This is a genomic window from Streptomyces spiramyceticus (assembly GCF_028807635.1).
Lineage (GTDB): Bacteria > Actinomycetota > Actinomycetes > Streptomycetales > Streptomycetaceae > Streptomyces > Streptomyces spiramyceticus.
Window position 1 is genome coordinate 2,619,508 of record NZ_JARBAX010000001.1, and the last position, 57,671, is coordinate 2,677,178.

38 protein-coding genes, 2 tRNA genes and 5 pseudogenes (2 of these 45 only partly in view) are annotated in these 57,671 nt (G+C 67.4%); 20 read left to right on the forward strand and 25 right to left on the reverse strand.

The window, feature by feature from the left end:
* Positions 1-3, reverse strand: the start of a protein-coding gene (locus tag PXH83_RS11700; RefSeq protein WP_274559572.1) for a class I adenylate-forming enzyme family protein. The gene continues 1,800 nt to the left of window position 1, outside the view; the window shows 3 of its 1,803 coding nt (coding positions 1-3); it begins with the start codon at positions 1-3; the stop codon falls past the left edge of the window.
* Between the two features lie 139 nt (positions 4-142).
* On the opposite strand from PXH83_RS11700, the gene PXH83_RS11705 reads away from it, so the two are divergent.
* The 3 genes from PXH83_RS11705 (at position 143) to PXH83_RS11715 (ending at position 1,351) form a co-directional block, all read left to right on the forward strand.
* A complete protein-coding gene (locus PXH83_RS11705) occupies positions 143-481 on the forward strand; it encodes a metalloregulator ArsR/SmtB family transcription factor (RefSeq protein ID WP_274559574.1) in 339 nt (112 codons plus the stop codon).
* Positions 478-1,212, forward strand: coding sequence for a DUF2071 domain-containing protein (locus PXH83_RS11710; RefSeq protein WP_274559576.1), 735 nt, complete (start codon positions 478-480; stop codon positions 1,210-1,212). The genes PXH83_RS11705 and PXH83_RS11710 overlap by 4 nt, the downstream gene beginning before the upstream one ends.
* A gap of 66 nt (positions 1,213-1,278) precedes the next feature.
* Positions 1,279-1,351: transfer RNA gene (locus PXH83_RS11715), tRNA-Arg, on the forward strand.
* 376 nt (positions 1,352-1,727) lie between these two features.
* On the opposite strand, the pseudogene PXH83_RS11720 reads toward PXH83_RS11715, so the two are convergent.
* Positions 1,728-1,856: pseudogene (locus PXH83_RS11720) on the reverse strand (DNA-binding protein); the annotation flags it as partial.
* 152 nt (positions 1,857-2,008) lie between these two features.
* On the opposite strand from PXH83_RS11720, the gene PXH83_RS32330 reads away from it, so the two are divergent.
* A complete protein-coding gene (locus PXH83_RS32330; RefSeq protein WP_338054731.1) occupies positions 2,009-2,095 on the forward strand; it encodes a hypothetical protein in 87 nt (28 codons plus the stop codon).
* A 57-nt stretch (positions 2,096-2,152) separates the two neighbouring features.
* On the opposite strand, the pseudogene PXH83_RS11730 reads toward PXH83_RS32330, so the two are convergent.
* The 7 genes and pseudogenes from PXH83_RS11730 to PXH83_RS11755 form a co-directional block, all read right to left on the reverse strand.
* Positions 2,153-2,437: pseudogene (locus PXH83_RS11730) on the reverse strand (IS256 family transposase); the annotation flags it as partial.
* 213 nt (positions 2,438-2,650) lie between these two features.
* Complete coding sequence (locus PXH83_RS11735) at positions 2,651-3,487, reverse strand: FKBP-type peptidyl-prolyl cis-trans isomerase (RefSeq protein WP_274559578.1); 837 nt, start codon at positions 3,485-3,487, stop codon at positions 2,651-2,653.
* A gap of 549 nt (positions 3,488-4,036) precedes the next feature.
* Entirely contained in the window at positions 4,037-4,669 is a 633-nt protein-coding gene (locus PXH83_RS11740) for a DUF3105 domain-containing protein (RefSeq protein ID WP_274559580.1), read from the reverse strand.
* Between the two features lie 417 nt (positions 4,670-5,086).
* Complete coding sequence (locus tag PXH83_RS11745; protein ID WP_274559582.1) at positions 5,087-5,227, reverse strand: hypothetical protein; 141 nt, start codon at positions 5,225-5,227, stop codon at positions 5,087-5,089.
* 193 nt (positions 5,228-5,420) lie between these two features.
* Positions 5,421-5,699, reverse strand: coding sequence for a PH domain-containing protein (locus PXH83_RS32450; protein ID WP_420803218.1), 279 nt, complete (start codon positions 5,697-5,699; stop codon positions 5,421-5,423).
* Positions 5,700-5,878: 179 nt separating this feature from the next.
* Positions 5,879-11,359 carry a DNRLRE domain-containing protein gene (locus PXH83_RS11750; protein WP_274559585.1) on the reverse strand — a complete coding sequence of 1,827 codons (5,481 nt, stop codon included), beginning with the start codon at positions 11,357-11,359 and terminating at the stop codon, positions 5,879-5,881.
* Positions 11,359-12,039, reverse strand: a complete 681-nt coding sequence (locus PXH83_RS11755; RefSeq protein WP_274559586.1) for a hypothetical protein — start codon at positions 12,037-12,039, stop codon at positions 11,359-11,361. The genes PXH83_RS11750 and PXH83_RS11755 overlap by 1 nt, the downstream gene beginning before the upstream one ends.
* A gap of 945 nt (positions 12,040-12,984) precedes the next feature.
* Here PXH83_RS11755 and PXH83_RS11760 point away from each other — a divergent pair.
* Complete coding sequence (locus tag PXH83_RS11760) at positions 12,985-13,866, forward strand: transglutaminase-like domain-containing protein (RefSeq protein ID WP_274559587.1); 882 nt, start codon at positions 12,985-12,987, stop codon at positions 13,864-13,866.
* 175 nt (positions 13,867-14,041) lie between these two features.
* Here the strand turns inward: PXH83_RS11760 and PXH83_RS11765 are convergent, their stop codons facing one another.
* The 6 genes from PXH83_RS11765 to PXH83_RS11790 all read right to left on the reverse strand — a co-directional run bounded on the left by PXH83_RS11765 (position 14,042) and on the right by PXH83_RS11790 (position 17,503).
* Positions 14,042-14,284 carry a hypothetical protein gene (locus PXH83_RS11765; RefSeq protein WP_274559588.1) on the reverse strand — a complete coding sequence of 81 codons (243 nt, stop codon included), beginning with the start codon at positions 14,282-14,284 and terminating at the stop codon, positions 14,042-14,044.
* Entirely contained in the window at positions 14,281-14,580 is a 300-nt protein-coding gene (locus tag PXH83_RS11770; RefSeq protein ID WP_274559589.1) for a PepSY domain-containing protein, read from the reverse strand. The genes PXH83_RS11765 and PXH83_RS11770 overlap by 4 nt, the downstream gene beginning before the upstream one ends.
* 9 nt (positions 14,581-14,589) lie before the next feature.
* The gene (locus tag PXH83_RS11775; protein WP_274559590.1) at positions 14,590-14,925 is read right to left on the reverse strand and encodes a hypothetical protein; all 336 of its coding nucleotides are present in this window, start codon (positions 14,923-14,925) and stop codon (positions 14,590-14,592) included.
* Between the two features lie 317 nt (positions 14,926-15,242).
* Complete coding sequence (locus PXH83_RS11780) at positions 15,243-15,785, reverse strand: hypothetical protein (RefSeq protein WP_274559591.1); 543 nt, start codon at positions 15,783-15,785, stop codon at positions 15,243-15,245.
* A gap of 22 nt (positions 15,786-15,807) precedes the next feature.
* A complete protein-coding gene (locus PXH83_RS11785) occupies positions 15,808-16,311 on the reverse strand; it encodes a matrixin family metalloprotease (RefSeq protein WP_274559593.1) in 504 nt (167 codons plus the stop codon).
* Between the two features lie 193 nt (positions 16,312-16,504).
* Positions 16,505-17,503: a sigma-70 family RNA polymerase sigma factor gene (locus tag PXH83_RS11790; protein WP_420803151.1), complete on the reverse strand. Its 999-nt coding sequence runs from the start codon at positions 17,501-17,503 to the stop codon at positions 16,505-16,507.
* Positions 17,504-19,674: 2,171 nt separating this feature from the next.
* Here PXH83_RS11790 and PXH83_RS11795 point away from each other — a divergent pair.
* Positions 19,675-20,376 carry a hypothetical protein gene (locus PXH83_RS11795; protein WP_274559597.1) on the forward strand — a complete coding sequence of 234 codons (702 nt, stop codon included), beginning with the start codon at positions 19,675-19,677 and terminating at the stop codon, positions 20,374-20,376.
* A gap of 281 nt (positions 20,377-20,657) precedes the next feature.
* Here the strand turns inward: PXH83_RS11795 and PXH83_RS11800 are convergent, their stop codons facing one another.
* Positions 20,658-22,055: an FAD-binding oxidoreductase gene (locus PXH83_RS11800; protein WP_274559600.1), complete on the reverse strand. Its 1,398-nt coding sequence runs from the start codon at positions 22,053-22,055 to the stop codon at positions 20,658-20,660.
* 284 nt (positions 22,056-22,339) lie between these two features.
* Here PXH83_RS11800 and PXH83_RS11805 point away from each other — a divergent pair.
* Positions 22,340-22,408, forward strand: a tRNA-OTHER gene (locus PXH83_RS11805).
* A gap of 266 nt (positions 22,409-22,674) precedes the next feature.
* Here PXH83_RS11805 and PXH83_RS11810 read toward each other — a convergent pair.
* Positions 22,675-24,184 (reverse strand): annotated as a pseudogene (locus tag PXH83_RS11810) (helix-turn-helix domain-containing protein).
* Between the two features lie 501 nt (positions 24,185-24,685).
* Between PXH83_RS11810 and PXH83_RS11815 the strand changes: the two are divergent.
* The 3 genes and pseudogenes from PXH83_RS11815 to PXH83_RS11825 form a co-directional block, all read left to right on the forward strand.
* Positions 24,686-27,802, forward strand: a complete 3,117-nt coding sequence (locus PXH83_RS11815; protein WP_274559602.1) for an FG-GAP repeat domain-containing protein — start codon at positions 24,686-24,688, stop codon at positions 27,800-27,802.
* An 86-nt stretch (positions 27,803-27,888) separates the two neighbouring features.
* Positions 27,889-28,464 (forward strand): GIY-YIG nuclease family protein, encoded by a 576-nt coding sequence (locus PXH83_RS32335; RefSeq protein ID WP_338054732.1) that lies wholly within the window; start codon positions 27,889-27,891, stop codon positions 28,462-28,464.
* A 258-nt stretch (positions 28,465-28,722) separates the two neighbouring features.
* Positions 28,723-28,854 (forward strand): annotated as a pseudogene (locus tag PXH83_RS11825) (IS5/IS1182 family transposase); the annotation flags it as partial.
* A 70-nt stretch (positions 28,855-28,924) separates the two neighbouring features.
* Here the strand turns inward: PXH83_RS11825 and PXH83_RS11830 are convergent.
* The 4 genes from PXH83_RS11830 to PXH83_RS11845 all read right to left on the reverse strand — a co-directional run bounded on the left by PXH83_RS11830 (position 28,925) and on the right by PXH83_RS11845 (position 33,194).
* Positions 28,925-29,218 (reverse strand): hypothetical protein, encoded by a 294-nt coding sequence (locus tag PXH83_RS11830; RefSeq protein ID WP_274559606.1) that lies wholly within the window; start codon positions 29,216-29,218, stop codon positions 28,925-28,927.
* Between the two features lie 1,459 nt (positions 29,219-30,677).
* Complete coding sequence (locus PXH83_RS11835) at positions 30,678-31,175, reverse strand: glycine-rich domain-containing protein (RefSeq protein WP_274559608.1); 498 nt, start codon at positions 31,173-31,175, stop codon at positions 30,678-30,680.
* 133 nt (positions 31,176-31,308) lie between these two features.
* Positions 31,309-31,515, reverse strand: coding sequence for a hypothetical protein (locus tag PXH83_RS11840; RefSeq protein WP_274562989.1), 207 nt, complete (start codon positions 31,513-31,515; stop codon positions 31,309-31,311).
* 446 nt (positions 31,516-31,961) lie between these two features.
* Positions 31,962-33,194: a helix-turn-helix domain-containing protein gene (locus PXH83_RS11845; protein ID WP_274559610.1), complete on the reverse strand. Its 1,233-nt coding sequence runs from the start codon at positions 33,192-33,194 to the stop codon at positions 31,962-31,964.
* Positions 33,195-33,617: 423 nt separating this feature from the next.
* Here PXH83_RS11845 and PXH83_RS11850 point away from each other — a divergent pair, with 423 nt between their 5' ends.
* The 3 genes from PXH83_RS11850 to PXH83_RS11860 all read left to right on the forward strand — a co-directional run bounded on the left by PXH83_RS11850 (position 33,618) and on the right by PXH83_RS11860 (position 36,743).
* Entirely contained in the window at positions 33,618-34,406 is a 789-nt protein-coding gene (locus tag PXH83_RS11850; protein ID WP_274559612.1) for a calcium-binding protein, read from the forward strand.
* A 259-nt stretch (positions 34,407-34,665) separates the two neighbouring features.
* Positions 34,666-36,111 carry an FG-GAP and VCBS repeat-containing protein gene (locus tag PXH83_RS11855; protein WP_274559614.1) on the forward strand — a complete coding sequence of 482 codons (1,446 nt, stop codon included), beginning with the start codon at positions 34,666-34,668 and terminating at the stop codon, positions 36,109-36,111.
* 104 nt (positions 36,112-36,215) lie between these two features.
* Positions 36,216-36,743, forward strand: a complete 528-nt coding sequence (locus tag PXH83_RS11860) for a DinB family protein (RefSeq protein ID WP_274559616.1) — start codon at positions 36,216-36,218, stop codon at positions 36,741-36,743.
* A gap of 42 nt (positions 36,744-36,785) precedes the next feature.
* Here the strand turns inward: PXH83_RS11860 and PXH83_RS11865 are convergent, their stop codons facing one another.
* Both PXH83_RS11865 and PXH83_RS11870 read right to left on the reverse strand, forming a co-directional pair.
* Positions 36,786-37,766, reverse strand: coding sequence for an adhesin (locus PXH83_RS11865; RefSeq protein ID WP_274559618.1), 981 nt, complete (start codon positions 37,764-37,766; stop codon positions 36,786-36,788).
* Between the two features lie 165 nt (positions 37,767-37,931).
* Entirely contained in the window at positions 37,932-38,252 is a 321-nt protein-coding gene (locus PXH83_RS11870) for a trypco2 family protein (protein WP_274559620.1), read from the reverse strand.
* A 66-nt stretch (positions 38,253-38,318) separates the two neighbouring features.
* On the opposite strand from PXH83_RS11870, the gene PXH83_RS11875 reads away from it, so the two are divergent.
* The 7 genes and pseudogenes from PXH83_RS11875 to PXH83_RS32735 all read left to right on the forward strand — a co-directional run.
* On the forward strand, positions 38,319-40,151 hold the full coding sequence (locus PXH83_RS11875; RefSeq protein WP_274559622.1) for a S1 family peptidase: 1,833 nt from the start codon (positions 38,319-38,321) through the stop codon (positions 40,149-40,151).
* The gene (locus PXH83_RS11880) at positions 40,148-42,577 is read left to right on the forward strand and encodes a serine/threonine-protein kinase (protein ID WP_274559624.1); all 2,430 of its coding nucleotides are present in this window, start codon (positions 40,148-40,150) and stop codon (positions 42,575-42,577) included. Before PXH83_RS11875 ends, PXH83_RS11880 begins: the two co-directional genes overlap by 4 nt.
* On the forward strand, positions 42,574-43,917 hold the full coding sequence (locus tag PXH83_RS11885; protein ID WP_274559626.1) for a VWA domain-containing protein: 1,344 nt from the start codon (positions 42,574-42,576) through the stop codon (positions 43,915-43,917). The genes PXH83_RS11880 and PXH83_RS11885 overlap by 4 nt, the downstream gene beginning before the upstream one ends.
* Positions 43,914-44,963, forward strand: a complete 1,050-nt coding sequence (locus PXH83_RS11890) for a hypothetical protein (RefSeq protein WP_274559628.1) — start codon at positions 43,914-43,916, stop codon at positions 44,961-44,963. Before PXH83_RS11885 ends, PXH83_RS11890 begins: the two co-directional genes overlap by 4 nt.
* Positions 44,960-46,213, forward strand: a complete 1,254-nt coding sequence (locus tag PXH83_RS11895; RefSeq protein WP_274559630.1) for an extracellular solute-binding protein — start codon at positions 44,960-44,962, stop codon at positions 46,211-46,213. Before PXH83_RS11890 ends, PXH83_RS11895 begins: the two co-directional genes overlap by 4 nt.
* A 99-nt stretch (positions 46,214-46,312) precedes the next feature.
* Positions 46,313-47,239 carry a hypothetical protein gene (locus PXH83_RS11900; protein WP_274559633.1) on the forward strand — a complete coding sequence of 309 codons (927 nt, stop codon included), beginning with the start codon at positions 46,313-46,315 and terminating at the stop codon, positions 47,237-47,239.
* Positions 47,236-48,482 (forward strand): annotated as a pseudogene (locus tag PXH83_RS32735) (tyrosine-type recombinase/integrase); the annotation flags it as partial. The gene PXH83_RS11900 and the pseudogene PXH83_RS32735, both read left to right, overlap by 4 nt.
* A gap of 585 nt (positions 48,483-49,067) precedes the next feature.
* On the opposite strand, the gene PXH83_RS11910 reads toward PXH83_RS32735, so the two are convergent.
* Together PXH83_RS11910 and PXH83_RS11915 are read right to left on the reverse strand one after the other, a co-directional pair.
* A complete protein-coding gene (locus PXH83_RS11910) occupies positions 49,068-55,802 on the reverse strand; it encodes a polymorphic toxin-type HINT domain-containing protein (protein WP_274562789.1) in 6,735 nt (2,244 codons plus the stop codon).
* Between the two features lie 200 nt (positions 55,803-56,002).
* On the reverse strand, positions 56,003-57,671 hold the end of the coding sequence (locus PXH83_RS11915; protein WP_274559635.1) for a LamG-like jellyroll fold domain-containing protein. The gene runs 2,585 nt beyond the window's last position; 1,669 of the gene's 4,254 nt are visible here — the last part of the coding sequence; its start codon lies beyond the right edge, outside the window; it ends in the stop codon at positions 56,003-56,005.

Consider the following 57,671-nt stretch of genomic DNA (forward strand, 5'->3'; position numbering starts at 1 on the left):
CACGGCAACCCCTCCCCAGGCACTCGCCCTCGCTGAAACGCAGGTAAGCGCTCGCTCAATCCGCGGCGACGGTATGCGCACGCCGGGACCTCGTCAAGGGCGACCCAATTAGCCATTTAGCTAATGTGCTAAACATGACCCCATGGGAGTGAACAATGAGGACGAGGCGGGTGTCTTCCGGGCACTCGCGGACCCGACGAGGCGCCAGATCCTCGAAGACCTCAGGGGCGGCGAGCTGGCGGCCGGTGAGATCGCGAGCAGGTTCGCGATCAGCGCGCCGTCGATCTCGCGCCACCTGGGCGTCCTGAAGGGCGCGGGCCTGGTCACCGAGCGGCGCGACGGCAACCGCATCCTCTACACGCTGGCGGAAGACCGGCTGGCGACGAGTGTCGGACGGTTCCTCAGCGCCGTCTGCCCCGAGCAGATCGTGCTGCGCCACACGAAATGGCGGTCCGCCGCCGAGGAAGGCAGGACACCATGAGGCAGCCCCGGACCCAGATGTCCAGCGTTGTAGAACGCCGACTCCTGGTGAACTACCGAATCGACCCGGCCACGGCAACAGCCCTCCTCCCCGCGCCACTCCGCCCCCAACTGGTCCGGGGTTACGCCGTAGCCGGCATGTGCCTGCTGCGCCTGGGCGACCTCCGCCCCACCTGGGCACCGACGGACCGCGGTCTGCGCAGCGAGAACGCCGCACACCGCATCGCGGTCGAATGGGACGGCCCCGGCGGCACGGTCGAAACGGGCGTCTACATCCTGCGCCGCGACACGGCCTCCCGGATCAGCGCCTGGGCGGGCGGCCGCATCTTCCCCGGCGAACACGGCCGCGCCGACTTCGAGGTGCACGAATCCCCGGACGAAGTGCGCGTCGCCTTCACCACCCGGGACGGGTCCGCAAAGGCGGACGTAACGGCCAAGGTCACGGACGACCTGAAGGGAAGCAAGCTCTTCGACACCCTGGAAGAGGCATCAGCCTTCTTCCGTACGGGCTCGAAAGGCTTCTCCCCGACCAGCACGGGCACCCACCTGGACGGCATGGAACTGCACACCAACGCCTGGCACGTAGAACCAGGCCACGCGCACTCCGCCAAGTCCTCCTACTTCGACGACCCGAACCTCTTCCCCCCGGGAACCGCGACCCTGGACTGCACCCTGGTGATGCGCAACGTCCCGGCCCGCTGGGCTCCGCTCCCGGCGATGGCGGTCGCCTGACAACTGGGGCGATCTACGGATCACGCATCCGCTACCCTGTCAGGGGTCAGTCGGGCGCAAGCTCCGGCCTCCGTAGCTCAGGGGATAGAGCACCGCTCTCCTAAAGCGGGTGTCGCAGGTTCGAATCCTGCCGGGGGCACAACAAAACCGCAGGTCAGCGCGGTGAAGGTCCTCCAGGGAACGGCGCTGGAGGGCCTTCAGGCGCGCAATGGGAACATCCTGGGAACATTAAACTACGTATTAGTCACCATTCGGACAGTCTTCGGCAACTGACAGCCAATCCCCTCCGCCAGACGCGCATCAATGACGGCGAAGCCGGAGGCATTGAGCCTCGTGATCTCGCGATGGAGGAGCGGTTTCTCTCCTGACCTCTCGACTGACGCTCGCGGCATGATCACGCCGTCATTCCACGCCGCAAGCCCATCCTCGACGGGAACCAACAGGGACGCTGCTGGATCCACGACGGAAGTCGATTGAGGGCCGCTTCGGGACAAGGACCAATGAGTGCGGGTGAGTCAGACATCCTTGATCTTGACCTGGTCGCCGCACAGTCGGGACCAGTCATCGCGGTCGGAGGTCAGGACGAGTACCGGAGCGGGCGAGCGAAGCGCCATCGCAGCGACGAGGGCGTCGATGGCGTAGCGGCGCCACAGCGCGGCCGGCGGGAAACCGCCCCTCGAGTTCGAACGGATCATCCAGGGAGCGCGAGCCCGGACCGGTCAGGAAGGCCGAGCCGCATAACCAACCTCTTTACGCAACCAGGGGATTGACAGACGTCGAGGCACTGAGTGAGACAGTGTCCAAGACCCCGTACACGCTGATGAGTCCCTACCCTGGGCAGTCCTCCCCCATCACGCTGACCGCTTGGGTCGCACCAGATTGACGTGAACAACGCGTCGGATCCGAAGGTGACGGAGTTTCTCGACAGGTACGTACAGGGCGGCAGCACTTCGCTGATCTTCGGGGACTTGCGGCACCATGGCGGCAGGATCGCTGAGGAGAACCGCTTGCGTTCGCCCGTGGCCTCGTCGAGGGTTGGTGTAGCCGTTGCGCACCACCAGGCGACGGCCGGGTTCGTCGCGCTCATCAGTCAACTCGGCTACATAGGCGTTGACTTCGCCTCCAGCGCGGCGGCCAGCATCCGCCTCGCGCCCTCCCGGACGATCTCGTCGATCAAGGACGAGCCGTTGGTGGTGGTGCCGTCGTCGTTCACTACGCTGAGCACGAATGTGCCTTCCCGGCCGGTGCTGCGAACACCGGTCTTGCTCGGTGACCTATCGATCAAGCACCCGGGAAGGTACGTCGTCCCGGGCCCGGTCCACAGATCTTCAGCATTGCTCGCCGGTAGGGCCCGGGCTTGTCCTGCCACACGCGCCTGGCCTGCCCCACGCTCTCTACTCGTAGAAGTGATGTCCGAAGGCGGGCCCATCCTCGACCCCTATGCAGCCGTCAGGAGCTCGATGATGTAGACGAGCGTGGACTTGGCCGGGATGTGCTTCTGGGCCTGGGCGCCGTATGCCTGGCCCGGAGGGATGACGACCAGCATCCTGCTGCCCACCTTGGCTCCTATGAGGGCCTCGTCCAGTCCTTGGATGAGGTTGCCGCGGCCGATGACTACAGGTGTAGGCCCCTGGGGCCAGGAGGAGTCGAAGAGCGTGGCCTCCTCCTTGCCACGGTTGGCGCCCCACACCGCAGCGGCGTGCCGGAACACCACCGTCTGGCCGGCCTTGACTGTGGGACCGGAGCCGTCGATCAAAGCCCTGGAGACGAGGCGCTTGGGCGGTGCGGTGTCGGGCACGGTGATCGCGACGGCCGAGGGGTCGGCGCTCACTTGAGGCAGCGCCTCAGGCACGGCCTGCTGCCGCCCAGCGACGGTGGACTTCGCGTCGATGACCTTCGTGATGTCGACGGCGAAGACGACGGTGTCCGTGCCCGAGACGCCGATCGCGGCATTGCCGGTGCTGCCGTAGGCGGCAGCGGGTGGGGCAACCACGAGAACTCGGCTGCCGGCCCGCTGACCTTCAACTGCCCGGGCCAGGGCGGGAATGACTGTGCCCTGGCCGACGGCGAAGACCTTGGGGGCGCTGTTCTTGCCATAGGTGCTGGGCAGAGCTGTGCCGCGCTTCCACGTCTTGGCGGTGTAGTGGACGATCACGATGTCGTGCTTACGGGCTTCTTGGCCCCGGCCCTGAATGGCAGTGGTGACGACGAACTTCCCGCTGGGCTTGGCCTTGGGGATCTTGATGGTGGCCTTCCGCCCGAACTTCCCTGACACGGTAGGCAGCATGCTGTCCTTCGCCACCGTGGCTGGCACGGCCTGCCGGGATACCGACACGGTGGGCACGGGCAGTGGCCGGTGACCGCGGTCGGGGCGGGTTGATGAGGGGTCCGCGGTGCTGCATCCCGCCAGCAGTAGAGCGGACGCAATGAGCACGGCTGAAACATGGCGCATGAGAGTTCTGCTCCTGGGAGAGATGGTTGCCGCCCACCGGGGCATGTGACTGGGCTACTTGATTGGGGGCCCGGCAGCGGGCGAGGTGGTGCGTGTCGGTCCGGCAGGTTGAGTGAAGGCCCCACGCCGCGGGGCCTCGCTTCGCCGCCTGGCGGAGCGTGTGACGCGGATCCCTCACCCCGGGCATGGGTCGTGACTAACTCACCGATAAAGATCCGCTCGCGCCGCGGGCCTTGAGGATGTGCGCCGGCGTCTCGCCCGGGGCTGTCCGATCCGAGCCTGCCGTCGCAGTCACGAGAGCGGCGACCGCCAGGGACACGGCGAGGAAGGCTGTGACCCCGCCGATCCACCACCTGCGGCGTTGGATCACGGTCATCCCATGCTTCCGCTAGTGCAGGAAGCGCCCGGCTCCGGAGTCTGCTTTCCCTGTACGTACTTCGTGAAGAACTGCGCCACCCGCGGGTCCGATGCCTTTGCCACCGTCAACTGGTGGCCCCAGGCGGTCAACGTGATGGGCGAGGACTGTTCGTTGTAGGGGCTCATGAGCGTGTACGGGGTCTTGGACACCCGATCGGCCAGCGCCTTGACGTCGGATTTGGTGGCTTCGTCGTTGTAGGTGATCCAGACGGCTCCGTGCTCCAGCGAGTGCACGGCGTTCTCCTCCCGTATCTCCTTGGTGTAGATCTCGCCGTTGCAGTTCGCCCAGACCGGGTGGTGGTCGCCGCCAGCAGCCGGCTTCGTCGGGTAGTCGACGTTCTTGGTGACGTGGTCACGGCTCAGCTTGCCCCAGGTCTGCTCGCCCACGACCGTATGGGTCTGGGTCTTCTGCGCCTCCTCCCCGGTCGTGGATAGGTAGTAGCCGCCGGCGGCCAGCCCTGCGAGGCCGATCACGGAAGCGGTGATCCCAATGATCCTGTTGCGGCGTCCGCGCGCCTTGTCCGCGCGGCGCATCTCTTCTATCCGGGTGCGGCGCGCGGCTTTCTTGTCTTGCGATTCGAAACCCATGGGATGTCCTTGTCCCCCGTTGTGTTCCGGGATACGGCGGTACTGCGTTGCGGTCGAACGTCTGGGAGCTCGGCCCTCGTCGGGCGCGGAGCTGTGCCTCCGTGGCTTGGAGGGCTCTACGGGACGAACTACTGCCACGCGCTCATGAGGATCAGGCTGTGAGAGTGCTGACGGGCGTACTGCTTGCCGGCTGTCTGAAACGGATGCAACGTCAAGGCCATCCGTTCCCTCTGGCGCCGCACGGGCCGAGTTCTTGGCCGAAGGTGCCCGGTGGCTACTGTCCGCCGGGCACCTGGTGCGCGCTGCGGCGCACGTCCCGCGAGAGGGACGGCCGCAAGCTCACCCGCTGCCCGCGCATCGTGCTCGTCCAGCGCCGGGCACTGAGAATCGCAGTGCCCGGCGCTTTCCTCATCAACGTCAGCGTGGCAGGTTCAGCCGCTTCCTGCGACGTCGCTCACCCAGCGCAGTGAGTGTGGTGAGGGCCGAAAACGCTCCGAAGGAGATCAGGACGTCGCTGAATGCGTGATAGCCCAGAAGGATCACGAAGATCAGCGTCACGATCGTTCCTGCGGCCAGCCCTACGAATATGGGGTGGCGCGCAGACCAGCGGTTCACTGCTTCACGACGCGAGGAGATTCTCATAGTCTGAAAACTGGACCGGTTGATCATCTCGCCCTCTGGATAGTGGGACGTAACCGCCGTCCGCATCCGCCGGGCCGCATTCGATGAAAACGGCCCGGCGGCCTTAGCGTTACCTTTGGGCGGCACGCGCCGCCATTTGTTGAAGGTTATTCGCGACGGAGACCGCGAAGGAGTCCCGGTTGTGAGGGCCTCTCACGTAAGCCGTGGCGGACAGCGAAGAGCCATCTATTCGACTGACGATGATGCCTCCCTTTCGTGTGGCTCCGTACGACTTCGGTGGAGCAATCGAGGCAATCTCTCCCCAGGGGACTGTGTGGGTCCGAAAGATATTCCGGACGACTAGGTGATCTGGCGTCGCGACAATAGCCAGACGCGCTGCACGGAACATGAGTACGATCCCGATCAGCGCGGCCGTCGTACACACCGTGCGCTGCGTAACACTCGGCTCGCCACTGTCCGCGACAAAGATGCCGGATGCGGCGATCATGGTGTAGCAGAAAGACACTGAGACCGCGAGGAGATTCCATCCAGGGCGTCGAAATACTCGCCTGGCTGCGTTTTCCCGGTTCATGGGCACCTCTTTGAGATGTAGCAGGCAGTGGACGGCACGTTGTAGTACCCGTTGAACGCGTAGCCGCCCCAACGGGACCTCCAGGGGTACCTTCTGGTCAAGAAACCCACTTTAGCTCCGATGCCTACCGTGATCACATTGAAGGCAATTCCGCGCCTGCTGAAACGCTGCCTTCTCGGCTTCTGGTATTCGTTGATGAAGTACGACGCCACGGATGCCCCTGCGCAAACGTACCAGGCAAAGAAGCACGCCCCGATTGCTGCCACACTTGCGATACTTCCCCTGTTCCGCCAGCCCCACCCCGCTGCCCGCCTCAACCACGACTTCCTTTTCGTCCTGTGTTTGCCGTCGAGGTCGACTTGGTTGATGGGATCGCCCTGGACGTAGTCGTAGGCGTTGGCGTTGCCGCCGTGGATGGGGTCGATGGACAGGAATCGGCCCGTGGTGGCGTTGTAGAGCCGGACACCCATGAGGATCAGGCCGGTGGTGGGTGAGACGGGGCGTTGTTTGCCGCCGAGCCAGCCGTAGCGGGCGGGGGTGCTGCCCTGCCGTGGGTTGCCGTACTCGTCAAAGTCCAGGACCGTCGTGGGCTTGGTGGCATCCAAGGGGTGTTGGACGGCCACGTCGCCGTGGATGTTGGTCAGTTGTAGGACCGTGTCGCCGGTGTCGCTGGTGATGGCGGCGAGGTCGCCTTCGAGGGACTGAACGTTGCGGGTGATGGTGCGGGTGGCGCTGTTCTCCAGGGTCCAGTCGGGGCTGTCGCCATCCTTGCCGTAGTGGTTCGTCTTGCTGGCGGTCAGCGTCCACGTGCTGTCTGACTGCTGGGTCTCGGTGGTCCAGGAGGCCAGGCGGCCGACCGGGTCGAGATCCCAGGTGGTGCGCTTGCCGTCGGCTGTCTGCCGACGGACCAGATCGTTGACGAAGTAGCCGATCGCTACGCCGCCGGACTGCGCGGTGGTGCGGCCGAAGGCGTCGTAGGAGACGCCGGTGGCAATGAGCCGGTCGGCGCTGTCGTAGTCGTAGGACGTGGTGGTGGTGCCGGTGGACGTGCATGCCAGGCCAGGTCCGGCGGTGGAGGTGGCCAGGGCGGTGCGGTTGGTGTTCGGGTCGAAGGTGTAGCCGCGGCGGGTGCACACGTCGTCGGCGCTGTCGTCGACGCGGGTGAGCCGACCGGTGGTGTCGTAGGTGTACTCCTGCGTGGTGGTGGTGCCGGTGGTACCGGCGTGGGTGACGACTTGGCCGTGCACGGATTCGGCCACGGTGTCGGCGAGCAGGACGACGCCGTCGCTGTCGCGGGTGTAGGTCCGCTTGGTGGGGGCGCCGGTCTCGTCCTCGTCCACGGTCAGGGTGATGCCACCGGGAAGGGCCTGCCTGGTGACTGAGCCGTCGGTGTCGTAGGTGGCGGTGACAGTGCCGGCGACCGAGTCGGTCATCGACGTGGCCAGGCCGCGAGGCTCGGTGGTGGTGTCGTAGGTGTAGGTGGTGGTGGACGGGGCCGAGTCAGTGGCCTTGACCAGTCGGTTAAGGGCGTCGTACTCGGTGGTCGTGGTGTTGCCGGTGCCGTCGTTGTACGAGATCTGGCGGCCGAGCTTGTCGTAGCCGTAAGCGATGGTGGTGGTGCCTGCGACGACGGTGGCGACCTTGCCGGTGGTCTCGTCGTAGGTGGCGGTCGTGTTGGCTACTGCGGTGCCCTCGCCGCCGGTGATGGCGGTGGTGATCGGACGGCCTGCCGCGTCCGCGGTGATGGTGGTGGTGCGGGTGACTCCGTTCGCGGTCTCGATGGTCGTGGCGCTGCCGCCGAAGCGGTCGTACTCGGTCACTGTGGTAGGCAGCCCGCTCGGGTTGGTTCCGCCGCCGGTGATGGCACCGGCCGGACCGACAGAGCAGACCAGGTCCGCCCACTCCGGGCGTCCGGCGCAGGTTCCTGTGCCGGTGGCGGACCAGTGGGTGGTCACCCGGGCTCCGGCGTCCGTGCCGGTGGACTTCGGCTGGGTGGTCTTGATCACGCGGCCTTGGGTGTCGTACGCCGTGGTGTGCGTGATCGCCAGTCCTGCCGGGTCCTGGATGGTCCTGGTCGGCAGGCCCTTGGCCCAGTCGTACTCGGTCTTGGCGGTGCGCACGTCCGCGTCGGCCGGGTAGCCGTCGAGGTAGGCGCCCGTCTTGACCGTGGTGACCTTGTCGTGGACCGGCGAGTCAACTGGCCGACCTTCGTCGTAGGTACTGACCGTGTGGGAGCGCAGTGGCACCTCGCTGCCCGCGGGCAGCGCCTGCGCATCGCCGAAGGCAGCCACGTCCTCGGTGAGGGTGGCCAGATGCAGTGGACTGAACTCCTCCAACAGGCGGTGGCCGTCCGCGTTGTACACCGAGCGACTGGACAGCTGCCGGGCCCGGTCAGCGGTGGACTGGGCGTCGATGCCCAGACGGGTCAGCCGCTCCAGGCCCGCACCTGACGTGGCCAGGGCCAGCTTGCGGTTGCCCGCTTTCATCTCCCGGACCGTGTTGCCGAACTGGTCATACTCGTTCATGGAGATGTGCCCGCCCGGAGAGGCGGTGTTGACCTCACGGCCGGAGGCATTGGTGTAGGTGATCGACGCCCTCGTGTAGGCGCCGGCGGTCAGGTCGGCTCCGTTGTGCGAGGCCGGGACCGCATCTGAGGGGAAGACTGCGGTGGCGTCCGTCGGGACGTCGCTCTGCGCCCACGCGGCAACGTCCGCCTGCCCCATGGCGTGGGGGGCTTTCGTGCCACTCAAGGGAACGTCGTAGACCACCGAGGTGGCCGCCGTGCCGTTGGTCACCGTCGCCGAGCCTTGGGTCAGGGTCGGACGGGATGCCTTGAGCAGCATGCCCGCACCGGCGGTGGCCGCATTGCCGGCCTGGCCGTAGGTGAAGGTCCACGCCAGCTCACCCGGCGGGGTCAGCTCGACCACACGACCGGCCGTGTCGTACGCGTACGTGGTTTTGAGTGCCGGGGAGATCCGCGGGTCCCACACCTCGCGCAGACGGCCGGAGTCGTCGTAGGCGTAGGCGGCGATGGACACCGCAGTCGAGGTGGCCTCGCCCGGGGCGGTGGACCACAGACGGATCCGCTTAACCCGGCCCACGTAGTCACCAAACGACGTGGCAGTCGCCGTCGTCGAGAGCGGATAGAGGTACTCCAGCACCCGGCAGCCCTTGGTCGACGGATCCGTCTCACAGGTCGAGGCGGACACCGCCGAAGTGGGAGCGATGACCCACTTCGGCCGCGCCACCGTCTTGCCACCCACCGTGGTCGTCTGGGAGACCACCTTGGTGGTGGAGTTGCTCGTCAGCAGGTAGGTCGACGAGACGTTCCAGGTCGGCACCGCGGCATCGACCTTGGCGAAGGTGGTAGTGATCCCCTCGTGGACGTCCTTGACCGTGAACGATCCGGTCAGCGATCCCGTCAGCTCGTAGTCGTCTGCACCGGGCTCGGCTTTCCACCCGCCCCCAGTGGTCGCGGTGAAACCGGTCTCCTCACCGTCTACGTCGACCAGCACCACGGAGGTGTCCGAGGTCTTCTTGATATAGGACCAGTCGGACTCAGTGATCTCCGCGACCGTGCCGGAGGTCCACTGCGGTCCAAAGATCGGCGCCTGGCCCTCCTGCTTCGCCCCCGCGTCCGGGCGGCGGGACGATCCAGTACGCGTCACGCTCATGCCGAACGCGGAAGCGTCGTTGGCGGAGAGCGTGTAGTCACCGGTGAGCGTGTTCACGCTGCCGGGCCCTACCTCTTCGACCGGTGCTGTTCCGGCGTCACGGTCGACGGTGACGGTGACTGGCTGGGAGTAGCCGGTGGTGGTGCCGTCGGTGAAGGCAGCCCTCGTTTCGATGGGGCCGTCTTCGGCGAAGGTGCTGGTGATGTTCCAGACGAGTGCGGGCGGGGCGCCATTGGGTGCGGCCAGCGGCCAGGAGGTAACCGGCGAGCCGTCGGAGTTCTTGGTGACGTCGGCCAGCGGGACGCTCTGCCAGGTGTCGGTCTCACCACGGCGGTACTGGTAGGTCACCCCGGTGTAGGTGGTCTTGCCAGTCGAGGAGAGTGCCACGCGGCGTGCGGGGCGGTCTCCGTCACGCGGAGTGAGGATCGCGGCGCCGTCGGCGCCGACGCCGAACTTGTACTCGGTCGTGGTGGTGGAGAGGTTGCCGCCGGAGTCGATGGTCTTGGCGTACAGGGTGTGCCAGCCATCGGCCGGGTTGACCGTGACGGTGAGCGGGTCGCCGCCGCTGCCGTTGGTCGTGTCGTCGATCCGGTTCGGGGTGTTGGGGTCGTTCAGGCCCCAGTAGTAGCCCTGACCGTCGGTGGAGCTGGTGTCGAGGGTGCACTGCGCACCGTCGGTCGCCTTGGCCGTCCAGGTGTCCTTCGTATAGGGGGCGCACACGATGGATGGCGCGGCCGGCTTACCGGTATTCAGCACGAAGGTGGTGTAGCCGGTCCACGATCCGTACAGCGACCCGTCGTAGCCGCGGACCCGGTAGCGCAGGTGCGAGCCGACAGGGAAGGCACTGGCCGAGGGGATCGTCAGCGACGCGCTCGATCCAGAGGCCACGGCGGTGGTGGTGCCCGTGTAGGTGTAGGTCGTGTCGTTATATGCCGGATCCGGGGTGACCTCGAACTCGGCCTTGACCGTCCCAGCGTCCGCGTCGCTCACCTTGGCCGACAGTTGCGGGGTCAGCGAGGTGACGTACCGATTGCCGTTGTAGGCGTTCACCGCGCTCGGGGAGATCGCCTGCGAGGTGGGCTTGGCCGGGTAGGAGTTGTAGGTGACCGTCAGCGATGGCTCATAGTCCGGGTTGTGGGAACCGTCGACGTAATTCGCCGACCGATACCGCCGCCAGGTGTAGGTATCGGTCTCATCCACTGCCGCCAGGCGGACGCCGTAGTTGGGCTGGCCGTCTGCCCAGGCCTGCACGATCGCATCTGCGTCCCAGGAAACCAGCCCCGCCGGGCAGGTGGAGTTGTAGCCCTTGGCCGCGGTCGAGGTGATCGCACCCGTGGTGGTGGTCGCCGGCTGCGCCGACCAAGAGATCGCCGATGGATCCCAGTCCGCGGTGATCCGCCGCACCTGCACACCGGACCCGGTGGTGGAGCAGGTCGAGGAGTAGTACGAGTACAGGCGCAGATCGGTGTCGACGATCTTCTTGCCCGCGTACTTGGCCACGTCGAACTTCAGGAATGACCGGGCTTTTTGCACACCGTCGTAGGTGCCGGCCTTCAGCTCCGTCGAGCCGCGCTGGCTGGTCGGGTAGGCGTCGTACTGGATCCAGGTGTCCGTGGTCGGCCCGGCCAGGGTGTTGGTCGGGTCGACCACCACCGGGTAGGTGAGGTCCGGATCGGAAAGAAACGTTTCGCTCGGCTTGAGGACCAGCGTCTGCCCACCGTCTGCGGCCGTCTCGACCACCGTGCTGACGTTCGCCGTGTGCTTCGGCTCCTGGGACTTCGCATCTTCCGACGCATCCCACATCACGGGCGGCGGTGCGGCAGCGACCTGCTTGCCCTTGGAGTCCTGCCACTGCAGCCGCGTATCGGCCGTCTCGGAAGGGTCAGGCCCTTGGCCGTCACGGGCAGGCGGAACTCCACAGGTCCGCTTGGCCGTTCACGCAGCACCACCGAGTGGGAGAAACCTTCCGGCAGTGCGGAGACCACCACATCGCCGCTGGGGACCGCGTTCGGATAGGTGGCGGTGTTGCCTTTCAGGACTGGTTTCGGCAGAGCGCCATCCCACGTCACGCCAAAGGTCTTCTCGCCACGGGTGACCTGCGCCAGCGGTGCCGCACTGCCGCCAGCGGAGAAGGAGATCTCGGCAGCGGCTGCCTTCGGCACCACTCTGCCACCCGATTCGGACAGCGACACATCCACCGGCTGCCACTTGCGTGCAGAGTCCTTCACTCGGATCGGCCCGGTGAACGACTCCACCGTCACCGTCCCGTTCGGATTCGCCCAGCTGGTGGTGTCCGCCGTGCGAGCCCCCAGGATCTCGATCCGCCGATCCTGCAACCGCGCCATCAACATCGCCGACGCCTCATCGTCAGCCTGAGCCGGACCGAAACTCGTCGGCGTATCCGCAGCCGGTACCTGAGAGCTGAGTGCGACCGCCTGACCGGTGGTCGCAACCGTCACCCCAGCCTCGGCGGCAAGCAACATGCCAACACAGCGGCTATCCGCCGCACGTGACGTCCATGGAAAGTCGTACTGCCGCTGCCGCGTCCCTCAGGGACGCGCCCATCCTCGCCCGCAGAGGTGAGCAACCGTCTGCCCATTCTGGACTCCGTATCTCCCGATCACCCTGATCGGGTGAGGTGACCCGGAACGTATCCAGCGAGAAAAGAACAAATACGGTCACAGACGGCCTCATACGGGACGGGATGCACGTTCCGACGTCGATGTGACTCTCGTCACAGTTTCAAGGATATGGGAACCAAATCGATGCGCCTCCCATCAGCCGATGGAGCCAACTCCTATTGCTGGTAACCAGTTTGCCGTACCACGTGGACCCGTGCACTTGCGATCAGCCGCCGCGGGTCTTCGGGGCCGCGATCAAGGAACCCTCCCTGGAGGGAGGCGTCATGTTGACCGCCCCCGGGTGTGTCCACGGCAGGAACCCCTGCGCGGAATAGAGAACCCTGCCTACGAGAAGACGGGCAAGCGCCAGGAACTCCTTTTCGTACACACGATGACGGGCACTGGCGGGTCGCCCTTGGCGACGGCGATCCGGCGGCGGGCAACGTAAACAGCATCGACTGACCGATAGCCCCTCTCAGGCTCACAAAGACAGTGGCCTGCACACCCACTCAAGGGGTGTGCAGGCCACTGTTGCGTGATGAGAGTGCTGGGTGGAAGCCGGACCGTCCGCGCGGCCGGGGACCACTACCTCTCCGTGGTCGATCACGGACCGGGGCAGGCGTGATAGGGATCTTTGAAATTCGTTCTGGTCGCGATTGCGTGAAAGTCAAGATCATGGCAGAGGGAGGCTCCTTGTCTGTAGAAGAGCGAACGACGCTTGACCTCGACAATCCCAGGCAGTCCCCGGGAGACTGAGGGGGCTCGGCTCCGGAACCGTGCCGACCGCTTGTCGCCAGAGGGGGCCTAATGTCAGGGGTAGCCAGGGGCGTTCCGCGGGAGCTCGCTGCAGAGGAAGCCGATTTCTATCTGACTCACAGCGTCTTCAGCGGACCGGGCGATTCGAGCCGGCTCGGCCAGTTGCCCTCCGATCAGCGTGAGCTCGCCGCCGCCGTGCGAGGGCTGCTCATCCACCGAGACGAGGGTGACCGCTTCGGCTGCCAGATGCCGGAGGACAGGCGCAACGATGCTGAGGCGCGCTACGTCGCGGACATCCTGCAGATTCTCGACAGCCGTCGCGCCCTGGCGCTCACCGTTGCGCGCGGTCCGGCGGACCGCTTCGTTGGCAGCGGCAGGGACTTCGCACTGTTGCTGTGCGCCTTCCTGCGGCAGACGGGCACACCGTCACGGGTCCGATGTGGCTATGCCGCCTACCTCACACCGGGCTTCCATGAGGACCACTGGGTGACCGAGTACTGGGATTCGGGCTTCGGGTGGCGGCTGGCCGATGCGCAGCTGGCGTCTCCCGAGGCCATGACGGCGTACAAGATTTCCTTCGACCCGATGCGCGTACCGCGTGACGACTTCCATGTCGCGGGCGAGGCCTGGCAGGCCTGCCGGCTCGGGCTCGGGGCCCCGGAGACGTTCGGGGTGAGCGGCTCCGCCGGGTCGACGGGGACGAGGGTGGTGCGGGCCAGTGTGGTGCGCGACTTGGCTGCGCTGAACAAGGTCGAGGTGCTGCCATGGGACGGCTGGGGCCTCGCGGAGATCGTCGAGGAGGACCTTGGCGACGCCGATCGGGAACTGCTCGACGTCATCGCCCAGGTGGAATCCCGCGGAGGTCCTTATGCGGAGCTGCGCCGCTTCTACCTGGAGGAGCCAGGTTTGCGAGCACCTCTGCAACGGTCCTGATCGTTGATTTTCGGGGTTCTGGCCGCAGTTCCGCGAAGGTATGGCGTGAGGGCGCGGTAACCCTTGCTCGGAAACCTACTGAAGGGGCAAACCGCATCAGATGATGTCACCCCATGGACATCAAGGGCCCCAGCCTCCCAGCTGGGGCCCTTTGCGTTGGTTTGTGTCGCGGGTGTCACCAGGGTGCGACGACGAGCTCGTCCACGGTTCTGTCACGTCGGGTAACAGCGCAGTGGTAGCCGGGTGGATTGAGTCGCCATCCGAGCCCTTCGATGGATTCGCCTTCCGCCATATGTGCCTTGCGGATGCAACTTTCTGTTGCCCGCTCTGGGTTCAGCACGACCAAGGCCACGACCGCCAGTCCGAACAGCACGACAGCGCCCATCAGCACGGAAAAGGCGATTCGCCGGAATCTCATGTTGCCTCCATGCCGGTCACCTTCCCTGTGGTCGCGTCGACGGTGACCTTGACCAGGTCAGGCATCATCGGCTCGCCTGGGCGGTCGAAGGTGACCCGCCACCGTGGCCGGTCCCATGTGTTTTGCTCGGCGGAGACCACGGCAGTCCCGCTCCCGACCGCCGCCGTCGCAGCGGCGATGGCGTCCTCGCGGCTGACCGTGGCCTCCTCGGGAGAGCCGTCGGCCTGCGCTGCCGAGAAGTAGTGCGGCGACGCGAATGTAACCGATGGCCCTCGGCCGCTGTTGGATAGTGACAAGCCCGTGAGTCAGCGCGGGTGCTTGGTTGCCAGCCAGAGGCAGATGCTCGGCGGTATGGCGCCAGCCAGACCTGCGAGCAGCGCGGCCGTTGCTACCGACTCATTGATGGTAGGCAGCACTCCGCTCACCGTTCCCATGGTGGTCGGCACGGTGAGCTTGCAACCTTCTTCGGTCATGAGGGAGCCTCCGCCCTCGACACCCAATCCATAGCCGGCCTCCATGCACTCCTTGGTTCCGAGGACATCAGCCCCCAGCCAGAGCAGGCTGGCCAGGCCTGCGCACAGAAGCGCACCAGCCAACCCAATAAACAGGAGTCGGCGGGCCCGGTTGTCACCTCTGGCCATGCGGTTATCCTCCTGGAATCAGGACGTCAACGGTTGGCGGGGAGCGGTAGGTGCCGTCGGACTTGCATGTGGGGTCGAGACCGGGTTCCCAGCTGGCGCAACTCGGCACATGCCGGCCACGGTCCTTGTTCCCGAGGCGCACGTCACAGATTCACTGGCCGCGGCAAGCATGACTTACCAATGAAAACTGGTATAAGCAGGGCAGAGCGGTAGGCGCGCGTCCAAGCTCCTGGCCGCCGCGCTTCCATGCTTGGAGTTCTCAGCCACTGTTGGCCGCCAACCTTAGGCGTGCCCCGTGATCGGCGGCCAACAGCTCGTCATTCGCTGGGCGTTGGCTTGCGCTTCCAGACGTCCTCGGGACGGAGGGGATTGGCTATCGCCTCGCGGAAGGTTGTCGCGAGTTCGCTGCGTTCCGCCGCAGAGCCGATCTCGCGAGTCCCATGCACGTCCGCAACGGTCTGCCATTTGCCGTTGGGGTGAGTACGCGCAGCGAACAGGTACTCCTGCCCTGGCTGCAGGGGCTCGTCGCCCTCGACGGAGAAGCGGCTGCCGTCCGGGCGTTCGCCTGCCAGCTGGTTGACGATCACCTCGTCGCCGGTAGGCCCTTTCAGCCGCTGGCTGACCTTGACCCGATACTGCGTTTCGGGAACCTGGCCGAGGCTCTCGGTGCCGACCTTCTCTTCGACGACACCGATGAAGACCGAATCTGCTATTGCCGCGAGGGCACGCGGGTTGGCCACGTCCGTGACCTGATCGACCTCGGCCGTGGGGCTCTCCTGCTGCGCGCACCCCACTGCTGCGGGACCGAGGACAAGAGCGACGACGAGGCCGGTGATGGTGGACCGCAGGGGGTGACGCATGCCAAGAAGGGTTTTCATCTCATCAGCCCCAGAGGTCGTTGTAGTCGGCTTTGTCATGCGATTGCGGGGTGTTGACACCGGAGCAGGCCGAGCACTTGTTCATGAGCTGGCCTTCGTAGCTGTGCGCGAGCCCGAGCGCATGCCCCATTTCATGGGCGGCGGTGCCTTTGCGCATGAAGAGGTCATAGTTGTATTTGTTGAAGTTGCAGACGTTGAGGTACACCTCGTCCGCGAAGACAAGGTCGTAGTCGTACAGTCCCGCCCAGGTGACGTCGCAGCGGTCTGCGTCGTTCCACTCCAGGTCCTCGACGGTGAACAAGTCGTCCTTCGCGATGTTGATGTGACCGAGGGCATCCCACGTGCTGTGTGCGTGGGCGATCTCGGAGTCGTACCTGGTGTACTCCCACCAGCGAATCTCGCCGTTGTCCACGGCGCTGTAGCCCAGCTCGTGAGCCGATGCCGGCGGGGCTGTTACCAGCAGCGCCGACACGCCCATCCAAAAACATAGAAGTATGCGCTTCAGCACGGGCTTCCTTCCCTTGCTCGGTGGAACCGGAAGGCCACATGGTCTGGGCACCCCGCCTCCCCCTCCGATGAGCCGCCACGTGGCCGCGGCAGCGTGAGACTTCATCTGCTTCTACGGGGAGGAGGAGCGCGTGCGTCGCGCGGGATGAAGATTTTTTGGGCTGTGTGAGAAGTGCGCGGATCTCAGTGCGGCGTCACTGGAGCGGCGGCGTGGGAGGTACGTCTGCCGACACAGAAGAGACGGCGTCCACGCGGAGCCGCTCCTGCGGCGTGGCAGGTGTGTCACGCGCGAGCAAGGCTGACGCCTCGGGCAGCGTGGGCAGAGTAGACGGAGCGGCCAGGAGGGTGGGGAGAAGGGTTGGCTGCGGAGCGGCCGGTAGCGTGGGGAGGGTCGGCTGCGGCATCGCGGGATGAGTCGGCTGCGGGGCCTTCGGAAGCGTAGGGACAGAAGAGGTATCCGACCGGTTCACCGGAACCAAGGTCGGCGCGCTGGACCGCTCCGGGCCGGCACCCGTCAGCGCAACACCTCCTCCACCATGGTCCGTGAGCGGCATGGGCGGGCTGTGCTCTGCGGAGCTGCCCGTGAAGGGAGCGTTCGCACCAGCTCGAACAGGTGCTTCGTAGGGGCGGACGCCGGGCGTCCCCGGCGCCTTGGCCTGGACCAGCGTGGACAGGCCGAGAACCGCAACCGCCAGTATTGCTGCTGCCGACGCCACGGTTGCTGTCTGCCCGCCGCCAACCACCGTCCACGGGCGGCTGCGCCACGCCCAGATGCCGGTGGCCAGCGTCCCCGCCAGCACGGTATGCAGCGTCTTTCGCGCCCTGGCCAGCAGTGACCGGGCCGCCTGATAACTGAGTCCTGTCTGCTGCGCGATATCCGCAACGGCCAAGCCCTGCGCCCTGAGGCTCAGCACCTCCTGCTGGCGTTCCGGAAGGTCTGCGCTCCGGTTGGCGAGCCACTCCGCCTCTGCGCGGTCGCACACCGCTTCCTCAACGCGGGGCAGGCTAGAGGCGCCGAGGACCGCACGGGTGTACACCTCGGCCTCCCGAGTGACTTGTCGCAATCGGTCGACGCACAGCCGTACCGTCACCGTCGTCAGCCACGCGCCAAGCCGCTCGTTGTCCACGTTGGCGCGCTCCGCCGCCCGAACCATCGCTTCATGCACAGCGTCCTCGGCGTCTTCCGCACTCATGGACCGCCGCCGGGCAACCTTCAGCAAGTGTTCTCGATGCCCCCACACCCGCTGCCACCGCTCGGACGGAGCCCCGTCCCACGCAACAGCGCGCGCAGCATCGCCGTCTGTACCCACAGGATGCCCCTCGCACTCGCACGATCAAAGCTGGCCACCCCACAGAGAAGGCCAGCTCAGTGCAGTGTCGCGCGCAGAATATAGCCCGACGAGGCCGGAACTGGTAGCTCCCGTCATGCCCTGTGGTCGCCGGATACATACAGGAGGCGTACTGCTGTTCCGCCTTCATCGCAACGACGCCGACGGAACTAGCGAATGGATGGAGGTTGACTCTGTTGGGGGCGGCGACGGCGGGGAGCGGTTCTCCTTCGCAACATCCGGGCAGGTCGCATGCGAAAGCCCACCAGCGGCCTGCGACGAGGCTGATGTCCTGCTGGGCGACGCCGCGGTGTTCGGTGAGCGCATCGATGAGCCAGCCGGACAGGGCTCGGGGGAGTCCGGCGGTCTCCTCGGCAGTCTGGCCGGGGCAGGTCATGCTTCAAAGGGCAGAGTGTGCTGGCGAGTTCGCTTGTTCGCCGTAGCGGCGGGCCTCACGCAGCGTTTTATCCAGTGCAGATGAGGACCTCAGCCGAGAGGGTGGATTCAGTTGATGGCTCCCAGGTGGATGGGTCTTGTGGGTACGGATGGAGCCATGCACTTCCGCCATTTCTCGCCCACGGCCCTGTGCGGAGATCGGTTACGTCAGCTGGTGGCGCATGAGGCCCTGTTGCAGGGTGTTGTAGAGCCGGACGCCCATAAGGATGGGCTGGTGGCGGGCGAAACGGGGCGTTGCTTTCCGCCGAGCCAGCCGTAGCGTGCGGGGGTGCTGCCCTCACGCGGGTTGCCGTATTCGTCGAAGTCCAGGACCGTTGTGCGCTTGGTGATGTCCAGGGGGTGCTGGACGGCCACGTCGCCGTGATTGTTCGTCAGCTGGAGGACCGTGTCGCCGGTCTCGCCGGTGGTGACGGCGAGGTCGCCTTCGAAGGACTGGACGTTGCGGGTGATGGTGCGGGTGTCGCTGTTCTCCAGAGTCCAGTCCGGGGCTGTCGCCGTCCATGCCGTAGTGGTTGGTCTTGCCGGCGGTCAGCGTCAGCCTTGCCGCCGGAGGCAAACTCGTCGGCGTCAGCCACTCGGCCGTCAGCAACTGGGGAAGCGCCACGCGAACTTCCCAGGATCGCGCTGCTGACGGGCGTCGGTGACAGGCGCGTGAAGTACGTCCCCCGCTCCGAGACCTCGGCTTCGCCCGAAAGCACCTGAGCAAGAAGCGCGGCCCGAACCGTCCACCCGCCCCGCGCCGCCCAGCGGCAACGCTCCGGGCCGAGGAGATCACGCACGCCCAGCGCCAGATCGATCGCCTCACGGAACTCGAGGCGCGACAGGCCGCAACGCTCGCCAACACACACACCAAGCCTTGAAGAACCACAGGGCGCGACTCCAACGCGCTTGGCAGCGCCTGGCCGCAGAAGTCGCCGCCGTACGGCAACTGGAGGAGCCTGGAGGCAATCCAGGCGGAGCAGTTCCGGTTCCGAACGGCGCAAGGACGAGCTAGCCTGTAGTCAGGCGGCTGACCTGCGAAAATGGCCACTGGCTCAACTCCCGGGCCATGAGAGCGAGCCTGTTACTCCTCCAAAGCATCTGCGGTGCTCAACGGAACCCGACTGGGCGACCGAGCTGCGCAGACGCTTCTGCCGAATCTCGAAGACCGTTCCCAAGGCCTCAGTTGGGAACCTGATGGGAACAGCAGGACAAAGAAAGCCCGCGAAGGATCGTGAAAGATCATTCCCCCGTCTTCCCTCACCAGGCCGCTGACCTGCGAAAACAGCGAAACATCAAGCCGGACAAGGACAGACGAGTAACCTTACGATCATGCTCCTAAAGCGGGTGTCGCAGGTTCGAATCCTGCCGGGGGCACAACGCGTGAGCGCTCTGACCTGGGACTTCTCCCCCAGGCAGGCGTTCTGTTCGGCCCCGGACCTCTCGTCCGGGGCCGTTTGCGTGAGCGGTCGGGATCCGGGATCGGCGGGGCGGGGGCGTTCCGCTGTTCGGTCCAGTCCAGATGTCGGAGCCCTGGCACGAACCTAGCGTTGGCCAGCAGAGGCGAGCCCTTCGTCCAGGACGTGAGCGGGGTGTCGAGTATGGGCGGCGAACAAGAACCTGCCACGACGCCGGAGGAGGTCCAGGCCAAGATCGGACGGCGCCTGGACGAAGTCGCCAAGATCCTCGCCGGCGCTCTCGTCGCTGTCGCTGGAGTCATGACCGCTCTTGGGCTCAGCAGCGAGCTTGTGTTCGTGGCACTCAACAACGAGTCGTGGCCCATCTCTGTTGCCTCGCTCTGCGCCGTCCTCGCCATCGTGTGCAGCATCGTCGCGCTGCTCATTCACCCCACACGACGAGGAAACGTCTGGGAGACCGTCGTGCTCATTCTCGGGGTCATCTTCTACATGACGGCTCTGACCGTGGCGATTATCGGCGCCGCCAAGGCTGCCGGCGGGAACGGGCGACCGACCATCACCAACATCAAACTCGACGGCCGTCAATCCGATCTGAAGCTGCGTTTCGATGTCCATGCGGACGGCGTCAAGACGTGGCGGACCATCGAGGTGTCCGTGACCTACCTGAAGGCTGACATGAAGCCGGTCGTCAAACACGGCGACCTCTACTGGAGCACGCTCAGGCCCGACGACGAGGGCGTGGTCAAGCAGCGGATCGACATGACGATCTCGCCTCCTGCACAGACGACGGGCCTCAGCATCTTCGCCGGCCCCGGCAGAGGAGACGATGCATGTGACATGCGCGCCCAGCGTGGTCCGACCTGCACAACGCTCCTCCTTCCATAAGCAGGCACGGGCCACGGCCAGCGCCACCAGGATCAGTACTCCTGCCGGCACGACTCGTCCGAGCCACATGCGATTGACAGAGCGTCAGCACCCTCTCCATGGCACGGATCCCCCTGACCTGCGCTTCACCGGGCAGGCCTCTCGTGGTGCCGTGCCCTGCGAGAGCGCACTATCGCTCGCCCACCGGAAGACCGGGGCCCCGGACGTCACTCTCGATGCTCTCCGCCATGCGGTCGCCCGACGAACTCGTTATCCAAGCAGCCGGTGCCGGATGGCGCTGTTCACCCACCAGGTGGGATGTTCGCGTTCAGCCGGAAGAAGTTGGCGGGGTCGTGCTCGTTTTTGAGCGCCACCAGCCGTTCGTAGTTGTCGCCGTAGGCGGCCCGTACCCGGTCCTCGCCTTCCTCCCCCAGGTTGTTCACATACTCGGCTCCGACTGAGAAGCGGCTCATCATGTCCCACCACTGCCGTGCCCATTGCTTGTGCACTTCCAGTTCCCGAGGATCCGTCCATACCGACGCGGCGAAGTTGTCGTATTGCGCGTTCCGGTGGCGGAAGGCCGTTTCGGATGGCGAGACTCGGCTGACGGCGCCGCCGTACTGCTGGAAGACGATGAGGGACCGGGGAGAGGGAGCGCCGGCGAAGTGGTCCACGGTGGCATCGATCGCGTCGTCTGCAATCTCCTCCAGGAAGTGGGACTTCCAGTAGTAGTGGAGACCGATGGGGAAGAAAGGGTCGCCAGCGGCTTGCAGTTGCGTGTACGCAACGGGCCCCACCTGGTCGGCAAGCGGCGGCCCGAAGCGCCGGAGCGGCTCCAGAACGCGCTCCCCCCGCTCCATCGATCCGGCGTGGAAGACGGAGATGGCGAGTACTGGGTCACCGTCGGGCGAGGTGAGGAAGAAAGCGTCGGCGGTCAGCTCGTCCGGGGCCGAGCGTGAGAACTCGTAGTAGAACCTGAGGGCTTCCCTCGCCCGATCCAAGGGATGGACGACGACGCCTCCGAGCACTTCTGGACCCACGGGGTGGAGCTGAAACTCAAGGGAGGTCGCGACCCCGAAATTCGCGCCGGCGCCCCGCATGCCCCAGAAGAGGTCGGAGTTCTCCGTGGCGCTGGTACTCAGTACGTGAGCATCGGCGGTGACGACTTCGGCGGCCAGCAGGTTGTCGCAAGCTAGACCGTACTTCCGGGCGAGCCGGCCAACGCCGCCACCGAGCGTGAGGCCGGCGACGCCGGTATGGGTGACGACGCCCGTCGTCGTGGCCAGGCCCGACAGTTGTGTGGCGCCATCCAGTTCGCCGAGTGTGGCACCGCCTTCGACCCGGGCCGCTCTGTGGAGAGGATCGACTGCGACGCCGCGCATCCGTGAGAGATCGATCATCAGGCCGCCGACACACACCGCTTTGCCCGCGATGTTGTGGCCGCCGCCACGCACGGAGACGAGCAGATCGTGCTCACGCGCGAAGGCCACAGCCGCTGCGACGTCGGCGGTTCCGGCGCAGCGGGCAATCAGCGCAGGCCGGTGGTCGATCATGCCGTTCCAGACTCTTCGGGTCTGGTCGTAGGTGCCATCACCGGGCCGGAGCAGTTCTCCACGCAGGCTCTCCGCCAGTCCTCGAGCAGCCGAGTCCTTGAGCATGATCCGGCCGCCCGTCCTCGTACTCACCTCGAGCGGAACCATGACGCCCCTTCTTGGATCTTGCGGGAGCGCAGCGATACGCACGCAGAACCTCTCGCACCAGGACCAGCTGACCAGCCCGCGAGCGCCGACGCAGCTCGGACTCGCCCTAACAGGTGAACGAAACCCGAGGAGCCGCCGGTTGACCTGGACGGCCCCCACACGGCCGCCGAATGCGTGAGCGGCGCGTGAGCGGACGGCGTAACAGGAGCCGTCCTGAGCCGGATAGCTAAGCATGCCGCGTGGCGCTGATCAGGCAGAACAGCACCACGCGGCATGCTCCAGCAGTCCCCGTCAGGGATTCGATCCCACTCCTAAAGCGGGTGTCGCAGGTTCGAATCCTGCCGGGGGCACCACCTCAAAGGGCCCCACCTACCAATTTTCGTAGGTGGGGCCCCTTTGACATCCACGTCTGACATCACGGCGGCGGCAACAACTCGGCCAGCCCGGCCGCTCCCTGCGGCGTATCCAGCGCAGCAGGTATGAGCAGCCCGGTAACGCAGCACGTGGGCAGGTCGACAGGCCAGCCATGCCCAAGAGAGGCTCTAAAACTGACGGAGCAGCGTGTCGAGTCTCAGTTGATGATTGACGGGTTGGCGTCGGGTGATGCTTGACGTCTGCCCTAGACGATCTTCCGGCGGTTGTGTTCGCCGGAGTTGCGGACGACCACCTCCTTCCTGGTGACGCGCGGGACGGTGGTGATCAGTTCTTGGCGGTGGAAGACGCGGATAGTGTCCTCGCTCAGGTGGGCGGTGACGACCTGGTGGGCATAGCCGCGGCCGAGCTGGATGCGCTGTCCGGCGACCATGAAGCCGCCGACGTTGCTGACGGTCCGCTCGGCGATCTGCTCGGCGGGCGGTGGCAGCTGCGGCGGTGGGCCGGCCGGCCGGCCGCCTTGCAGGCGTCCGCAGGCGGAAGGCGGCAGCGGGCTGGGCAGGGTGGCCTGCAGGACACGCTGCTCGTTCAGGACCTGCAGGACTTTGCCGTCGAGGCGGAGGGTGACCCGCTGTCCGGCGAACGGCCAGCCGATCAGGACCTTGTCGCCGCCCAGGCCGAGTAGCCGACCGCGTTGACGGTCCGGTCCACCTCCACCACGCCGCCAGCGGTCCGCGCTGGGCCGGGGTCGTCCACCCAAGGTCGCGCAGGACGGGCGCCTCCGCCCGCCAGCAGGGCTTTGGGGTCCCAGCCGGACAGCTTGGAGGGCAGGGTCTTGTGCCGTGCGCCACCGATGAGCACATGCAGCCGGTTCACGGCGATCCGCAGCATCACCGTGGTGCCGGCCAGGGCCGGACCGAACCAGATCTGCTGCCCGCGCAGGCTCAGATTCCCCCGACGCCGGCACCACCCGCTCCACCTCGATCGCACCGACCTCACCCTCGGCCATCGGCCAGGCCCGTGCCACCGGCTCTGGTTCAGGCTCCAGTTTTGCGGGCGCCGGGGCGGGGACCGGGTCGAGGCGGGCGGGCAGGAAGGCGAACATCGTCTCCCCGGGCTTGCCCGGCGAGAACCGGGCGGTGAACTGCTTGCCGTTGTCGGTCAGCACCTCTTCGGGCACTCCGAACCGCTCCAGCGCTTGACCGAAGGCCAGACACACCGCGCGGGAGGTGGCCCGCTCCACGACCCTCGCGATCACCACACCGTGAGTGGTCGTCGATCCCGGTGACCACCTTGCACTCACTTCCATTGGCCAGCAGGATGCCGCCGACGATGTCCATCTGCCACAGCTCCATCGCCGCCGACCGCTCCCACCTGCGGTAATCCGACCGGCGCCGCCTGCGGACCCCGGGCTCGACCAGGCCGTTGCGGACCAGAACCCGATAGACCGTCGCCCTGGAGGGCACTGGTGTGATGCCTCTGCGTTCCAGCTCGTGCACCAGTCTGCGCGGACCCCAGCCGGGATGCCGGCGCCGCAGCTCACACACCACCGCCTCCACCTCCGCCGCGATCCGGTGCGGGCACGAGGCCGGCCGATGCGACCGGTCCGCCAGCCCCGGCAGACCCGACTGCTCGTACTTGCGCACCCACGAGTGCACCGACTGCCTCGACACCCCATACCGGGCCGCGACTTGAGTGACCGGAACCCCCGCGGCGACCTCCATCACCGCGTGATACCGCTGCTCGACCACGCTCAACTCCACCAGCACGGCCCCGACCCTCCCCGCGCACGCCAATCGGACGTGCACAGCCAAGCCGAGGCAAGCGGTGTCAAGCATCAGGTGAAGCCACAACGTCAAGCATCAATCGAGACAAGACACCCTCGTACGGATCATCGACATCGGTCACTACGACCCGCCAGCCGACGTCGGGTGGTTGCCTAGGCCGCACACCATGTTGATCGTGTTGCCAGCCGATCGCCCTCACGATCCGCACGCAGAGGAGGAAGGCGACACCATTGACCTTGAATCTGCGGCGCCCATCAAGATCGAGCTGGTGTCGCGGAGCTGAAGAGCGCACGCATGCCCCGTCGCATCGTTGGCGTCACGGTGAGGTCGTTCGCAGCGTGAAGGGCGTACCCCGGGGCGCGACAAGGGTCGTCTGCCTCACCGCGAGCACCCCCTTGCCGCCACCACCCCCCTGATAAGATCCGGCCACTTGTGCGAGGGCACCGGCCCTCGCAGGGGAGGGAACCTCACGTGGGCAGACACGCCCTGAGACGGGGCGGTCTGGCCGCCGCCGTCTCCTCGCTCGCGGTCGCCGTCGCGGCCGCGTCCGTCGCCGTTCTGTCGGAGGGCGGCGGCTCCGCGGAAGCGGCCGAAGCCGGGACCACCGCGATCACGCTGGTCGACCCCAGTACCACCACACCGCGCACCGACCGCCCGTACGTCGCGGGCGACACCGGCTTCCTGCACCGGCAGACCGGCAAGGCGGGGATGCTGTGGACGGACTACGCGACGGGTAGGACCGTCACGGTCAAGAAGGCCGACGGCAGCGTCTACGTCCCGTCCTCGACCTGCTCCATCGACGCCGAGTGCCGTACCGCCTGGTTCGGGTCGGACAGCGACCTGGTCGCCCTGGGGCCGTCGTCGATGACGTACTCGTCGTACGTCACGCTCTGGGACCCGGCCACGGGCACGACCAAGAGCCTGAGCTGGAACGGCTCCACCACTGACGGCTACTACCGGGCCCTGGCCGGGGACACGGTCGTCACCAGCTACGCCCTGATCGACCTCGTCGACGGCGCGAAGCGCGTCCGCAAGGTGACCGGCGAGGGGACGAACATCCAGGACAGGGAGATCGTCGCCGCGGACTCCAACGGTGTGCTCTGGGCGCGCAGCGGCGAGATCGACTACATCGACATCGAGTCGGCCGTGAACGCCGGTGCGTTCACCGGCGCCACCGCCGCCGATCACCACGTGATGAGCGCGGACCGCATCGGCTGGTACGACGACGACACCGCCGTACTCCACCTGAAGTCCCGCACCGACCTCACCGCCGCCGAGCAGGTCGTCACGCTGCCCGCGCACCCGGGCACGCTCGACGGCGACCCGGTCCTGGTCGGCGACTGGCTGCTGCTGCCGCTGTCCTCCAGCTCGCTCGGCTCCAAGCTGCTCGCGGTCAACGTGAACGACCCTTCGGTGCAGCAGACCCTGCTGGCGAGCGCCGGCCAATACACGCTGGCGGCCCGTGACAAGAGCGCGCTGGTCTCCGGCGGTACCGACGCCACCGACTGGTGGGTGCAGCGGGTGAGCCAGGCCGAGGACGGCACGCTGAAGCTGGAGAAGGTCCGGCAGGCCCCGGCGGTGGAGAACACCAAGACGGGCATCGCGCTCAGCCGCGGCAGCCTGCGCGTCGCCGAGGACGACCCGAGCGCCGTCGCGGACACCACGTCCGTGCGCACCCTCACCACCGACGGCTCCGCCACACTGACGTCGTCGGAGGCCACGGCGAGCGGCTCGATCTACGCCGCCATCTGCCCGTACGCGGGCATCACCTGCTCGGCGCTGTGGGGGAACCTCGACGCCCGGGACGTCCATCTCGACGCGAACGGCGGCACCGACGAGGGCGAGAGCGGCGGCGACGACCGGCTGGTGGAAATCGGCGGCCACTATCTGGACTTCGGCGGCCAGGGCGGCGCGATCGTCGACGTCTCCGACGACTACGCCGTCTTCAACTCCGGCGGCACCACCTCGGCGCAGTACGTCGGCGAGTTCGGCCAGGGCCAGAAGCTGAAGCGGTCCGTGCGCGCCGCCGCCCTGAACGGCTCCACCCTCTGGAGCGCCACCACCACCGCAGGCACGCTCACCTCGTACAGCATCCCGCTGGCGAAGACGCTCACCACGGTGACCGTCCCGGGCCTGGCCTGCGTGCCGAGCGAGCTCCAGGCAGCGGGCCGCTGGGTGTACTGGGCGTGCGGAACCGACTCGGCAGGCGTGTACGACACCAAGGCGGGTACGTCGACGGCGGTCACCCCCGGTGACGTGCTCCTCGGCGACGGCTTCACCGTCCGCCACGACCATGGCGCGGGCACGCTGGTGCTCACCGACGCGACCGCCGGCACCACCCGGGTGATCGCCTCCGACCTGGCCGACAAGGGCCTTACCGCGGACCGCCGTTACCGCTGGACCGTCGACGAGTACACCGGCCTGGTCGCCTGGTTCGACGACTACGAGCGCACCCACGTCACCACCACCGGCATCGCTCCGTCCGCCGTGACGGCCTTCGAGACATCCGCCAACGACCACGTGGACCCGAACGTGCCCTTCGAGGGCCGCTGGGTGCTGTCCCGCCCGGTCACCTCCTGGTCGCTCACCTTCACCTCCGTCCAGAGCGGCGCGAACGGCAAGGCCACCCGCACGATCACCGGCGACGCGACCCCGGACAGGGTGACGGCGACCTGGAACGGCAAGACGGCGAGCGGGAGTTACTTCCCCAACGGCCACTTCACCTGGACCCTGAAGGCGACCGGTCTCGGCACCGCCACGGCGAACACGGTGACCACCGGCAAGGGCTACCTGCAACGCGGAGCGGCGGTGCGCCACGACTTCGTCAGCCCGGACGGCCCGGACGGCCGCGGTGATCTGCTCACCCTCAACTCCTCGGGCGGGCTCACCCTCCACTCCGGCACCGGCACGGGGAAGTTCGGCGACAAGTACACGGGCACCGGCTGGGCCACGTCCATCATGGCGATCCCCTTCGGCGACCTGAGCGGCGACCGCTGCAACGACGTCCTCGTGCGCTACAGCAGCGGCGCCCTACGCCTGTACAAGCCGGGCTGCGGCAGGGCGGTGACGCCGTCGACGTCGTACACGACTCTCGCCACCAGCGGCTGGACGCAGTACAACGCGCTCACCTCGCCCGGTGACGTGAGCGGCGACGGACGGCCCGACCTGATCGCGAGGAACGCGTCCACCGGGACGGTCTACCTCTACAAGGGCACGAGCGACGGCAAGCTGGCCTCCCGCGTCAAGCTCTACGACAACTGGAAGGGCTACAAGAAGATCGTCGGCGTCGGCGACATCACCGGCGACGGCAAGGCGGACCTCCTCGCCCAGGACACGGCGAACACCCTCTGGCGCTACAACGGCAAGGGCGATGGCACCTTCGCCGCCCGTGTGAAGGTGTTCACCAACTGGGGCGGCAGCTACAACGTCGTCGTCGGCATCGGCGACATCACGGACGATGGCCGGCCGGACCTCGTCTCCCGCGACACCAGCGGCAACATGTGGCGCAACACCGGGGACGGGAAGGGGTCGTTCGGCTCGCGGGCGCAGATCACGAGCGGCTGGAGCGGCTACAAGTCCCTTTCTTAGGCGGTGAGTTGCTCCTCCAAAGGCGCCCGGAAACTTGATGTCACCGGGCGCCTTTACACTTCCCGCGTGATGTCGGCGCACAGGTGATGCTCCTGGGGTGGAGGGGCACATGGGCAGATGGGGCGCGTCCGCGTTCGTCGTCGTCAGTCTGGTTGGGGAGGCGCAGCTGCCGGTCGTCCCCGCGGCCGCCGTGCACGGGGCGGTCCCCGGCGACTTCAACGGCGACCGCGACGCCGTCCTGCCCGCGCCCGGCGCGAACGTCCGGCAAGGAGGCCGCAGGCGCCGTCGTCGTCCTGTACGGCTCGGCTTTCCGGCCTGTCGGCCACCAGCCGCAAGACCATCACGCAGAACACGCGGCCGGATCGACACTGCGGCTTACTCTCGGCTGCCTGCTCGGGCTTGAGTTGCGCCGCGTGGGCAGCGGCAAGCGCATGACCTTCGGGAAGGCCGGGGAAGCCACCCTCAGTCAGTGGATGGCGGAGAACGCGCGAGTGTGCTGGATCGAGCATGACGAACCGTGGACCATGGAGTCGGAGCTCATCCCTCAACTCGACCTGCCGCTGAACCTCGACCAGAACCGCCACAACGCGTTCCATGGCCGACTCAAGGAGCTGCGGGCCCAGGCCCGCCAGCGGGCACGAGAGTTGTCCATCAGCGCATAGCGCGTCGGGCTGACATCACCAGCTGACATCAACGGCGGCGAATGACGGCGCACCGAAGCGGCCGCAGCTGGATCGACGAGCGACCACCGATCCCCGTTTCGGCAAGCCGCGCCGCAGGCTGATCGAACTCCTAAAGCGGGTGTCGCATGTTCGAATCCTGCCGGGGGCACACGATAGTTAGCTGGTCAGAGGCACCAAGGACCCTCCTGTTCATTCGAACGGGAGGGCCTTTTCATGATCGGGTGCCACGAGTCCGGGTCCCGTGTCGAGCACGTCTTCGCGCACATGAAGTGCTGGAAGATCCTGCGCGACTGCCGCCTCAGGGGGGAGGGCGTGCACCACGCCATGCGCGGAATCGCCCGCCTGCACGACCTCAACCTCGTCGGATAGGGGGCGCGGCCGGAACAGCCACCGGCCACGCCCCCACCCTCCCACTCAAAGGTCGTTTACGGGACAGGCCTTAGAAGGCGCTGTTGTCGCAGCCCATGCTCGAACCGATGTGGGTGTCCTGCTTGCCCGGGTCGCCCTCGCCGTTGAGCGCGCTGCCCAGCGCGCCGTTGAGGATGCCGACCTGGCCGAGGATGTCGAGGTTCAGGTCGTGCGACTTGCAGGTGGAGCTCTGGTGGATGTTGAAGCGGTCGCCGCCCTTGTGGTGGCCGTGCCCATCGCCGCCGGCGTGGGCAGTGCCGGCACTCAGGAGTCCGACGCTGCCGAGGGCAGCAACCAGGACGGCAGCCTTGCGAAGCTTGTGCATGTCATCTCCGGTGGAGTGAGGTGGGTGCGATCTGCGATAGATCGACTTCGTTCAGTTACGGGAGATTAGTATGAAATACCATCAAAACACCCGAGGGCGCGCCGGAATGTCGTGATCTTGTTGCGGAAGCATCCTTAGTCCTGCCTTCCAAACGTGGGCCTGAGCCGGTCATTCGTAGGATCGGCAGGGGACCCAGGGGTTCGGGCTTGCAGGTCCGAGCCCCGTGGGCCGGGACGTGACGCCTGCTTCTACGTCCCGCGTCGCCCGTGCAACTCCGCGTACTGGGAGAGCACACTGCGCGCCGATGCCCGCATCCGAGTTCCAAATGGCCGCTCGCCGCCCTCGTGCCACACCCGCGAGGAGGTCGGACAACTACCGTCAGGAAGCCGTGGCCCGAACCAGGCGTCGGCCAGGCGGCCAGCCGCCAATGAACGTAGGTGAACGCCTCTACACGCAGTCCAACAACCCACCAAGAGCCTTGGAAAGCGTGCGCCCCCGAGCAACCGCCTTGGGCCGCCGTGCACCGGTTCGCGGAGCGGTGCGCCTTCCGCCGAGGGCATACGCCCCGTAACCCTGGACTGGTCCGCACGACAGCCGAGACCAGCAGGGGTGGGAATCGTGGCTCGTACGCAGTCCAGGTGTGGAGCGATGACGGAGAAGGGAACGGGGTGCCGGCGACTGGCCATGGTGGACGCATCGCGGTGCAATCTCCACCGCGGCGACTGGTCCTCGTACACCGTCCAAAGGCGCAAGGAAGCCGAGCGCAAAGCGAAGGCACCAAGGCGTCGCAAGTGACACAGTCGCAGGCGCGGTGACATCCATGGCTGACATCAACGGCAGCGGACAGCAGCGGCACCGCGAGTCTGACGCAGCCGCGAGGGCAGCGGATCGACCGGGCGTAGAGACGGTCCGATCGAACTCCTGAAGCGGGTGTCGCAGGTTCGAATCCTGCCGGGGGCACACGCAGAAGGGCCAGCGCGGAGGCCTGATCCTCTCGAACTGGCCCTGTCGCGTGATCGCGACCGTGCCACACCCACGCCACAACGTCCGCTACGAGTCCGCCTCACCCCGCGTCTTGCGGATCATCGACCCGAGCCGATCGGCGATCTCGCGGTCACGGCCGTTGACCGCCACCAGCTCGCCCGTAGACCCGGTAGCGGGCGGAAGTTGACAGCCCGACCGACGCCCCACGGACATCCGGCCGGTAGGGGTAGTCAGCGGCCGGCGGTGTACGGGGTCCGGGTTCTCGTGTCGACGACGATCACGAACGGGTCACCGTAGGACTTCCTCGACCAACCCCGCCTTCGCTTCGGCTGCGGCCCTGCTGCGGACTTCCACGCCTGGTAGCTGTCCACTACTTCGGCGTACCGCGGATCAATCCAGTCGCGCATCTCGACCTCGTCTCTCTCCGTTCCCCAACGACGTTAGAGCCGCGGGGGAACGGAGACCAGGGCGTCGGTCAGTTCGGGCCCGTGTTGCCGCAGTCGCCGGTGCACGTACCTTCCGGGCCGGGCGGGGAGTGCTCGCACGACGCTGCGACGGGGATGCTCGTGTCGGTGGGCGCGAGCCACATCGCGGGCTCCGGGGTGTACCCGGCGGCCGTGATCGCTTCCAGGCTGCGGGTGAGGGCGTCCGGGGCGTGGCGGCTGGTGTCCGGGGCCTCGGGTACGTGGTGGACGAACAGGCCGAGTCGAGCAGCCAGCGATTGCTTGACGCGCGTGTGCAGGATCAGCGCGTGCCATCCCTCGTCGACCACACCCGACGGTTGCAGGCGGGCGTGGGGGTGCGCGGCGCAGGCCGCCTCGAACTTCAGCGCCTCCAGGGTGATCAGTTCGGCGACGTCGGGCGCCATGCCGGGGTTGTTGCGCCGCACGGTGGCGGCCACAGCGACGAGGTCCTCGGGGTGGATCAGGTCGCGGGCGTACCGTGTGACGGTCGCCTCGGTAGTGATACTCATGGTGGTGTTCTCCCGTTTCTGGATGGGATGGACGTCCGCCTCGGCCGGGGTTTCCTGGCCGGATGCATCGGCCGAGGCGGGTCTTGCCGGCCCGCTGCCCTCCTCTTGCACGGGGTGCTGAGGGAAGCGGGGGTCAGTGGGGCGCCGCGCTGCCGGGAAGTGGCGTTCGGGCAGGGGCGCCGCAGACCTGGGCGGGGCCTGTGGTGGGAGTGTCCGGAGTGAGGTTCTCCGGCGTGATGGGTGGCCCGTGCCAGAGCAGGGTGACGCCGTGCTCTTCGCAGTGGGCGCCCTCGTCGTCCTCGACCGGGAACTCGTGCTCGCCCTTGAGGCACTCCGTCATCGTCGTGCCTCCCGTGCTGCTCGCCGGAGTTGGGCTCCGGTAGGGCAGCCTTCATCGAGGCAGGTTGGGCAGTCCCCGCAGTGCGCAAGGAGCGCCTTGTACTCCGCCATCCCGGTGTGGTTCATGCAGGACCTGGGGAACCAGAGGGTGAAGCGGTCGAGTATCCGGATCGGACGCGGCCCGAGATCGATCGCGATCGCGGCAGTGAGGGTGGTCCCGCACCAGACGCAGTCCATGCCGCGCTGCTGGCGCTGAGACAGAGTCTCGATGGCTGGTACGGGTGCGGTGGTGGTGCTCAATGGGTCATCCCCCGTCGTCATTGCCGGTGGTGTCTGCACTGACGACGACAGTAGGAGTGGCGGATACGGCGAGGGGGTACGACCTGTACCCCCTCGATCAGGGGTAGAAGTCGTACCTCATACGAGAGGTACAAGCTGGACCTGCGCTTACGCGGAAACGCCCAACTCCTGCGCCAGCCAACGGGCATCGTCGCGGATCATCGCGGGCCCCGTCTCCACCAGGTCCGGCAGGGCAGACCGCGCGAACAGGTTGTAGCGGACCGTCTCAGGTGACTCCTCGTGCGCCTTCTTCAGCAGGTGTACGACCGCCAGGTGCTCGCCGCCCATGCTGTACGCCCGAGCCGCTTCCAGCTGGTGGAAGCTACGGCGGGTTGCAGACGGCATCGGGGCGAGGTCGATCGTGGTGGCCACATCGATGGCACCACTGGCCTGCACGAGATCGTTGTGCATCGTCAGCCGGTAGGCGTCGACCATGCCCTGCCCGAAGATCAGCCATGGGTGGGAGTAGCGGCAGCCGAGGCGGCGGGCGGCGTCATTCGCCTTGTCCCAGTACCGCCACGCATCGCCGTGCCGGCCGCGCTTGGCGAACGAGAGGGCGGCGGCGAGGTGGAGCAGACCCCAGCGTGCGAGATCCTCGGGGTTGTCGTCGACCGCATGGAGCAGGTCAGCAGCCTTCATTGCCAGATCGACGCGGGCCTCGTGAGCTTCGCCGGCATCGCGGAAAACGTGGTTCATGTACCAGGCAGCACCTGCGATGGCCTGCGGGCTATCGGCGTCCTGCGCTGCGGTCATGGCCCGGTCGCCGGTGAGCATCACCAGCTCGGGCGCGGGCTGGAAGCTGAGGTAGAGCTGGATGAGGTGGTACGTCTCAGCCAGACCGACGAGGACACGGCGCCGGTCGGTGCCGTCCAGGGCGCGGGCGGCGTGCTGAAGGTCGGCGAGCAGGGCGGGGGCGATGGTGGCGATTCGGGAGCGGTGGTCACCGCTGCCGTGCCACAACTGCCACGCCTGCCGGACGCGGGCGAGCAGAGCATCAGCGCTCTCGGGTTCCTCGTCGCGCTGGTGGAAGCTGTAGGAGGTGAGCGAGGCTTTCACCGCGGGAAGGGCTATGTGCGTGGCCTTGCTGTACGTGGCGGCGGAGATCCGCTCGTCGCCGGTCAACTCGCCCACGTCGACGCCGAGCACTTCGGCGAGGCGGAGCAGTAGGGGCAGGCGCGGCGTATGGAGGCGGCCAGCCTCGATGGCTTTCACCCACTCAGCAGAGCGGCCCACGAGCCCGCCAGCAACGGCGCGTGTCAGCCCGGAGCGCTCCCGTGCACGCCGAACGCGCTGGGCGAAGGTGTCCGGGGAACCGGTCGGTGTGTCGTTCGTGTGCGGCATACTGAACTCCGTTCTGACCTAGACACTCAGAACGCTACTCCCCACCGCGCACGGGGAATCCGGTATCCGACAGGTGCACGTTGTCTGGTTCGGCCGCGCCCGTCCCGGCGTTCGTACCCCCAGCAGTCGGACCGGCAGACATCGGCTCCATGCCGCACGGTGCGATCCTTCCAGCGCTGGGGCTGAGGTCAGTGGCGAGGTTGCCTGGCCCGCCGATCACCACTGCGAAGTGAGGATCAGAGTCAGTGGGTGGTCGTGCGGGCCGGGCGATCTGAGCGAGGCCCTGACGACGTTCCGTACATGGGTCGAAGCGGCGATCGAGCGGCCGTTGTGATGATCGGTTCGACTGTTTACAGTTAGCCGCTCATTCGCCCGCCGTGTCGTGCGTCCGGCGGGCACACCTGCACCTTTGTGGGGAGATTCATGCGCAAGCGCGCAACCTTCGCTGTGCTCGCCGCTGTCACCGCGCTGGGCGGATTCACCGCCCCTGCCGCGTACGCGGACGAGACCGTCGGCGACATCCAGATCACCAACGTCTCCGTCAACGGCGGCAAGAACGTCGTGGTCGGCGTCACCGACAAGACAATCACCGTGTCGCTGACGGCCACCGACCCGTCGGGCATCTGGGACGCAGACTTCTACCTGTGGCGCGGCCCGGACGGTACAGACCCCTACTACAGCGCCGACGACTACGTCACGCCGAACGAGGACACGACGCCCGCGGACTGCATAGCCTCCAGCGCCACCACGTCCACCTGCTCGAAGACCTTCACCTTCGAACCGGACTGGTGGCTCACCAACGCCCACGCCGGGACCTGGAAGGTCGGCGTCCAGGCGTGGGCCAACGATGACAGCCGGACCGAGAGGTACGCGTACACCACCACCCGCATCCAGCGGCTCTCCAAGCTGACCGCCAACGCGGGGCCCGAGCCAGTGGCCGCGGGCAAGACCCTGACCGTCACCGGCAAGCTGAGCAGGGCGAATTGGGACACCCTCGCTTACGCGGGCTACACCGCACAGCCGGTCAAGCTCCAGTTCCGCAAGGCGGGCACCAGCACGTACAGCACCGTCAAGACGGTCAACACCTCCAGCACCGGTGCCCTGAGCACCACGGTCACCGCGTCCACGGACGGCTACTGGCGCTGGAGTTTCGCCGGTACCTCGACCACCCCGGCCGTCTCGGCCGCCGGTGACTTCGTCGACGTGCAGTAGCAGTAGCAGTAGCAGTAGCAGTCACAAGTTGCGGTAGCAGCCATGCAGTGGCGCCGGGTCGCGTTCGTGGCGACCCGGCGCCGGCCTCTTCGGCCGTGAACTCACCGGCCGCCGTACAACCCTTGCACCCCTCCAGTGGTCCTCTCTGCACCGAACGACACGTGTGTACGGGGATGAGAGCCCCCAAACACGGTCGATTCGACCCACCGATTTCGGATGCCCACCGGCATCCGGCATGTCGCAGGAGAAGAAGACCCGCATGCGCAAGCGCCTCCGTATCACCCTCGCCACCTCCGCCGCGGCCGCCCTCACCGGCGGTCTGCTCGTCGTCGGAGCGGGCAGTGCCGCCGCCGCGCCCTCCGGGCTGCAGGGCGACTTCAACGGCGACGGCTACCGCGACCTCGCGATAGCCGCGCCCATCGCCAAGGTCGACGGCAAGTCCGGTGCCGGGTACGTCGCCGTCGTCTACGGCACCAGCAGCGGCCTCGACAAGTCCAAGCGCACCCTCATCAGCCAGGCCACCGCCGGGATCCCCGGAGTTCCGGAATCCGGCGACTACTTCGGGGACCGCATCACCGCCGGTGACCTCGACGGCGACGGCTACACCGACCTCGTCGTCGGCGTGCACGGCGAGCAGATCGGGAGCACCGGCGACTCCGGCGTCCTCACCGTCGTCTGGGGCGGCGCGACCGGTCTCACGTCCGGAACCGACATTTCGTCGCCGCTGCCCGAGAACCGGAACGAACTCGGCTGGGACGTCGCCGCCGGTGACTTCGACGGGGACGGCAAGACCGACCTCGCCGCCGCTAACATCGCCGCGCCCGAGCTGAACATTTTCAAGGGTCCCATCTCGCGCACCGGCGCGGCGGCCGCCCTCGTCGGCGTCGACACGTCCAGCCAGACCGGCATCAACACGGACAGGATCGTCGCGGGGAACGTCACCGGCGACGGCGCCACCGACCTCCTGGTGATGGGCCAGCAGGAGAGCGGCGACGGGTACATCACCCGCAGCGTCCTCTACAAGGGCGGCGCGACCGGCCTCAAGGCGTCCGGCAAGCTCGCGGGCGGTTACGCAGCGGCCATCGGGGACGTCAACAAGGACGGTTACGGCGACATCGTCACCGGCAACTTCATGGAGAAGTCCACCGACGAGCCGAACGGCGGCCTCGGCGGCGCGGTCACCGTGACGTACGGCAGCGCCACCGGGCTGTCCACCCGCACCCCGGTTCGTATCACCCAGGACACCGCCGGCGTCCCCGGCGCCGCAGAGCGGGGCGACCGCTTCGGGTGGAGCCTGTCCGCGGGCGACACCAACCGCGACGGCTACGCCGATGTCGCGGTCGGCGCGTCGTCCGAGTCCTTCGGGGGCAAGACGGCGGCCGGCACCGTCACCGTGCTGCGCGGATCGGCCACAGGCCTGACCGGCACCGGCTCCAAGAGCTTCTCGCAGGACACGACTGGGGTGCCCGGTGGAGCCGAGTCCCACGACCAGTTCGGCGCCTCTGTACACCTCACGGACAGCAACGCCGACGGCCGCGCCGAACTGACCGCCGGTGCCTTCGCCGAGAACAGCGGCGCGGGTTCGGTCTGGCTCTTCAAGGCCGGCACGAGCGGTATCACCGCCACCGGTTCGACGACCTTCGGCTCCACGTCCCTCGGAGGCCCCTCCGGCCTGACGTACTTCGGCGACCGCTTCGCCAACTGAGCCGCTGAGCCGCATCGCGGCGACGAACAGCGCGTCCCTGTCTGTCTGGGGGCGCGCTGTTCGTTGTGGCAGCTTTGTCAGTGGTGGGTGGCAGTCTGTAATGCATGAGCAGCACACCTGACGGACGACCCATCCCGCCCATGAACGCGGACGAACGCACCACGCTGGAGAGCTGGCTCGACTTCCACCGTGCCACGCTCGCCCTCAAGTGCGAGGGCCTGGACGACCGGCGGATACGGGAGGCGTCGGCCGCGCCCTCGTCGTTGACGCTGCTCGGGCTCGTGCAGCACATGGCCGAGGTCGAACGGAACTGGTTCCAGCGGGTGTTCGCCGGAATGGATGTCCCTGCGGTGTACGGCAAGGGGCAAAGCGCCGACGGTGCCGATGGCACCGACGGCGGGTTCGAGCTTGTCGACGGGCGGGGTATCGACGAGGCGCTGAGCATCTGGCGGGACGAGATCGCTCGTGGCCGTGAGATATGTGCCGGGCGGGCGCTGACCGACACCGTGCTGTTCGGCGGGCAGGAGATGAACCTGCGCTGGATCTTTGTGCACATGATCGAGGAGTACGCCCGTCACAACGGCCATGCGGACCTGGTGCGGGAGCGGATCGACGGCTCTGCGGGGGTCTGAGGGGGCGAAGGGGAGCGTAAAGGGGAGGCGCGCGCGAAGGGTTTACGTACGGCAGCTGATTTTCATCTGGGCCGCTGCGTGGTGTGCGCCGACCAGGTCCTCGTCGCCCCAGTCGCGGCCCCGGTCGATCAATTGCACCGCGAAGGCGTCGCCCTTGACGTCATAGCTGCCGACGGAAACCAGGCTGCCCCGGTGGACGGTCTGGCGTACGCCGAAGGCTGCGTACGACGAACCGTTGTCGTCGGCGTCGGCGAGCACCCGGTAGAAGGTCGGGTTGCCCGCCACGTCGAGGTCGCGGCCGCTGTCCGGTACGTACACGGCCAGCGCGCACTGCTCGAAGCCGTCGCCGACCGTCCAGGACCAGGTCGCGGTGTTGCCCCGGTCCCGGTCGGGGGCACCCGACATGGGGACTGCGGTGAACCGGCCGTCGCACGAAGTGCCTGTGTAGCCGCCGGAGTTCACGGTGTACCAGCCGGCGTCGCCGTTCTCGAAGCGGCCGAACTCCCGGTAGTGGCCGGAGCTGCAGCCCGGCCCCGCCCATGCGGTGTACGACGGGTGCCGTGCGGGTGGGGGCGGCTTGGGAGGTGCCTTCGGCTTCGGCTTCCTGGATTTCTGCGGGGGCCGGGATGTGGCGGCGGGAATGCTCGCGCCGTCCGACGGTGGCGTCGTGTCGCCGATCGGGTCCGTCGGGCCAATCCTGGTCGGCACCCCGCCGGCTATGTCGTCGGGGTTGCCCGCAGTTCCGCTCGTACCGCCACCGCCACGACCGCCGCCCTCACCGCCTCCGCCTGAGGCGGCCAGCAGGGTGGCCGCCGTGACCAGGACGGTCAGGGCGGCGACAACTCCCGTCGCCACCAGGGCCTTTCTGCCTCGCGAAAGGGTGGACAGGCGACCGGCCAGTGTCTCCCGGGCTATCCAGGCCCCGCTCGCCACCCGGCCGTCACCCGCGCCCACCCCACAGCCGGGGCAGACCATGCCCGGCAGCGCACCCCTGCGTCCGCCACCGCATCCCTCGCACACCATGGAGACCTTCTCGCACCGTACTCACGGATCACGCTGAACAGTCGGCCAGCAGCCACCAGCAGCAGCCACCGGCAGTCAAGGGGACCCACTATGCATGAGGCCGTCATTCCGGAACAGGGAATGCGCGGGATTGAACTTGGCTCTGAGTCAGTCCTCGTCTCGCAGTCAGTCTTCCTCCGAGTCGTCGCCCCCCACGTCCACCGGGCCGCCCCCGTCACGTCCGCGCGGTTCCAGCTCCACCGTGATGCGGTGCGTCGTGTCCTTCGTCCTCGTCGCACCCAGGTCCGCCGTCACCACACCGATCCGCAGGCCGCCCTTGCCGCTCGTCTCGCGCCGGATCTGGACGGCGAATTCAAGGTTCACCTTTCCCACCCTGAAACGCAGGCCGCTCTCCCTGCCCCGACGCTGAGCCTCCTCCAGTTCGGCCCTCACCTGACCGATCGCGTCGGCCAGACCCGCGCCCTGCAACTCGTCGTTCGTGTCCATCGTGCTCACATCCCCCCGCTGCCGCCGAGGCCCCATTGTCACCCCCCGCGACTATGCTGGTACACCATGGGGGCGTCGATCAAAGAGACCAACTTCCGTACTGACCAAGAGACTTGGCGCGTCCGGCTGCGCACTGCCGACCGCCGTGCGCAGGTCCTCGGAGCAGGCGTGCTGCTCGGCGACGGACTGGTGCTGACCTGCGCCCACGTCATCCGGATCTCCGGGACCGACGGCCACTGGCCGGCCGTGACCGTCGAGTTTCCCGGAATCGGCGGCGGCGAGAGCGGGCTGCGCGCGACCGTCGTGCCAGGCCACTGGGTGCCCCGCGCCGACGACCACAGCGGTGATCTCGCGCTGCTTCGGCTGGACGGGCCGCCGCCCGTCGCCACGCACGCCACCCTCCACCGGCTGCCGACCATTTGGAATCGCCGCGTCCACTTCGCCGGGTATCCGTCCGGCATCACCGGCGGCAAGTGGGCCGAGGCGCTCATCAAGGGGCCGGGAGGGCCCGGCGACGAATGGGTGCAGATCGATCCGGCCACCGAGGCCGACACCCTCATGCGGCGCTTCAGCGGCGCCGGAGTCGTCGACAACCGCACCGGCCGCGTCATCGGGATCGTCGTCAGCAAGCTCGACTCCGAGCGCGAGGGCGCGCACTACCGGCACGGTTACATGATCCCGACCGGGACCGTCGTCAAGCACCTCGACCTCGTGCGCGAGCGCTGCGTCAGCGGTCGGCCCCCGGTCCCCGCCGCCTTCACCGCCGACCCCACCGCCCCGGCCCCCGACCGGGGTTTCGCCCGCTGGCTCACGCGTTGGCTCGCGGGCGAGGACGACATGGCCGACGTCGAGATCACTTTCGTAAGGGAAGAGGATCACGACGCCGCGCTCACGCTGCGCACCACGCTCACCCTTGCCGACCGCGAGCGGTCCCCCCGTACGTCCACCGCCACGCCCGGTCGCGACAGGTCCAGCGGCGTGCCGCGCGCCGGCAGCCTCGACCTGGCCGTCGACGTCAGCGGCAAGACCCGCGCCCAGGTCGCCCAGGAGATCGCCGAGGGCATGGGCCTGGACGGGCCGGGACCCCAGCCGATGCCTGCGCGCATCGCGGCCGACGCCCTGCCGCTGACCGCCGTGGCGCGCGGGGTGGACGAGGCCGTTCAGCCGCTGGAGACCGTGGAGTTGCTGCACACACTCGTGCGGCGCGGGGGGCGGCTGCTGCTCGTCTTCCGCCGCCTCGACTCCCCCGCCCTGCGCCGTACGTACGAGCTCCTCGACCAGGGGCGTGCCGAGCGCTGGCTGGATCGGATCGGCCGCCGCATCGGCGCTCTCGCCCATACGGAAGAACGCGTACGGGACCTCCGACGGCGCGCGGCGTCCATCGTCTCCCCGCTGCCGCCGCCCCCGCACTACGCCCAGGACCTGGAGCTCAAGGCGGTGCGGCTGGAGGCCGACCCCGGGCGGGGCACGGCGGGCTACCTCGCGAAGCTGTCGTACGTCGAAAGGACCGTGGAAACCGCCCTGTCGGAGGCGGAAGACAGTCACCGGCTCCTGACCCGCCGGCTCGCCCGCCACCAGGAGCTGCGCGGCCTTCTCGACGGCCACCAGGCACGCCTCGCCGACCACGGCCTCGCCGAGGCGGCGGCCTCGCTGCACCACGAGGCGCAGCGGCTGCTGACCGGCGGACCGTGCGATCCGGCGGTGGCGGAGGCGGCGGTCGAGCGGTTCGTACGGGCGGCCAGGAAGGCGCTCGATCAGGTCGGCCAGCTCGGTCAACTCGGTCATCCCGGTCAACTCGGTCAACTCGGCCAGCCCGGCCAGCCCGGCCAGCCCGGCCAGCCCGGCCAACTCGGTCAGCTCGGTCAGCTCGGTCAAGGGGAGACGGAGGGGAAGCCATGAGGGCGTGTCCGCACCCCGGGTGCACCGGGCAGGTCACCGAGACCGGGTTCTGCGATCTCACCGGCCTGCCCGTCGACGACGACGTAGCCACGGAGAAGACGGGCGGAGGGAAGGGTGAAAGGGGGCAGCAACAAGGGGGGCGCTCCCGCCCCCAGCAGTTCGACGTGTCCTCCGGCGGCGACCGCCTCATGGACCTGCCCCTCGTCGACGTCCCCGACCCCGCCCTCCTCGTCGAGCCCGTCCAGGACCAGCCCGCCTCCCACGTCATGCGCTGCGGTAACCCCGACTGCACCGAGCTCATCGGCGGCATGACAACAGAGGGCCGCTGCTCCTGCGGTACGCCGTACGCGCTCCAGCCCCAGCTGACCGGCGACGACGTACTCGCCGACCAGTACCGGGTAATCGGGCCCATCGCCCACGGCGGCCTCGGCTGGGTCTATCTCGCCAAGGACACCCAGCTCCACAACCGCCCGGTGGCCCTCAAGGGCCTGCGCAATCCGCACAGCGAGGTGGCCCGCGAGGTCGCGCTGCGCGAGCGGCGGCACCTCACCGACCTCAACCACAAGGACATCATCCGGGTCATCAACTACGCGACGCACCGCCCGTCCGGCACGGACTACATCGTGATGGAGTTCGCCGGCGGGATGGCGCTGCACCAGATTGCGGAGCGCATCGCGCGCGACGAGGAGCCGTTCGCCGGGATGCGGGTGCACGAGTTCGTCGTCAGTTACGGGATCCGGATTCTCGACGCGCTCGGCTATCTGCACACGCACGAGCGCAAGGTGTACGGCGACATGAAGCCGGACAACGTCATGCACTGCGGCGACGGAATCAAGATCATCGACGTGGGCGGGGTACGGGAGTTCGGCGCCCCCGGCCCGTACACCGACCACTACAAGGGCCCTGAGGTCGAGCGGGACGGCCGGGCGTACCCCCAGTCCGACCTCTACAGCGTCGGCAGGACCCTCCAGGAGCTGTCCGACGCCGCCCGCCACCCCGCCCCCGGGCTCGGCGCGGAGTCGCTGCGCCGGGCGCTGGCGCGGGCGACCGCCGGCGAGCCCAGAAAGCGGTTCGCGACGGCCGCCGAAATGTCGCTGCAACTGCGCGGTGTGATCCGCGAGTTACGGTCCCTCCGGCTCGGCACGGAGACCTTCGAGCCGTCCCGCCTCTTCGAACCGGCGTCGGCCGCCCTCGACGGCGGCCTCGGCCAGGCCCCCGCCCTGGACTGCTGGGCGTACGGCATCCACCGCCTTCCACTGAACGCCGCACGCCCTGCCCCCGACGCCGTAGCGGCGGGCCTGCCGGTCCCCAAGACGGACCCGGACGACCCCAACGCGGCCTCCCTGAGCCGGATTTCGTACGACGCCCCCGGCCTGCAGCAACTTCTCGCGGACTGGCCGCCGTCCGCCGAGCTCCACCTGCTGCGGTGCCGCCTGCACCTCGACCTCGCCCGCCGGGCCACGGGAGGACGCACCGGCCGCCGGGACGACGCCCGCTCCGAGCTCGGCCGCGCCCGCGACCTCCTCGGCACCATGGCCGAACACGACTGGCGCATCAACTGGCACGCGGGCCTGCTGCACCTCGCCGACGACCGGATCGCCGACGCGCGGAAGGAGTTCGACACCGTTTACGACGCGCTTCCCGGCGAGTACGCCCCCAAACTCGCCCTCGGCTACTGCTACGAACGGCTCGGCCGGCCCGACCGCGCCAGGCTCTTCTACGAGGCGGTGTGGCTGCGCAACCACTCCATGGGCAGCGCCGCCTTCGGTCTCGCCCGGATCCATCTCGCCCGGGAGGAGCGCGACAAGGCGCTGGCCATCCTGGAGCACGTACCGAAGGACTCGCGGCACCGCACGGCCGCGCGGACCGCGATCGTACGGATCCTTGCGGGCCGGCGGCCGCCGCGCGGTGCGCCGCCGCCGCTGGAGTCCATCGTCGCCGCACTCGCCCAAGTCGTGCGCCTGGGCGAGGAAGAAGGTTTGACGGACCGTCATGCCCTCCTGCGGCTGGAGACGCACATCCGGGAAGTGGTCCTCGACTGGGTCTGCGCGTCAGGGCCGGGCGGCGCGGACGGGCAGGCAGAGCGTCGGCTGGCACAGCTCAGCGAACGGATACAGGACGAGCACCTCACCGAGAACCGGCTGCGCAGGCGCCTGGAGGAGTCGTACCGGTCCCTCTCCGAACAGGCCGGTGACGCGCGGGCGCACGCACTGCTCGATCTGGCCAACGGGATACGGCCACTGCGGTGGACACACAAGGAGCACACATGGCTCGGAGCGGCGCAGAAGATGCGGAACACGTGGAAGGCCCCTCAAACGCAGGAGCAGGCGCCGGGCCGAGCGCGGGAGCGAGCGCAAGGGCAAGCGCAGGAGGGGACACGGGAGGGAGCGCAGGAGCAACCGCGGGAGCCGTCACCCTCGAAGTGAGCCAGCAGCCCTACGTCTCCGCCGAGCGCGGCGCCGAGGGCGGGACGCGCATGTGCGCAGTGGTGACCGTCACGGTGGCCCTGGGGCCGGGCGGGCCGGGAGCGCCCGCCCCCGCGTCGCCCGCCAGGGCCGAGGTCCTGCTCCTCGACTGCTCCGCGTCGATGGGCTACCCGCGCGACAAGCTCTGGGCCGCCCAGGACGCGGCGGCGGAAGCGGTACGTGCGCTGCCCGACGGCACGTACTTCGCGATCGTCGCAGGACGCCACACCGCCGAGCTGGTGTACCCCACGCCGTCGCAGTCCCTCGCCCGCGCCGACGCGACCACCCGCGAGGAGGCCCTGGAGGCCGTCGCCCGCCTCGTCCCCAGCGGCGGCACCGCCATCGGCAGCTGGCTCGCGCTCGCCCGCGAGCTGTTCGGCCACGAGCCGCTCGGCCAGCGCCCCGGGGCCGCGGTCCGGCACGCCCTGCTCCTCAGCGACGGCCGCAACGAGCACGAGGAGCGCAACGCGCTCGAAGCCGAACTGGCCGCCTGCGCAGGCACATTCACCTGCGACACCCGTGGCATCGGCGAGGACTGGGACCCCGACGAACTGCAACTGGTCGCCGACAGCCTGAACGGCCGCGCCGACGCCGTACGCGACCTCGACGAACTCCCCGGCGAGTTCCGCGCCGTAACCGCCGAGTCGGCCGCCCGCACCCTCACCGGTCTGCGCCTGCGCCTCACCCACCGCCCCGGCAGCGCCCCGCTGACCGTCCAGCAGGTCCACCCCACGCGCCGCGACCTCCTCCGGGAAGCGGTGACGACGGGCGAACGGTGCCTGGAATTCCGTACGCCGCCGTGGGGCGAGGAGACCCGGGAGTACCTGGTGTGCGTGGCCGCCGCCCGTACGCCGCAGGAGCCGGTCGACCGGGCGCTGTGGCTGGCCGACCTGAAGGTGGTCCAGGAACCGGACGCGGAGGCCCCGCATCCCCACCTCCCGCCCGCCAGACCCGTGCTGGTCCGCTGGACGCGCCATCACGACCTCTACAGCCAGTACGACCCCAAGGTGGCGCACTACGCCCACCACGACGCCCTCGTGCGCGGCCTCGAAGAGGGCCGCGCCGCCCACCGCGCGGGCGATGTGCCGCGCGCACTCGCGGCGTGGGGCGAGGCCGTGCGCCGCGCCCACGCCATGGGCAACCAGCCCATGCTGCAGCGCCTCGGCGACGTCGTGCGCATCATCGACGCGGAGACGGGCGAGGTGGAGGTATGCCCCGACATCAGGCCCCTCGACATCAATTCGGCGATGGTCCTGCGGGCGCACAGCACAATGCTGCCACCGCCGAGGAGCCCCAAGTGAGCCGTGCATTACGTCACTTCTGGAGCTCGGCCACCGGCGACAACGGCATCAGCACCGTCGACTACCTGCGCCGTCAGCTCCTGTGGCTGCTCGCCCTCACCGCGATCGGCGGCGCGGCGCTCTTCGGCGCGTACGACGTCGTGCACCGCGACACCGCCGCGATCCGCGACCGTACGGGACCCGCAGTCGTCGAACTGGCCAGGGCGCACACCCTGCTCCGGCAGGCCCACGCGACGGCGGAGGAGCACATCGTCTACCTCACGAAGAACCGGGACCGGCCCGACATTCTCAGCCTCGGCGAGGAGTACGGCAGCCTGCTCACCGAGGCGAGACAGAGCCTCGACCGGGCGCAGCGCACCGGCGCCCTGGACCGGGGCGACCGGCAGACGCTGCGCATCGTGTCCGGGCTCGTCGACGGGTACGCGAACCGGATCGACGGGGCCTGGAAGCAGTACGGCAAGCCCGAGTTGAGCCGCGCCAACCTCTCGTACGCGAAGACGATGATGTACGCCGAGAAGTCCGGCGTACTCGACCGGATCACCAAGCTGCAGAAGAGGCAGAGCGCCGCGCTCGACCGGCACGAGGACTGGGGCACAGCGCCGCTGCTGGCCTGGCCGGCCGCGATAACCGCCTGCCTGCTGCTCGGCGTACGGCTGGTGGGCACGCAGGTCTTCCTGCGGCGGCGCTTCCGGCTGCGGCTGAGCATCCCGCTGGCCGCGGTGACGCTGTTGCTGGCCGCGGTGCCGGTGCTCGCGTTCGGAACGTGGCAGGCCCATGCGTGCCAGGCGGCGGTGCAGGACGTCGTCGGACTGCTGGAGCCTGCCGGGAAGGCGGCGGCCCCGGCACTGTCCCGGCAGGACACGATCGACGAGGTCGAGGCGAGGATGGCCGAGGCCGTGCGGGAGAGGGACGCCGGGACGTGGGCCCGGGTCACGGCGTTCATTCCGCCGGCGGGCCTGCTGATCGGAGGAGTCATCGCGTGGACGCTCCAGTCGCACCTGGCCGAGTACGCCGTCCCGCGCACGAGGGGTGGCGTACGCCGATGAAACGCACCGCAGGTGTTGTCCGTACGGTCGTCGCCCTGTGCCTGCTGGCCGGTCTCGCCCTCTCGGCCTCCGGCTGCGCGGAGGAGCCGAAGCCGAGTGTGAGCGTGCTGGGGCCGTGGACCGGTGACGAGGAGGAGAGCTTCGAGAAGGTGCTGAACGAGTTCCGCAAGACGGGTGTGGACGTCGACTACGAGGGCACCACTTCCCTGCGCGAAACCCTGGTCGCCCAGGTGCAGGCCGGGTCGCCGCCCGACATCGCCGTACTGAACAGCGTCGGCGAACTCACCGAGTACGCGCACGACGGCGAGCTGATCCCGCTCCCGGACGCGATACGCGAACGCTCGCCGGCGCCCTGGGCGCCCGAACTGACCGTGGGCGGACGCAAGAACACGTACTGGACGCCGGTCAAGGTCGACCTCAAGAGCGTGGTCTGGCACTACACGGACCGATCCGCGGGGAAGGGCGCGTGGTGCCTCGGCATGGGCTCGGGCGCGACGTCCGGCTGGCCGGGCACCGACTGGATCGAGGACATCCTGCTCCAGCGCTCCGGCCCCGCGGTGTACGAGCAGTGGGCGACGGGCGAGCTGTCCTGGGAGAGCGAGGAAGTGCGCGACGCGTGGGAGACGTGGGGCCGCATCATCACCGCCGAGGGCGGCCGGGCCGGGGCGGCGGCCCTGCGCAACGGCTTCGAGGGCAACGACGGCAAGGGCCTGCTGAAGCGGAAGGGTGAGTGCGTGCGCGAGCACCAAGGCAGCTTCGCCCGACGGCTGTACGACCAGGACGTCCGCTTCACGCCGAGCGCGAAGGCGGTCGGGGGTCTGGCCAACGAGCGGGGCGCGTACGAGGTGTCCGGGGACATGGCGGCGATGTTCCGCGACAGCGGGAGCGCGCGGGAGCTGCTCACGTTCCTCACGGGGGACGCGGCGCGCGAGACATGGGCGGGCATGGACGAGCGCAGCCGGCCGTTCTTCCCTGTGTCGGTGGGGCCGTACGGCGATGCCTGGGCCAACCGCGCTGTCGACCGTGCGCTGACGGGCGCGAGGCGGCTGTGCCTGGATGCGTCGGATGTGATGCCGACGGGGGTGCGGGGGGCGTTCTACCGGGCGGTACTGGAATTCCTCACGGCGCCGGGGGACGAGGAGCTCCTGACGGGGCTGCTGGATCAGCTGGAGCACGAGGCGACGCGGCAGAGGGAGCGGGGGGCGGGGCACGTGCCGTCTGTTTGCGCGGCGCCGGCGGGGGGCGAGTAGGGGAACCGCGCCTGCGGACTAAGGCGGGGGGCGGCGCGGCACCTGCCATAGGATCCCGCAGAGATCAGTGATCATTCGATCCAACGAGGGGGAACTTCTATGTCCTTTGACCGAATCAGCCGCCGCGGTTTGCTGACCGCCACTGCGGGCGCGGGGGCCGCAGTGATCGCCGGCTCGGCGGCGGGAGCAGCCTCGGCTGCCGAGGTTCCGCCGCCGAGCCCGTACCACACCAGGCTTCCACACCAGATAGAGGCGGAGTCGCTGATCGACTACCTGCGGATGCGTCCCTGGAGCGACGGCGCCAACCGCTACAAGACGGCAGGAGAATTCCCCGACGAGAACTCCTCGGTCGTCTGGGGCGCGCCCGGCCACCCGGAGCAGTTCTCGGCGTTCGCACAGTGCTCGTCGTTCATCACCCTGGTCCTGCAGCGGGCCTACGGCACCGGGACGGCGTACGGATGGGCAACCAAGGAGTACTTCAGCCAGCACTTCAATACCGAGGCCGGCAAGCTCTACCCGACGGCCGAAAAGTTCCGTGAGGGCTTCGCGAACGCTGCGAACGTCCCCCATTTCACGGCGGTCACCAAGCCGGTCAACCTGCGTCCCGGAGACCTCGTCGCCCTGGACTACGACGCGGTCACCACCAGCGAGCCGTACACCGGACACATCGTGATGATCCGGGAACGCAAGGGGACATGGAGCTCGCCGGTGGACAGCGAGGTCGGCACCGATGTCGTCCCCTACGTCTTTGACATCATCGACTGCACCAGCAACCCGCACGGCAACCCCGCCGCCTCCGAGACCGCCGAGGCCACCTACCGCGGCTTCCCCGACACCCGCATCGAGGAGACACCCGGCGGGACTCCTGAGTGGACCGAGCACAACGGCGTCGGCTACGGCCACATGGTGTTCTACGGGGACGGCACCACGAACCTCTTCGCCGGCTACCGCTGGGGCGTCAACTCCTCCACCGTCCACAAGGTCACCGCACGCCCGATCGCTGCGGCCCGCGTCTACCTCGGCTGACTCCGGCTGATCACCGTCGCCCCCAAGCGGAAAGCCCGTTCGAACGCGAAGGCGCCATCTATCAGCGCAAGGACGGATGCTGGGAGCCGTCAGCTACGTGCTCGCCGCCGATGGCAGCCGCAAACGCGTCCGCGTCTACGGCACCACCCGCAAGAACGTCGCCGACAAACTCGCCGAGAAGATCAGCGACAGCAACCGCAGCCCGCCTGTGGCGATGGCCGACAGTACGGTGGGCATGTACGTCGCGTACTGGCTGAACAGCGTCGCTATCCACCGGCTGCGGGAGAACACCCACGCCCGCTACGCCGCTTCTATCCGCCTCCACCTCAATCCCGGCCTCGGCGCCAAGAAGCTCGCCCGGCTCACCGCCCGCGACGTGCGCACCTTCCTCGACGGGCTCGGCACCACCTGCCAGTGCTGCGCCCAGGAACGGGACTCGGTTCGGCGGTCCTGCTGCACCATCGGCCAGTGCTGCGCAAAGCGGCTGTCGCCGCTGACCGTGACGTATGTCCACGCGGTCCTCAAGTCCGCCCTGGAACACGCGCTCCGCGAGGACGAACTGCCGCGCAATGTCGCCCGGAACGTCAAGACCACCGCGCCTCGCCCCAGACGATTCCAGCCCCTCACCGCACCCGAGGCCCGGCAGTTCCTCCGGAAGGCCAACGGCGACCGGCTCCATGCCCTGCACGAATTCGCTCTGCGCACCGGACTCCGCAAAGGCGAACTCCTCGGCCTCCACCGGGAAGACCTCGACGGCGGCACCGCCAGCATCCACCGCTCCCTCCAGCCACCCGCACCGGCAGCCTGACCATCCTGCCCACCAAGACCCGCGCCTCCGAACGACGCATCGCCCTCCCCACTGGATGCACCAACTCCCTCAAGCTCCACCGGGAACGACAGCAGGAAGAACGTCAAGCCGCCTGCACCGGCTGGATGGAATACAGCCTCGTTTTCACCGCCCCCACTCGACCCCACCCGCCGCTTCCGCAGCCTCCTCCACCGCGCTGGGCTCCGGATGATCCGCTTCCACGACCTACGCCACTCCACCGCCACCCTGCTCCTGGAGCAAGGCGTCGACCTCGTCGTGATCAAGGAACTCCTCGGCCACGCCCACATCGGCGTCACCACCGGCGTCTACGCCCACGTCCGACTCCGCCTCCAACATCAAGCCATCAACACCCTGGGCGACGCCCTCGGCACGGACAACGACGCCACTCACGACCCACCCGCCACAGCGGCCGTCCTTGACGTTGCCGTCACCGTTGCCGTCAAGGACCTCAGAAGCCCCACCGAACACGCTCGGTGGGGCTTCATCGGCGGTGTTGGAACTCCCAGTTGCCCGGAGCTACCGAGAGCTAAACGCCATTCGCTCGAGAACCCATGCGGGCCAAGGCGAACTCCGCACAGTCCTTCCGTGAGCCTTTCGGCTAGGTCACTTAAAGATCATACGGGTAGAGCTGAATTTCGGGAGCCCGGAAAGAAATGAGATCCTCCACGGGAAGCTCCGACCTTCGGTTTGGGATTTCAATAAGGAGGATGTCCGACCCTACCCTGATCTCTACGACCGAATCATCGCCATCGTCGAATCTGACTACTACGCCCGTAATGAGGGCGGCAGACTCCGCCCCGGCGACCTCCGATATGGAGGTAACGCCCGGAGGGACTGCTGTCCACCCTGCGACCTCTTCCGGAACCTCGATCTCGACATCGAATTGACCCACCTCGGCGGGATTCGACCCCATCCAGCGGCCAGACGCGATGCCAGACTCGCACCTGAAACGCACGATCCCTTGCGAAGGGGATAGGACCTGCAGAACTTCCACTCTCATCATTTCACCCCCAAGGGAACTCGTTGCATTGTGTTGCCGACAGTCCATGCGTTTGTGACGGAGTTCCAATCCCATGTCTCCATGTGGAAATGGAACTTCGTAGGCTTGCTGTTCATCTCGTGATCCCCCATCCGGATGCTGCGGCGCCCATTAGAAGATACGAGACGGTTGGGATCTACCTGCCCGGTCCGCGGGTGAATATTTGTGTACGGACCAGGCCCCAAGAAATCACTCCACGCCTTATCAGCCTGAGAAGGCTTGAGGGGCTTGGGGGCTGTGACCTCCGGCAGGTTGTTGACTGTTTCAGGGGGCGGACAATTTGAATTGTGAACGAGTACCGCCGTGCTACCCGCGAGCACATAGTACGTGTGCAGGCCCTCGATGGTGAGGTTGTAGGTGCGGGTGCGGTCTTCGTACTGGCGGGTTTGGATGACCTTGACTGTGCGACCGTCGTCGGTGCGCAGGGTCATTCCGGGCTTGAGGTCGCCAGCCTCAACCCAGTCATGTGCGGAGACGGACCAGAACGGATGCTCGTAGGTGGCAGTGAGTTTCTCGTTGCCATCCGGAGTGGAGATCGTCAGTTCGGTGAAGCGCTTGTCATCGTCGGTAACGATGGTGGCGGCTACTTCACGTTCGCTGGTTTCACCGGTTTTCGGATCAGTTGCGAGGACCTCGTCACCGGTTTTTATATCTTCGATGGCCTTGGTCTTGCCATCGGCCATGAGAACGCCGGTTCCTGCGAGGAAGCACTTGCACTTCCTAAGGATTTTGCCGACGATTTTGCCTATCTTGGCTGCCTTCAGGATGGGGAGATCGGTGGCTGCCCAAGCACAGCTTTCGCCATGCCGTTCACTGAGGCATTTTCTCCACGCCTCGGTGTCTGGCAAGACCACGCGAATTACAATCTCCGTGAACAAGCCCGATTTGGGGCAGGTTATTTTAAATCCTCTACCGTGCGTGCATGTCTTTGGCGTTTCAGGAGCGGGGACACTGGCTTTGACCTCTACGCTAATCCCCGCGGATTTGCCGTTGCCGTTGCCGCCTCGGTTGCCGTTTCCGTTTCCGCCTCCGTTGCCGTTTCCGTTGTCGCTGTCTCCCTTGCCGCTGTCTCCCTTGCCGCGTTTGCGCGGTCCGCGCGTAGTGTCTCGCGGGTCCCTGCCACCGCCGGGCTCGTACAAACCGGTGGGGTCGCTGTAGGTGAGCGGACTGTTGTAGGCGTAGGCGTACCCGTTGATCTGCTGCGGCTCAACGACATCCATGATCGGGTCCACGGAAATGAACCGGCCGATGGCGGCGTCGTATTCACGGGCGCCAAGGTGGATGAGGCCGGTGGTCGTGGTGTCATCTGTACCGCCGACGAAGCTCTTTGTGCCGGGCCAGGTTGCGGCGGGGGCGCCGCGGGCCTCTCCGAAGGGGAGGGTGCGGCGCTGGGTCATGGCGAGATCGGCGGCTTTGACGGCGATCTGGCCGGTGCCGTTGTGGTCGGCGATGGTGAAGGTGGTGCTGCCGTCGTCGGCCTGGACGGCTTGGTGGCCGTTTCCGAGGTCGATGTAACGGGTGGCTTTGGCTTTGGTGGCTCCCTTGGGGAGAACAAGCTCCGTGTGGCCGAGATACAGCGTGGTTTCGTCGTTTGTACGAGCTATCAGGCGGTTGCCGTCGGCGTCATACAGGTACTCGGTGACCTCGGTGGTGCCGCCTTCGACCGGCTTGGTGACCTTGGCCAGGTGGCCCTCGGTGTCCCAGTCGAGGGTCTGAGTGTCCCCGTCGACCATGCGGGTGCGGGTGTTACCGGCCTCGTCGTACGTGTAGGCGGTCTTCACCGTGCCGCTGGGCCCGACCTGGTTTACCTCCCCGAGGGTGTGGGCCTGCGGGGCTCCAGGGGCGGGGTAGGTGTAGTCGCGCTTGGTGTCCTTGGTGTTGTCGCCGGCGGTGTCGTGCAGAGTCTCGGTCTGGCGGTTGCCGGTCTTGTCGTAGGTGTAGGAATGCCAGTACGGCGCTACACCACCGGTCGCGCTGCCGGAAGGGCCCGTCGAGCAGGTGGTGTCTGCCTCGGTCCAGGCTTCGGTCATGCGGCGCAGGTAGTCGTAGGTGAAGCACTGGTTGTCGGTGCCGGAGCGGGAGACGTCTGCGACGGACAGGATGTTGCCGGCCTGGTCGTAGCGGTACGTCTGGTTGCGGTCGACGCCGTTGACGCCTTCGCGGTCCACGCGTGAGGCGGAGAGGCGCTGGGTGCCCCACTCGTAGTCGTTGGTGACCTGCGTTATTTTCGCGCCGGCGGCGGTGGAGGCGAGTGTGTGCTGCAGCGGCTTGCCGGTCAGCGAGTAGCTGGTGTTGGTTTCGAATCCGTCGCCCAGGAGGGAGACGGGCCGCAATGTCTCGTCGTAGCCGTACGCGTATGAGCCGCCGGCCAGCGAGCCGGCTGCCGAGAAGGAGACGCCTGCTACCAGGCCGGAGGGCTTGTAGGAAGTGCCGGTCTGGTAGGTCCCCGCGAGGGCCGTGCCTTCCGAGGCCGGGATTTCCACGGCGGTGCGCTGCGGTCGGTAGAGGGGGTCGTACTGGGTGATGCGTGTGGTGTAGGCGTCGGTGCCCACGTATCGAGTACTTGAGGCGAGTTGGCCCTTGGCGCCTGTGACGGTGTCGTAGGTCCATGCGGCCCGCAGGGTGCCGGTGGCGCTGTTCTCGCGGAGCTGGGTCTTACGGCCCAGGCCGTCGTAGGCGTGGTGCAGGACCTTCTTGTACCCGTCAGCGTCCGACACGAGCTTGCCGTGGTCAGTGGTGGTGACGAGTTGCCCGCGGTCGTCGTACGTGCTCTTGGTGGTGCCCCGGTCGGGATCAACGACCTCGGTCTTGTGGCCAAGCAGGTCGTAGGCGTACTTCCACCTGTTGCCCGCCGGGTCAGTGATCTGGGAGAGCTTGCCTGCGGGTGTGTAGGTGTAGGTGGTGGAGTCGTAGGCGGCGGTGGTGCTGCGGGAGTGGTGCTGGCGCAGTTCTGTGGCCTGCCCGCGTGCGTCGGTGAGGGTTGTGGTGGCTGTGCCGCCCTGTGGTGGGATGACCGTGGTCCGGTCGCCGTCGTAGAGGGTCTGGGTGATGCCGAGGACGGTGCCGCCGTCGCCGTTGCCGGCGATTTGCCTGGCTTCCGTTTCGCGTCCCAGCCCGTCGTAGGCGTGACGGCTTTGGGTCTCCACGCTCAGGGCGTTTTCGGGGGCGAAGAGGTCCCGGCTTGGTGCGCCCGTTGTGTAGTAGGAGGCGAAGGTCTTGGCGACCTGGCCGCGCTCGTCGTAGAAGGTGTCGGTCAGCAGGCGTCCGCTGTCGGGGCCCACGTCCTGGGTCTGGCGCGGGCGCAGCAGTCCGTCGTAGATGGTGTACGAGGCAATCTGGGCACCGCTGTTGTTCAGGGTCTGAGTGCGTACGGCGACTTCCTTGCCTTCTTCGATGAAGTAGTCGAAGGCATAGGAGGGAGTCAGAGAGGTAGCGCGGTTGGGCAACCAGACCTTGGCGGAGCGGCCGAGCGCGTCGTAGGTGAGGGTGGTGACCCGATTGTTGGTGTCGGTCTTGGTGGTGGGCTGGCCGCGCAGGGGGTCCAGGGCGAGCACCGTCGTCTGAGCGGTGGTGCTGTCCGCGGAGTCGGCGGGCGGAGTGGTCGAGGTGACCGTGGTGGGGAAGCCCGTGGTGGGGCTGTAGGTGGTGGTCTTCGTGCGGCCGTCGGTGCGCGCGGCGCGTACCGCGGCGGCTGTGCCAGTGACGGTGACGTTGGCGGTGAGGTCGGTGCTGGTCAGCTCGCGGCCGTAGCCGTCGAAGGTGGTGCCGGCCTCCAGGTAGGTGGCGGTCGTGCCGTCGTGCTTCTTCAGCGTGGCGGTCGCGGTCTCGTCACCCTTGGTGGGGGCGGCTCCGTAGGCGAGGCCGTCGTAAGCGCTGCGGACGTCGGAGATGACGTCGGTTGCACGGTTGGGTGTGGTGTTGTCGCAGTCCGTCGCAAGGGTTTCGACCTGCGAGGGCAGGACGAGGATCGCTGAAGCGGCGGGGTACGTGGTGAGGGTGCACTGGTTGTCGTCTGCCGTGGAGGTGTCACCGCGGTCGTCGAGTTCGGTGATGCGTCCGGCGACGGTGTCGTATGTGGTCGACTTGGTGGTCGTGCGCCACTTGGTGCCCGCGCCGTTGTCCAGAGACGTGTACGCGGTGGAGTTGGCGGTGCCGGTGAAGTTGGCGGTCACCGTGCCCCAGGAGCGGACCTTCTTGGCTGTCTCGTGGTGCCAGGGCCGCTCAATGGTCTTGGAGAGGATGTTCCCGCCGGGGCCGGAGTAGTCGACCGTCTTGTAGACGAATCCGGCAGCGGCTGGATTGTCGGTAATTGACTCACCCTCGCCCGTTTCGAGCGCGACGGTGACGGACTTGGTGGTGTCACCGGAGGCGTCCTTGCGGTCGCCGTCCATGCCGCGCAGGAAATAGGTGTCCTGCTGCGTCTTCATGGCGGCGTCTCCTCCCTGGCCGCCGGTCTTGACCCGTACCTGGCCGTAGCCACGCCATTGGGACCAGGTCTTGTGCTTTTCCTTGGTCATGCCGTCGTCATCGTCGTAGTGCCATGCCCCGCCGCCCAGGTACGAGTAGGCGGTCACGGCGTCTGGAGCGCGCCCGGTGCGGTCGGTGGCGGTGACGGAATCGACGACGTACTTGTTGAACCAGTGCCGCTCCGGGGCCTCGGTGTCACTGCCGCCGAGCATCTGCGGGAAGCAGCGGGTGGTGTTGGTCTCCGGAGTGGGCAGTGCCGTAGCACTGCATGCGGGGGCGGAGTAGTTGACATCGGTCTGGCCGCCGTGCTCGTCGGCGATGGTGGACAGCCGGGCCTTGATGAAGGGGGCGTAGCCGTCGCCGGTGGTGTCCATCCGGTTGGCCAGCTGCGTGTACGCGAGCGTGGTCTTCGGCAGCGTGATCGGCGTGGCTGCGGTGTGGCCGGTGCGTTGGATGGAGTCCAGCAGCAACTGGTAGTCGATGTCTGCCTGGCCCCAGCGGTGGGCCAGCGCCCAGGAGTCGACCTTGGCGTGGGTGCCGTCGGCCTGCAGGACCTGGGTGGTAATGCTGGTCAGCCGTTTGCGGGTCCAGAAGCTGGGGGCCAGGCGCCCCTGATCGCAGTCCGTGCCGGCAGTGCAGTTCATGTCCCACGGCGTGTCGTACCAATAAAACGAGTCCGTGCCGATCGAGGCACAGTCCGTCTGGCTGTTGGGAATGCACCGCTCGGAGCTTGTGAAGTCCACCTTGGCCAATGGCTTGGTGCCGTACATGGAACTGGACTTCAGGCCGTACTCGATGCGGTCGAGGTAGCCGCCTCGGGTGTAGGGGGTGTCGTCGGTGGCCTTGAGATTGCGGCCGTAGTGGTTGGTCTCTTTGTTGTAGTAGTAGGACATGGCGTTGCCGTGCGTGTCGACTGCGTAGTCGAGGTTCCAGCGCCAGGCCTGCTGACACCAGGACTCGGCGAATGTGGCGCCGTGACACTTCTCGCCGTCATCATCGCCGTAGACGGGAACGGTCCAGGTGGAGTCAGTGGCTTCCTTGCCATCGACCCAGCCGGGCAAGCGGTGGTAACCAAAGTAGTAACGGGCACCGTCCGGTGCAGTCAGACGCCAGTACTCACCGTCGTTGTCGCCGTTGCCCCGATTAGTCGAGGTCAGGCGGTTGATGAGAGTGCCGTCGTCCTTCTTGAGCTTCCACTCGTTAACCGTGCCGGTGGGGACGAGTTCACCGCCCTTGCCGTTGAAGGTGATGAACGCGTTGTCGTAGCCCCAGCAGAGATCGCCGGGCTTGTTGCCGTCCGCGTTCTCGATACCGTCGTCCGCGCATGGCTTGTAGCGCCGCTCGATGTAGCCGGGCGACAGGTCGAATCCGTCACCGACCCAGGAGGACTGACTGTTGGTACCACCGGTACGCCCGTCGACCGTGCCGGAGGAGTACGCCAGGTTCACCTTCGGAGCCAGGTCACCCGGCACTTCAGGCACCGGAATGTCGTATGCCCAGCCGAAGTCACCAGAGTTGAGTTCGGTGCTCCAGGTCGAGGAGGCGGAAAGGGGCGTTGCCTTGTAGTCGCCCGTCTTTCCGGAGTCATCGGCTACCGCTGCCATGACCGTGGGCCCTGACGCGCTCAGGGAGACCGCCTTGGCGGTCAGCGTCTGCTTCTCTGTGTCGTTGTCCGTCACCACGGGGGTAGCTGTGCGGCACGCCGCCTTGCCCGGCGTGGTGAGCACGCAGGCCGGCAGCTTCACCAGGGTCAGGCGGGAGGCGTAGCCACCGCCGAATGCCTCAGCAAAGGAGGAGTAGTCCACCTGCGTACCGATGGTCCCCTTCGTGCCCTTCTTACGGGACTCGAGGCTGAACAGCAGACCGTCAACCCCTGCCTTCCGGGCTGTACCGCGCGGAAGGACACGTGCCTCGACCTTGCCGCCGGCGGCTGTCTTGGCATGTTTCGTCGACAACGTGTGCAGTCGCACGGGCAGGCTGTCGGCCTTGAACCGGGCGCCAGTCTTCGTCGTCGGTTTGGGCAGTTCGACCACTGCCGTTCCGGCCTTTGGCCAGGCGGCCTTCGGCTTGCGCTGAGGGGTCCGGAGCCCCTTTTGAACCGTGCGAGGAACGATCTTCCCGCTGTCGTGTCCGGCGATGGGCTTCTCTGACTTGGGCAACCCCGGAAGGTTGCTGCCCGCCGTCGCCGTCGGCGCAAGAGCCGTAGCTTGGAGGAGGGTGGCCACCATCACCGTGGAGGCGCCCAGCGCAATTCTGCGCCGCAGCTGCCCACCACGCCGAGGTGGTGATATGCCGTTCATTCCTTGATCAATCCTTTTCGGATCAGCGCTCATCGGCACAGCCGTGAGGAGCATGCACGGGAACATCAACAAACACAGGCGAGCGGTGGGGCGGGCCAAAGTGTTCTGCGCCCGCCCCACCTCTCTGGTCAGTCGCCAGGCACCTTGGTCGGTATGTCGAAGTAGCTGATCGCCAGCTTGTTGACCTGTGCGTCCGTCAGCGCGCCCTGGAATACCCAGGCGTCGTCCACAAGGCCGGGGAAGTACCCACTGGCCCCAGTGCCTGTGCCTGATCGTCCGATCTGGAGCGACGCTGCTTTGAAGGCGAGTGCGTCTTCCGCCCACGGCACCAGGTCCGCGCAAGCCGGGTCGTCGTTCTCGCCGTCACCGTCGCCGTGCGCGCAGGTTTCGGCCAGTACGCCGTTGATGTACAGGCGTGCCTCCTTGGCGAATCCGTCGTAGACCAAGGCCAGATGGTTCCACTGACGCACGTCATAGAACTCAGCGTTGTCTGCCTTAACCACGGCCGCGTCAGTGGCATCCTTGTCCGCCACTGACAGCTGCCAACGACCATGATTCGCCGGGTTCGCGGCGTCAGGCACGAAGTGCACCGCGAAGGCGCTCTTCTTGGTCCCCTCCGCGCTGGCCAATGCCACCGCGTCCGTGGGCATTGCCGCCGCCTGTGCCCAGGCAGTCAGCGTGAAGCTGGCTGATGTATCAACCGGAACGGTGCTGGTCGCGGCATAGTCGCTCGTACCGTCCAGTCGCAGGGACCCAAAGTCGATGTTTGCCGTTTCCGACTTCGAAGCCCCTCCGTACAGCGTGAGCGCATTGCCCGTGCCGGCGGCGTCCGGAGTAGTGACCGGAGCGGTACCGGCCGTCTCCTCGAACTTCCAACGGCTCTTGACCAACGGTCGCTGCTTGAACAGCTGCTGCACCTCGCCGGCCGAAACGGGCCGATCGAAGAGCCTGACGTCGTCGATCTGGCCCGGGAAGTGCGAGCCGGGCTGGCCGCCGTACGAGCCGGCACCGATTTGCACAGCGCCGCCCGCGTACCACGTCGACGACACACTCGTGGTCCCCTCGCGCTTGCCATTCACATAGAGCGTCAGGGTGTTGGCCACGGTGTCATGCACACCCACCAGGTGCACCCATTCCCCGCGCTGTGCGCTCGTGCCGTCATCCTGCATGGCACGGATTGGCGTGGCTTCGGGGCTGTCTGCGGAGTACTGGTTGAAAGACCACCGGTCATAGGCAGCCGAGTAGTACAGCTCGAAACCTGGCTTGTGCGTGCCTGCCTGCGTCGCGATGATCGCCGCATGGCCTGGCTTTGTCTTGGGCAGTTTTGCCCAGGCTGAGACTGCGAAACTACGCAGGTTGTTCACGAGCGGTCGGCCCGTGCTGGCGTAGTCGTCCTGACCGTCGAACGTGACCGCCGCGCCCTCGACACCTGCCGCACCCGTCGTCGGAGTCCCGTAATACTTGGCGGACATCACCTCCGGCGTGCCGGTCAGCGTCGTTGCGGGAGCCTCCTCGTCCATCGGGAAGACCGCACGTGCCGGCCGGGCGGAGATGAGCGATTCCTTTCCGTGCAGTCGCGTCACTTCACCCTGCGCCAGCGGCTTGTCGAAGATCTGCAGTTCGTCGATGGAGCCTGGGAAGAAGCTTCCGGGGTTGCCGCTGTAGGAGCCCGCCCCGATTTGCAGACCGCGCCGGGCGTCCCATGGTGAGTCGTACGTGATGCTGCCGGCCAGTTCACCGTCGACGTAGAGCTTCATCTCGTCGTAAGTCGCGCTGTACGTGCCCACCAGGTGGGTC

Coding starts and splice junctions, on each gene's coding strand:
- PXH83_RS32335 (WP_338054732.1), top strand. CDS start 27,889: ATGCTCCTGGGGTGGAGGGGCACATGGGCAGATGGGGCGCGTCCGCGT.
- PXH83_RS11835 (WP_274559608.1), bottom strand. CDS start 31,175: ATGAGTATCACTACCGAGGCGACCGTCACACGGTACGCCCGCGACCTG.
- PXH83_RS11870 (WP_274559620.1), bottom strand. CDS start 38,252: ATGGACACGAACGACGAGTTGCAGGGCGCGGGTCTGGCCGACGCGATC.
- PXH83_RS11800 (WP_274559600.1), bottom strand. CDS start 22,055: ATGGTTCCGCTCGAGGTGAGTACGAGGACGGGCGGCCGGATCATGCTC.
- PXH83_RS11900 (WP_274559633.1), top strand. CDS start 46,313: ATGTCCTTTGACCGAATCAGCCGCCGCGGTTTGCTGACCGCCACTGCG.
- PXH83_RS11840 (WP_274562989.1), bottom strand. CDS start 31,515: ATGACGGAGTGCCTCAAGGGCGAGCACGAGTTCCCGGTCGAGGACGAC.
- PXH83_RS11710 (WP_274559576.1), top strand. CDS start 478: ATGAGGCAGCCCCGGACCCAGATGTCCAGCGTTGTAGAACGCCGACTC.
- PXH83_RS11830 (WP_274559606.1), bottom strand. CDS start 29,218: ATGCACAAGCTTCGCAAGGCTGCCGTCCTGGTTGCTGCCCTCGGCAGC.
- PXH83_RS11775 (WP_274559590.1), bottom strand. CDS start 14,925: ATGGCCAGAGGTGACAACCGGGCCCGCCGACTCCTGTTTATTGGGTTG.
- PXH83_RS11705 (WP_274559574.1), top strand. CDS start 143: ATGGGAGTGAACAATGAGGACGAGGCGGGTGTCTTCCGGGCACTCGCG.
- PXH83_RS11895 (WP_274559630.1), top strand. CDS start 44,960: ATGAAACGCACCGCAGGTGTTGTCCGTACGGTCGTCGCCCTGTGCCTG.
- PXH83_RS11860 (WP_274559616.1), top strand. CDS start 36,216: ATGAGCAGCACACCTGACGGACGACCCATCCCGCCCATGAACGCGGAC.
- PXH83_RS11755 (WP_274559586.1), bottom strand. CDS start 12,039: ATGTTGCTTGCCGCCGAGGCTGGGGTGACGGTTGCGACCACCGGTCAG.
- PXH83_RS11750 (WP_274559585.1), bottom strand. CDS start 11,359: ATGTGGGATGCGTCGGAAGATGCGAAGTCCCAGGAGCCGAAGCACACG.
- PXH83_RS11865 (WP_274559618.1), bottom strand. CDS start 37,766: ATGGTGTGCGAGGGATGCGGTGGCGGACGCAGGGGTGCGCTGCCGGGC.
- PXH83_RS11740 (WP_274559580.1), bottom strand. CDS start 4,669: ATGGGTTTCGAATCGCAAGACAAGAAAGCCGCGCGCCGCACCCGGATA.
- PXH83_RS11910 (WP_274562789.1), bottom strand. CDS start 55,802: ATGGTGGCCACCCTCCTCCAAGCTACGGCTCTTGCGCCGACGGCGACG.
- PXH83_RS11850 (WP_274559612.1), top strand. CDS start 33,618: ATGCGCAAGCGCGCAACCTTCGCTGTGCTCGCCGCTGTCACCGCGCTG.
- PXH83_RS11845 (WP_274559610.1), bottom strand. CDS start 33,194: ATGCCGCACACGAACGACACACCGACCGGTTCCCCGGACACCTTCGCC.
- PXH83_RS11765 (WP_274559588.1), bottom strand. CDS start 14,284: ATGAGATTCCGGCGAATCGCCTTTTCCGTGCTGATGGGCGCTGTCGTG.
- PXH83_RS11875 (WP_274559622.1), top strand. CDS start 38,319: ATGGGGGCGTCGATCAAAGAGACCAACTTCCGTACTGACCAAGAGACT.
- PXH83_RS11790 (WP_420803151.1), bottom strand. CDS start 17,503: ATGAGTGCGGAAGACGCCGAGGACGCTGTGCATGAAGCGATGGTTCGG.
- PXH83_RS11855 (WP_274559614.1), top strand. CDS start 34,666: ATGCGCAAGCGCCTCCGTATCACCCTCGCCACCTCCGCCGCGGCCGCC.
- PXH83_RS11795 (WP_274559597.1), top strand. CDS start 19,675: ATGGGCGGCGAACAAGAACCTGCCACGACGCCGGAGGAGGTCCAGGCC.
- PXH83_RS11880 (WP_274559624.1), top strand. CDS start 40,148: ATGAGGGCGTGTCCGCACCCCGGGTGCACCGGGCAGGTCACCGAGACC.
- PXH83_RS11760 (WP_274559587.1), top strand. CDS start 12,985: ATGTCAGGGGTAGCCAGGGGCGTTCCGCGGGAGCTCGCTGCAGAGGAA.
- PXH83_RS32450 (WP_420803218.1), bottom strand. CDS start 5,699: ATGTTCCGTGCAGCGCGTCTGGCTATTGTCGCGACGCCAGATCACCTA.
- PXH83_RS11780 (WP_274559591.1), bottom strand. CDS start 15,785: ATGCGTCACCCCCTGCGGTCCACCATCACCGGCCTCGTCGTCGCTCTT.